This is a genomic window from Variovorax sp. GrIS 2.14, from assembly GCF_046115955.1.
Classification (GTDB): Bacteria; Pseudomonadota; Gammaproteobacteria; order Burkholderiales; family Burkholderiaceae_C; genus Variovorax.
In genome coordinates, this window is the sequence record NZ_JBJXIA010000015.1 from 1 (window position 1) to 56,170 (window position 56,170).

Here is a 56,170-nt window from a genome sequence, read left to right on the forward strand (position 1 = left end):
CGCGGCCAGGTGCACGCGCGCGCGCCAGGTTTCGTCCGAAGCGTCCAGGTGGGGTGAATCGAGCGTGCGAATCGATACGAGTCGGGACATTGCAAATCTCTCCGGTGAATGGGCTGGATACCCACTGTAGCGACTGGAGAGGAGTCGCGTAGCAAGTGAATCGATGCGGGCGCTGTGCATTTTTCAGATGGGACCGATCGGGTCGTTGAACTTTATGAACTCTTTCAAGCACCCGATCAACACGCGAAGCGCGGGTTCGATGTCGGCTTCTTCGACACACGCATAGCCGAGCAACAGGCCACGCCGTCCGCCGCCGCGCAGGTAGTAGCGCGACAACGGTCGGGTCAACACGCCGCGTGCCTGCGCTGCTTCGGCGATGGCCACATCGTCGCAATCGTCGGGCAGACGCAGCACCAGATGCAGACCGGCATTGCTCGATTGCGCATCGAGAAAATCGGTGCCAAGGTGCTGCACGATCAGCGCTACGAGCAACGTACGCCGCCGTGCGTAGAGCACGCGCATTCGACGAATGTGTGCGGCGTAGTGGCCTTGCTCGATCAGCTCGGCGAGGGCCGCCTGCGTGATGGCATGGCCTTCTCGGTACAGGTCGGCGTGCGCGGTGCGAAAGGGCGCAGCCAGCGCGCGCGGCAGCACCATGTAGCCAACGCGCAAACCGGGGAACAGCGTCTTGCTGAAGGTGCCGATGTAGATCACCGGCGCATCGGCTTCCAGGCCTTGCATCGACGGAATAGGTTTGCCGGCGAAGCGGAACTCACTGTCGTAGTCGTCTTCGACGACCCAGCCTTCGGAGGCGCGTGCGATGTCGAGCAACTCGCGTCGCCGCGCCAGGCTCATGACCGAGCCGAGCGGGTACTGATGCGACGGCGTGGTGAAGATCAGCCGTGGCGGCGTGCGTCCGCGCGGCAAGCCGCCATCGGCGGAATCAACGGCCTCGACGCGCATGGGCCGCACCACCGTCGAGCCCATCTGCAGCACCTTGTGAAAGCCCCAATAGCCAGGCTCTTCGACCCACACGGTATCGCGCGGATCGACCAGCATGCGCAGCGTAAGGTCGACCGCTTGGTGCACGCCTTCGGTCACCAGGATCTGGTCGGGCGCGCAGCGCACCGAACGCGCCACGCGCAGATGCTCTGCGATGGCGGCGCGCAGGGCAGGGTGGCCGCCGCCGTGCGAATAGGTGAGCAGCTCGGGCGCGGGATTGCGCCACAGCCGCGTGAGGATGCGGCTGAACTGGCGATGCGGAAACTGCGTGACGTCTGGTACGCCGGGCATGAAGGCGCCCCATTGCAGCGGTGCGGCCGAGGCATTGGCGAGCAGCGCCTGTGCGCGGCGCGACAGGCGCACGTCCCCGTTTGCGACATCGACTTCGGCCGCCGTGCGGCCGACCGAGAGAAAGCTTTCCGGCGTGGTCGCAGCGACGAAGGTGCCGCTGCCGACGCGCGAGTGCACATAGCCTTCAGCGCGCAATTGCTCGTAGGCGTGCAGCACCGTGTTGCGCGACACGCCGATCTCACGGGCCAGGTCGCGCGAGGCGGGCAGAGGCGACGAGGGCGGCAGACTGGCGTCGAGGATGGCGCCGCGCAGGCAGTCGTAGAGCTGGCGGTTGAGTGCGGTGCCTGCTTCCCGTGGAGCACCGTTCTCAGGCGACATCCGCTGCAAAACGAGGTCCGCGCAAATCGATTTCATGGTCGATTGTGATTGGCTCCATCCAATTGCGTAAAGCGGATCTTTTGTCTGGGGCCAATTCGGCGTCCAATCGGCGCAGGACTTCTGACTTCCTTTTGCCTTCGATCGACTTCACAGGAATTGCCATGACCAACAGCGAATTGCAAACCCGCCGCCTTGCTGCCACCCCACGCGGCGTCGGCGTGATGTGCGACTTCTATGCCCAGCGCGCCGAAAACGCGAGCCTGTGGGACGTCGAAGGCCGCGAGTACATCGACTTTGCCGCGGGCATCGCGGTGGTCAACACCGGGCACCGCCATCCGCGCGTGGTGGCAGCCATCGCCGCGCAGCTGGAGTGCTTCACGCACACGGCCTACCAGATCGTTCCGTACGAGAGCGTGGTCACGCTGGCCGAGCGCATCAACGCGTTGGTGCCCATCAGCGGGCCGACCAAGACGGCCTTCTTCACCACCGGCGCCGAGGCAGTCGAGAACGCCATCAAGATCGCACGTGCGCACACCCGGCGCTCGGGCGTCATCGCTTTCGGCGGCGGCTTTCATGGCCGCACGATGATGACGCTCGCGCTCACCGGCAAGGTCGCGCCGTACAAGGTCGGCTTCGGTCCGTTCCCGGCCGAGGTGTTCCACGTGCCGTACCCCGAGGCACTGCAGGGCGTGACGGCGGCCGATTCGCTGGCCGCGATCGCACGCCTCTTCAAGACAGACATCGAGCCCCAGCGCGTCGCCGCGATCGTCCTCGAGCCGGTGCAGGGCGAAGGCGGCTTCAACGTAGCGCCGACCGAGCTGATGCAGGGCCTGCGCGCGCTCTGCGACCAGCACGGCATCGTGCTCATCGCCGACGAAGTGCAGAGCGGTTTCGGCCGCACCGGCAAGCTCTTTGCCATGGAACACCACGGCGTCGAGCCCGACCTCATCACGATGGCCAAGAGCCTGGCGGGCGGCATGCCGCTGTCGGCCGTGTCGGGGCGCGCGGACATCATGGACGCGCCGGCGCCGGGCGGCCTGGGCGGCACCTACGCGGGCAATCCGCTGGCGGTTGCTGCGGCGCTCGCGGTGCTTGACGTGATCGAAGAAGAGAATCTTTGCGCACGCTCGGTGCGGCTTGGCGAAAGGCTAACGATGCGCTTGCTGGCCGCCAAGGAATCGAATGCCGGCATCGCCGAAGTTCGCGCGCAGGGCTCGATGGTCGCGATCGAATTGCGCGACGCGGCCGGTGCGCCCGATGCCGATGCCGTCCGCAGCGTGCAACAACGCGCCCTGGCGCAAGGCCTGTTGCTGCTCAGCTGCGGCATGTACGGCAACGTGATCCGCTTTCTCTATCCGCTGACCATCCCCGATGCGCTGTTCGACCGCGCACTCGACATCATCGACGACGCGCTGAAGGCCTGACCCAGTCAGGTGACCCGGACTACATCCCCACGTAGTTAGGTCCGCCGCCGCCTTCGGGCGTGACCCACACGATGTTTTGCGTCGGGTCCTTGATATCGCAGGTCTTGCAGTGCACGCAGTTTTGCGCGTTGATCTGCAACCGCTCCTTGCCGGCGTTCGCCTCGTCGGCCACGTACTCGTAGACGCCGGCCGGGCAATAGCGCTGCTCCGGGCCCGCGTACTCGGGCAGGTTGATGCGGGTGGGCACCGTCGGGTCTTTCAGCGTCAGGTGCGCCGGCTGATTTTCCTCATGGTTCGTGTTGCTCACGAACACCGACGAGAGCCGGTCGAAGGTCAGCTTGCCGTCCGGCCGCGGATAAACGATCTTCTTCGCGGTGTTGGCCTTCTTCAGCCGCACGTGGTCGGCCTCTTTGCGGTGGATGGTCCATGGGATCTTGCCGCGCAGCACCAGCTGCTCGATGCCGGTCATCACCGTGCCGACAGCCAGACCCTTCTTGAACCACTGCTTGAAGTTACGTGCCTTGTTGAGTTCGGTGTGCAGCCAGCTCCGCTCGAAAGCTGCCGGGTAGGCGACGAGCTCGTCGTGCTGCCGCCCGGCCTGCACCGCCTCGAATGCCGCTTCGGCCGCCAGCATGCCGGTCTTGAGCGCGGCGTGGCTGCCCTTGATGCGGCTCGCGTTCAGGTAGCCGGCTTCGCAGCCCACCAGCACGCCACCGGGAAACACCGTCTTGGGCAGCGAGAGCAGGCCGCCGGCGGTGATGGCACGGGCGCCGTAGCTCAGGCGCTTGGGGGCCTTCAAGCCTTTGTCTTGTCCTTCGAAGTACCAGCGGATGTTCGGGTGCGTCTTGAAGCGCTGGAACTCCTCGAATGGGCTCATGTACGGGTTCTGGTAGTCGAGCCCGACCACGTAGCCGACGATCAGCTGGTTGTTCTCCGCGTGGTAGACGAAAGAGCCGCCATACGTGTCGGTCGGCAGCGGCCAGCCGGCCGTGTGGATGGCCAGGCCGGGCTGGTGGCGTGCCGGGTCGATCTCCCACAGCTCCTTGATGCCGATGCCGTAGCTCTGCGGATCCTTGCCGTCGTCCAGCTTGTATTTGGCGATGAGCTGGCGGCCCAAGTGTCCGCGCGAGCCTTCGGCGAACACGGTGTATTTGCCGTGCAGTTCCATGCCGAGCTGGAAGCTGTCGGTTGGCTCGCCGTCCTTGCCTAGCCCCAAATTGCCGGTGGCCACGCCGCGCACCTTGCCGTCGTCGGTGTAGAGCACTTCGGCGGCCGGGAAGCCGGGGAAGATTTCGACGCCCAGGTTTTCGGCCTGTTGCGCCAGCCACTTGGTGAAGTTGCCCAGGCTGATGATGTAGTTGCCGTGGTTCTGGAAGTTGCCCGGCAGCATGAAATTGGGGGTACGCACGCCGCCTTTTTCGCTGAGCAGCAGGAAGGCGTCTTCGGTCACCGGCTGGTTCAGCGGGGCACCCATCTCGCGCCAGGTGGGGAAGAGCTCGTCCAGGCCGCGCGGGTCCATGATGGCGCCCGACAAGATGTGCGCGCCAGGCTCGGAGCCTTTTTCGAGCACGACGACCGAGATCTCTTTCTCCTGTTCGGCCGCGAGTTGCTTCAGCCGGACTGCGGTGGCCAGGCCCGCCGGGCCGCCACCGACGATCACCACGTCGTATTCCATGGCTTCACGGGGGCCGAACTGGGCGAGGATTTCGTCGTGGGTCATTGGTTGTAAGGTCTCGTCGATAATGATTTTTTGAGGCACAAGCACCGCGGGGAAACCCATTTTATGCGGCGCGTCCGGCCACCGATGTCATCCATCGGCGACTCCGCCTCGCTACCCCTGGACAGGATTTACCTTTATGGCATACAGCATCGATCTTTCTGGCCGTGTGGCCTTCGTGACCGGCGCCTCGAGTGGTCTTGGTGCGCAGTTCGCGCAAACGCTGGCACGTGCCGGCGCGGCGGTGGTGCTCGCGAGCCGGCGCGTCGACCGGTTGAAAGACCTGCGCGCCCGCATCGAGGGCGAGGGCGGTGACGCCCACGTGGTCGAGCTGGACGTGACCGACATCGGAAGTATCCAGTCGGCCGTGGCGCATGCCGAGACCGAAGTCGGTGCCATCGACATCCTGGTCAACAACTCGGGCGTGAGCACCACGCAGCGCCTGCAGGACGTGACCGAAGAAGACTATGACTTCGTCTTCGACACCAACACCAAGGGCGCATTTTTCGTCGCGCAAGAGGTCGCCAAACGCATGATCGCGCGCGCTCGCGGTGCGGCGCCGGGCACCTACATGGGCGGCCGCATCATCAATATCGCATCGATGGCGGGACTCAAGGTGTTGCCGCAGATCGGGGTGTACGCGATGAGCAAGGCGGCAGTGATCCAGATGACCAAGGCGATGGCACTGGAGTGGGGCCGCTTCGACATCAACGTCAACGCGCTGTGCCCCGGCTATATCGCGACCGAGATCAATCGCGACCATTGGGAGACCGAGAACGGCAGGAAGCTGGTGGGCATGCTGCCGCGCAAGCGGGTCGGCAAGCCGGAATACCTCGACGGGCTCATCGTGCTGCTGGCAAGCGGGCAGAGCCACTTCGTGAACGGTGCGGTGATCGCGGCCGACGACGGCTTCGGGGTTTAAGGCATGCGGATCGAGCTCCCCGCCAAGAAAAAGCTGGTCTACGAGATGTCGATCCCCATTCGCTGGGGCGACATGGACGCAATGGGTCACCTGAACAACGGCACCTACTTTCGATACCTTGAAACAGCGCGCATCGACTGGATGAGCTCACTCGGCGTACCGACGAATGCACCCGAAGGCGAGGGCATGGTGATCGTCAATGCTTTTTGCAACTTCTACCGTCAGCTCGAATACCCCGGCAACGTCTTGCTCAAGATGTATGTGAGCGACCCTGCACGCACCACCTTCGAGACTTGGGGGACGATGGCGCGGGCCGACGCACCCGATGTGGTGTGTGCGGAGGGTGGCGCGACCACGATCTGGATCGACTACGGCAAGCAGAAGGCCACGACTCTGCCGGACTGGTTGCGCTCGCTCGTCAGCGACTGAGCTGGCTTTCCGGCGCTCGCGTCGTCGACATGCGCTTAGGCGCGGGCTTCAACACGATGCGCGCTTCGAAGCCCTGCAGCGCACCGAACGGTGGCGACGCCAGTTCGAGCTGCCCCTCGTGTTTTTGCACGATGGTCGCGACGATCGACAGGCCCAGACCATAGCCCGCCCGGTCGGCGCTGTGTCGAACATGCCGCTCCTGCAGCGACTGCAGCTGCGACGGCGTAACGCCGGGGCCACCATCGCGCACCACGAGCTCGCAGTCGTGCGTGACTTCGATCGTCACGCGGGTGCCGTTGGCGTACTGCAAAGCGTTCTCGACCAGGTTGCGCAAGGCGATGGCGAGCGCATCGAAGTCGCCGAGTGTGGCGGGCGCTTCTGCCTCCGTCTCGGTATCTGAGTCGTCGTCGGGCACCTTGAGGTCGATGCGGTGCTGGGCCTGAAGCCGACCGTCCGGGCCATCGTTGCGGTCGTCTCGCCAGAACTCCTGGGCCACGGTGCCGGCCAGCTTGACCAGATCGACCCGGTCGAGCGACCAGGCCGCGCCCGACTCTGCACGCGACAACTGCAGCAGCTTTTCAGTGCGATGGCTGAGCGTTTCCAGGGCGGCCAGCGCGGCGGCCACGTCTTCGCGCCGCAGGTCATGGTCGAGGGCGGTTTGCAGACGCAGCCGTGCGGCCGCGAGCGGTGTGCGCAACTCATGTGCTGCGTTGGCGGCAAGCGCGCGTTCGACGTCGAGCGACTGCGCCAGCCGCTCCAGCAAGCGATTCACATGATCGCCAACGGACAGCAGCTCCTTCGGGAGTCCAGGCAGGCTGATCGGTCGCAAGTCGGCACCGCTGCGCTGTTCGATTTCACCGGTCATTTGTTGCAGCACCTTCAGCTCGGTGCGGGCAATGCGTCCCAGCAACACGGCCAGCAGCGGCACCAGCGCGACCAGCGGAAGCAGCATGCCAAAGAGCGTGCGGTTGAGTGCATCGCGTCGCTCGCTCTGCGGATCGGCCACTTGCAGAAACAGCGGGCGCGTCGGGTGCTTCACCGTGTAGATGCGCCACGTGTCGAGATTGACGAAGCCCGGCGACGCCGGTACGTCGAAGGTGTCCGGCGGTGTCTCGGCCGAGCGCAGCAACACCTGCTCGCTGGCATCGACCACCTGGTAGCTCACGGCCGCATCCTTGAAGAGCGGCGTCGGCGCGACCAATGGCTGGCCCTGGCTTTTGTCGGCGATGCGGCGATCGACCTCCGCGACTGCGATGTCGAACATGCGATGCGATACCTCGACCAGCTCGTTGTCGAAGTTGAAATTGATCTCGCGGTCGACATACCAGACCACCGCCAGCACGCTCAGGAGCCAGATGCCGCCGACCCAGAAGATCAGCGTGCGGGCAAGGCGGCCAGCCAGTGTGTCGATTTGGATGCCGCGCACTTCACCGATCCTCGTCCGCCGCCGATGCCAATCGGTAACCGAGACCGCGAAGGGTCTGGATGTGGCCGTGCCCGAGCTTGCGGCGCAGCCGGCTTATGAAGACCTCCAGCGTGTTGCTGTCGGTGTCGTCGTCGAAGCCGTAGAGCGCGTCTTGCAGCAGCTCGCGCGTGTGTATGCGCTCGGGGCGTGTCGCCATCACCCGCAGCAGCGCCCACTCCTTTTGCGTCAAGGTCACCGGCTCGCCGTTCTTGCAAACGCTGTCGTGCGCCAGATCGATTTCGAGCGTGCCCAACTGCAGCACCGGCGCGCCGACCGAGCTGCGCCGGCGCTCGACGGCACGCAGGCGCGCCAGCAACTCGGCCGGGTCGTAGGGCTTGACGAGGTAGTCATCGGCGCCGGCATCCAGCCCACGGATGCGGTCGGTGACCTGGTCGCGCGCCGTGAGCACGATGACGATGGGACGGTCGCGCAGGGCGCGTATTTGTGGGAAGAGCGAGAGGCCGTCGCCGTCGCCCAGATGCAGGTCGAGCAATACGGCGGCGTACTGCGCCTGAAGCAGTGCGGCACGCGCCTCGGCCAGGCCGGGTGCCGCGTCGACCACGAATGACTTGGCCTGCAGGTAGCCCCGCAACGCATCGCTCAAAGCCATGTCGTCTTCGACCAGCAAAACGCGCACTCGGTATCCTTTTCTTGGGCTCTCTTCAAGACGCTCGATGGGTAACGGTCGAGTCTAGTGCGCTCTTCAGACTCCGTTCAGGCTAAAGCCCTATGCTCACGGCTCGGTTTTCGCGACCGACCGTGATCGTCCCGCGTTCGCTGCGCTGTCTAAACGCTGCATGAATCGACCGTCTCCCATTTCCTCTTTTCCTTCAGCTCCGCTCGGCACGTCCCGTCTTGTCGGCATCACGCTCGTCTTGCTCCTGTGCGTCCTGGCCTGGGACGCGTCCGGACTCGACCTGGCGGCGGCGCAGGTCTTCGGCACGCCGGCGGGATTTCCGTGGCGCTGGAGCAAACAGCTCTCTTTCTGGCTGCACGACGTGCCCCGCATCGGCAGCTGGTTCGTGCTGGCCGCCTGCTTCGCGTCGATTCGCTGGCCGGTCGGCGTGCTGCGGCAGCTCGACCGCGTCGAACGAACCCAGCTGGCCTTGTCTGCGCTGGCCGCAGTGCTCGCCGTGTCGTTGATGAAGTCGCACAGCAAGACCAGTTGCCCATGGGATCTGCAGGTTTTCGGCGGCATTGCGCGCTATGTTTCGCACTGGGCGATCGGGGTGGCGGACGGTGGGCCGGGTGGGTGCTTTCCGGCCGGTCATGCCTCAGCGGCCTTCGCCTGGTTCGGCGGGTACTTCGTCTTCAGGCGCTCCTCGCCGGCCGTGGCGCGCCGCTGGCTGGTCGTGGTGCTGGTGATGGGCAGCGTGTTCGGCATCGTTCAGCAGATGCGGGGCGCGCACTACATGAGCCACACGTTGTGGACCGCATGGATTTGCTGGACGGTCACGTTCGCGATCGATGCGGCGGTGCGTTTCGCGCGGAGGCCCGCAGTGCGCATTGCCGCTAAAGAGGCGGCATGAAGCGCCATGAAGATATCAAGGGATTAAAAGAATGACGACGACTTCCAGCCCGCTCGCAACTTTCGATGCATGGGTTCGCCAACCGCGGTCGGCACGCACGTTCATTTTCTGCCTGAGCCTGTATCTGGCAGTAGCCGCCAACTGGGCGCTGTGGATCGATCTGGCCCGCATCGGCGGTGCGCCCAGCGTGTACCTGCGCACCATCGGCGCGATGGCGCTGCTGATGATCGCGGGCACCACCGCGCTGCTGTCGTTCACCGCGTGGTCGCGCTTCATGAAGCCGTTGTGGTTCGCGGTCGTGGTGCTGGCTGCGGTGGTGCAGCACTACATGTTGGCCTATCACATCGTGATGGACCCGAGCATGATGGCCAATGCGACGCAGACCGATCCGCACGAGGTGCGCGACCTGCTGAGCTGGCGCATGGCGCTCAACGTTCTGCTGGTCGTCGCGCTGCCGGGCTTCTGGATCTGGCGCATGCGCATCAAGCGGATGCCACTGTGGTCGCAGGGGTGGCGCAACCTGGCGCTTGCCGCGGTGGCGCTGGCCATCGGCCTCGGCGGCGCCTTTGTCATGAACCGCGACCTCGCCCCGTTGATGCGCAACGAGGTGCATCTGCGCTACATGATCAACCCGTTGGCGCCGCTTTATTCGGCGATGCGCGTGGTGGTCAAGCCGCTCTTTCAGCGCAGCGGAAAATTGATTCCGATCACGGCTGGCGCCAAGCTCGGTGCCAGCTATGCCGCCCAGGCCAAACCGCCTCTCTTTGTGGTGGTCGTCGGCGAAACGGCGCGTGCCGATCACTTCGCGCTGAACGGCTATGCACGCAACACCAACCCGGAACTGGCGAAGCGTGACGTCTACAGCTTTCATAACGTGTACTCGTGCGGCACCAACACGCTGGCGTCGGTGCCGTGCATGTTCTCGTCGCTGGGGAAGACGGCTTTCGAAGCGCGCAAAGACGAGCATGAGAACCTGCTCGACGTGCTGCAGGCGTCTGGCCTCGCGGTGTTCTGGATCGAGAACCAGTCGGGCTGCAAGGACGTGTGCAATCGCGTGCCCAATGCGTCGGCCGTGACAAGTCTTTCGGCCGCCGACAAGGCCGCGCTCTGCGACGGCGACGAGTGCCTCGACGATGCGTTGCTCAAAGGACTCGACGAGCGGCTGGCCGCCTTGCCGCCGGAACGCCGCAACAAAGGCGTGGTGCTCGTCATGCACCAAATGGGCAGCCACGGCCCGGCTTACTACAAGCGCTCGACCGCCGACGTGAAGCAGTTCCTGCCCGAATGCCGGACCAATGCGTTGGCTGAATGCGGCCATACCGAACTGGTCAACGGCTACGACAACTCGATCTTGTACACCGATCGTTTTCTCGGTCGCGCCATCGACTGGCTCAAGACGCGATCCAAGGACTACGACACCGCGCTTCTGTACCAGAGCGACCATGGCGAATCGCTCGGCGAGTTCGGCCTGTTCCTGCATGGCTTGCCCTACAGCATCGCACCCGAAGTGCAAAAGCACATCCCGCTTGTGGCGTGGTTCGGCGATGGCATGGTCAAGCGCCAGAAGCTGTCGAGTGCTTGCCTGAAAGGCGAACTCGACAAGCCCTATACGCACGACAACCTGTTCCACACCGCGCTCGGTGTAATGGACGTGCAGTCGCCGACCTACAAGCCGGCGCTCGACATGTTCGCTGCGTGCCGAGCCCCTGCGGCCTGAGGCCTTATTTCTTCTCGCGTGGCACGCGGCCCATCATGAAGAACTCGTTGTTCGGCTGCATGCCGCTGAAGCTGGCCATGCGGTTGCTCAGGCCGAAGAACGAGGTGATCGCGGCGATGTCCCAGATGTCTTCGTCGTCGAAGCCGTGGGCATGCAACGCGGTGAAGTCGGCTTCCTCGATTTCGTGCGAGCGGTCGCAGACCTTCATCGCGAAGTCGAGCATGGCGCGCTGACGCGGTGTGATGTCGGCCTTGCGGTAGTTGACTGCCACCTGGTCCGCGACCAGCGGCTTCTTCTCGTAGATGCGCAGCAAGGCGCCGTGCGCCACTACGCAGTAGAGGCACTGGTTGGCAGCGCTGGTGGTGGTGACGATCATCTCGCGGTCGCCCTTGGTGAGCGAACCTTCTTCCTTCAGCATCAACGCATCGTGGTACGCGAAGAAAGCACGCCACTCGGCCGGCCGACGTGCCAACGCGAGGAAGACGTTGGGCACGAAGCCGGCCTTCTCCTGTACCGCGAGCACGGCGGTGCGGATGTCGTCGGGCAAGTCTTTGAGTTCGGCGAGCGGGTAGCGTGTGGTCATGACGAAGATCATAGTCAGCGCTGGCGGCGCGCGCGGCCACAATGCATCAACAACCCATTGAGACGATGAACGAGCCCAGTGAAACTCCTCCGGCGGCAATGTCCACCACGACGCGCTTGCGCATCACCGCCGTTGGCATGGTCGTTGCGGCTGCGTTCACGACGTGGGTTTTTGGACCAAAGTCAGTAACGAAAGCAACGCCGGCTGAAAGTGTGGCGGCGCCGTCGCTTCCCGCGTCACCTCGCGAATCGGATCCCAGGAACGCTACGAGCGCGACTGCGGGTGCGGCGAAATGACGCGAGGCTCTTGCGGTGCCGAATCAAGCACTGCGAGATCGCTCTCGTCCTTTAGTGCCACACCGGTCAGGCCGCGACGCAACGACTCGCGCATCAGCCATGCGAGCTTGAACGCGGCAATGTCATAGGCCAGGCCTTCGGGCCGCACGTTAGAGATGCAATTGCGCTCGGCGTCGTGCCGGCCGCGCTTCGGCGAATGGGTCAGGTAGATGCCAAGGCTGTCGGGGGAACTCAGGCCCGGTCGCTCGCCGATGAGCATCACCGACAGCGCCGCGCCGAACACTTCACCGGCCTCGTCGGCCAGCGCCACGCGCGCCTGCGATGCGATGACGACAGGCGCGAATCGCGTGTCGGGCGGCAAGTGTTTTCGCAGTGCAGCGAGCAACGGTACGGCATGGCGTTCGATCGCCAGCGACGACAGGCCATCGCCGATCACGATGCACACTTCGGCCCGATTCGCCTCGTTGACTTGCGCGGCATCGGCACGCAACCTGGCCGCGTCTTCGGCATCGAGTTGACGGCCGAGGTCGGGGCGGCGCAGGTACTCCGTGCGGTCGGTCGCGCGACTGCGCACGCGCTCGACGATCCAGCCATTGGCCTGCAACTCGGCGTCGAGCTTGTCCAGATCGAGCGCTGCATGAATGGCGTCGCGCGCCATCGCGTGGGCCCAGCCGAAGCGCAAGGTCTCGTCGGTCGGCATGCCGGAGCCGGCACGGCCCAAGGCGAGGCGTGCTGGCGTACGGGAGCGCCATTCCTGCCAGGGGTCGGGCGTGACCGGCGAAGTCATGCGCCGAGCGCGGCCAGGCCGCCCATGTCTGCAAGCAGTCGATTCGGTTGATGGGAAGAGGGTGGCGCGAGCCGACCGGCGCTGTCTGTGATCTGCATCTTCTGCAACCACGCCTCGAACTCCGGCGCACGCTTCAAGCCCAGCGTCTCGCGCAGGAACAGCGCGTCGTGGAACGAGGTGCTCTGGTAGTTGAGCATCACGTCGTCGGCCCCCGGCACGCCCATGATGAAGTTGATGCCTGCGGTGCCGAGCAGCACCAGCAGCGTGTCCATGTCGTCCTGATCGGCCTCGGCATGGTTGGTGTAGCAGATGTCGCAACCGATCGGCAGGCCGAGTAGCTTGCCGCAGAAGTGGTCTTCGAGTCCTGCGCGAATGATCTGCTTTCCGTCGAACAAATACTCGGGTCCGATAAAGCCGACCACCGTGTTGATGAGAAACGGCTTGTAGCGCCGCGCCAGCGCATAGGCGCGCACCTCGCAGGTCTGCTGGTCGACGCCGAAGTTGGCATTGGCCGACAGCGCGCTGCCTTGCCCGGTCTCGAAGTACATGACGTTGTCGCCGACCGTGCCGCGCTTGAGCGATAACGCCGCCGCATACGCCTCGTCGAGCAGTTCGGGTGTCACGCCGAAAGACAGGTTGGCTTTTTCGGTGCCGGCGATCGACTGGAACACCAGGTCGACCGGGGCCCCGGCTTCCACCAGCTTCAACGTGTTGGTCACGTGGGTCAGCACGCAGCTCTGCGTCGGAATCTCGAAGCGCTGGATCACCTCGTCGAGCATGTGCAGCAGGTTGCCGAGCACCGGCATGCTGTCCGATGCGGGGTTGAGTCCGATGACCGCATCGCCAGCACCGTAGAGAAGGCCGTCGAGCGTCGATGCCGCGACGCCGCGCAGGTCGTCGGTCGGGTGGTTGGGTTGCAGCCGAACCGACAGATGGCCGGGCAGGCCGACTGTGTCTCTGAACCGCGTGACGACGCTGCATTTCTTGGCGACCGAAACCAGGTCCTGGTTGCGCATGAGCTTGGAAACCGCGGCGACCATTTCGGGTGTGAGGCCGGGTGCCAACGCTGTGAGCGTGACGGTGGTCGCCTGCTCCGACAGCAGCCAGTTGCGGAAGTCGCCGACCGTCAGATGCGAGACGGGCGCAAAGGCAGCGACGTCGTGGCTGTCGATGATGAGGCGGGTGATGTTGTCGCTCTCGTAAGGCACCAGCGCTTCGTTTAAAAATCGCTTGAGTGGCGTGTCGGCAAGGACATATCGGGCAGCCATGCGCTGTTGCGATGTGGCCGCGCCGATGCCGGCCAGATAGTCGCCTGAACGCGCCGGACTCGCGAACGCCATGACCTGTTTGAGGTCATCGAACGTGAAGACTTGGCCCTCTATGGTGGTGCTGTATCGCATGTTCTTGGCGCGTCGATCTGGTAGCGGGTACTTCCCGTTCAGGTGGAAAGCATCGCATCCGGCGCAGCAGCCAGGCGCTGTTTGGCCGTCGCCAAAAAGTAAACGTAGCCCAATGCCATCAGCACGACGAAGAACAACGTCAGCATCGCATTGAACCAGACCATCGCCCCTAGACACACCAGCCCCAGGCCGAATGCGATGGCTGGAAACACGGGGTAGAAGGGCGCGCGATAGGTGCGCAGCAAATCCGGCTCGGACTTGCGCAGCTTGAACAGTGCCGCCATCGAAATCAGGTACATCACGATCGCGCCGAGCACGGCCATCGTCACGATGTTGGCGGTCAGGGTCTGGCCGCCGAACTGGACCAGCTCGTCGCTGAAGATCGCGACGACACCGATCACGCCACCGGCCAACAGCGCGCGGTGCGGCGTGTTGAAGCGGGGGCTCAGAGCGGCGAAATACTTGGGCAAGTAGCCAGCGCGGGCCAGCGCGAAGATCTGCCGCGAGTAGCCCATGATGATGCCGTGGAAGGAGGCGATGAGGCCGAACAGGCCGATCCACACCAGCATGTGCAGCCAGCCGCTGTTCTCGCCGACCACCACCTTCATCGCCTGCGGCAACGGGTCGTTGATGTTGGCCAGCTTGCGCCAGTCGCCCACGCCGCCCGCGAAGATCATCACGCCGAAGGCGAGGATCACCAGCGTGACGATGCCGGTCGTGTAGGCGATGGGAATGGTCCGGTGCGGATCGCGCGCTTCTTCAGCCGCCATGGCCGCGCCTTCGATGGCGAGGAAGAACCAGATCGCGAACGGGATCGACGCGAAGATGCCGGGGACTGCCGCGCCGTTGAGCACGTCGCCGCCCGCCCATCCGTTGGCGACGAAGTTGGCCAGCGACCAGCCCGGCGTGACCACGCCCATGAACATCAGCAGCTCGAAGATGGCGAGCAGCGTCACGAAGAGTTCGAAGGCCGCCGCGATGCCGACACCGACCCAATTGAGCGCGATGAAGATGACGTACGCGCCGAGCGCGAACCATTTCGGGTTGACGCCTGGAAACTGCACGTTGAGGTACGCACCGATCGCCAGCGCGATGGCGGGCGGCGCGAAGACAAACTCGATCAGCGTGGCGAAGCCGGCGACGAAGCCGCCCGTCGGTCCGAAGGCGCGCCGCGCATAGGCGAAGGGCCCTCCGGCGTGCGGAATGGCGGTCGACAGCTCGGTGAAGCTGAAGATGAAGGTCGTGTACATCGTCGCGACCAGCACGGTGGCGACCAGGAAGCCGAGCGTGCCGGCGGTGTTCCAGCCGTAGCTCCAGCCGAAGTATTCGCCCGAGATGACGAGGCCGACCGCGATGCCCCACAGCTGGAACGGGCCGAGCACTTTTTGAAGACCCGAAGACATGGGATTTCCTTCCAGGATGCAGATGGCCATTGCACAGCAAGACCGGTGCCACCGTGCGTCGGCGGTGGCGCTGCGGCTTCGCAATAATGGACCTTTTCCATGCGCGGCTTCATGGACCGCTCTCAACCTGCAAGGACTTCCCGTGCGATCTCTTCTCCTCTCTGTTTCCTTCGGCATCTCTGCCCTGTGCCTGTCCACTGCAACCTTCGCGCAAAGCGCCCCCGTCACCACCCCGAGCGGCCTGGTCTACCAATCCCTCAAAGACGGCACCGGCGCCTCGCCGGCCGCGACCGACGTCGTGAAGGTCCACTACAAGGGCACCTTCTCCGACAGCGGCAAGGAATTCGACAGCTCGTACTCGCGCGGCGAGCCGACCGAATTTCCGCTGAACGGCGTGATCCCCTGCTGGACCGAAGGCGTGCAGAAAATGAAGGTCGGCGGCAAGGCCAAGCTGACCTGCCCACCGGCCATCGCCTACGGTTCGCGCGGTGCCGGCGGTGTGATCCCGCCGAATGCGACGCTCAACTTCGAAGTCGAGCTGGTCGCGGTCAAGGGCAAGTAGCCGTCCAGTGCTTCGCCGGTCGGGACGCGCTGGCTCACCTTGGCGCGAAATCGAGAAAAGCGAAGTCGGCCTTGTAGCCGGCCGCTTTCGGGCTGCAGGCGTAGAGCCCGCACTGCACGAACGGCGCCGCTGCGCGTTCACTCAGATGTGCGATTCGAAGTTGCGACCACGCGACTCCGTCTGTAGACGATTCCACGATGCAGTCCGAGCGCTCGGTGCGGATGCGAAACCAGAGCGCGGTCACCTCGTCTCCCACGGGCTGGGTCGACCAGTCGGAATACTGCCTGTTGGTGACGACGGCGCCGAGCCGGCTCGGTCCGTCCGGCTCGAACTCGACCGACGTTTTGAGCCAGCAGGACGGCGACAGTCGCACCATCAACCCGGCCTGGTCGAACTGGTGGCGCGGCGAAAAATGCACCTGCGTGGTCAGCGTGAAGTCGCCGGTCGCGTTCAGGTACAGGAAGTGCCCGTTGTCGACTTCGAAGCCGTAGTGGGTGCGTTGCCAGAAATCGGTACCGGCGTCCGGTTCGATCGACAGGCCGCCGCCTCCGGTGCCGATGCGCCAGTGCGCCGGTTCGGACTGCCAGCGCAACGCGGGATGCAGCGCCAGGCCGGAAAAATTGTCGTGCATGGCAAGGTCTGTCATTCCGACGCTCCGTCGAGATAGATGCGCTGGGCGTTGCCGCCGAAGATCGCGTCGCGCGCCGTGCCGGCCAGGTGCGCCAGCAACGCTTGTGCGCTGGCCATCCATTCGTCGTAGCCGCCCGCAAGGTTCACCACCGGCCAGTCGCTGCCCCACACCAGCCGTTCGGCGCCGAAGCAGTCCAGCAGATGCTCCACCACCGGGCGCAGCCTCTCGAGGGAACGGTCGTCACCGCACTCCGTGACCAGGCCCGACAGCTTGCAGGCGGTGCCCTCGAATTTTGCGACGGCGGCGATGTCGCGCCGCCATTCGTCCAGCAGGCCGGAGCGGAGCGCGGGCTTGGCACCATGGTCGACCACCACGCGAAGCGCTGGATGCCGCCGTGTCAGTTCGGCCAGCCGCGTCAGGTGGCGTGGCAACACCAGCGCGTCGAACACCAGGTCATGTTCCACCATGGCCTCGAACGCCGGCCGCAATGGCTCGCGCAGCAGCCAGCCGTCGTCGGCGATGTCCTGAACCATCGGTCGCAGACCGATGAGCCACGGCGAACCGGCCAGGGTCGCGATGGTCGCGGGCGCCGCGACATCGTCGAACTCACACCAGCCGACGACGCCTTTGACGAACGGTGTCGCTTCGGCTATGCGCAGCAGCACCTGCGTTTCTGCCAGCGTCGGTGACGCCTGCACGAGCACGGTGCCGTCGATGCCGTGCCGCGCCAGCATGGGCCGTAGTTCCTCCGGCGAGAAGTCGCGATAGAGCGTCGGCTGGTCCGGCGACATCCAGGGGTAGTCGGCGGCCTGCGCCACGCGCCAGAAGTGCTGGTGCGCGTCCAGCTTCATGCGAGCGCCGGCGGCGTCGGCGCAGCATCGGGCAACAAGCCCGCGGTGCGCAGGTCGTGCCACAACTGCGCGGGTATCGGCGCTGCCAGCGAGGCGATGTTGCGGCGCACTTCGTCCGGCGTCACGGCGCCCAGCACCAGCGTGGTGACGGCCGGATGTCCGAGTGCGAATTGCAGTGCCGCATCGACCAGGCGCACGCCGTTCGTGTTGCACACCGCGTCAATGGCGGCCACCCGCGCCATCACGGCGGCCGGTGCTGGCTGGTAGTTGTAGCGCGCGCCGGCTACTGCACCAGTGGCCAGGATGCCGGAATTGAAAACTCCGCCGAGCATGACAGCGATGTTTTTTTGCTGCGCCAGCGGCAGGAACGAGGCCAGTGCCGGCTGCTCCAGCAGCGAGTAGCGTCCGGCCAGCAGCATGGTGTCGAAGTCGCCGGCATGGGCGAAGCGCTCGCACATTTCGCTTTCGTTGAGGCCGACGCCGATGGCGCGCACCACGCCTTCATCGCGCAATCGGCTGAGCGCGCGGTATGCCCCGTTCATGGCTTCCGAGAAACGGGCTTCGATCGCGTCGGGGCCGTGCGTCCAGACATCAACGTCGTGAATCAACACGATGTCGAGACGGTCGAGCCCGGTGCGCAGCAGCGACTGCTCGATCGAGCGCAGGGTGCCGTCATAGGAGTAGTCGAGCATGACCCGATGCGGCAATGCGCCGACGAAGCCCGGGCTCGCGACTTCGGCATTGCCGTCGTCGTGAGCCGGGGCGGTTGCACGGCGGGTCGGCATCGGATCGAACCAGCGTCCAACCTTGGTCGACACCACGATGCGGTCGCGCGACCGATGCTGCAGCACCTGCCGGAGCGCTGCACCGGCGCGCAGTTCGGCCAGGCCGTTGCCATAGTGCGGCGCCATGTCGAGCAGGTTGATGCCGCTGTCGAAAGCGGCGACCACGGCCGCGACGCTGGTGGCTTCGTCGAGATGGCTGAACAGGTTGCCGAGGGGCGCCGCGCCAAAGCCCAGCACCGTCACGTCGAGGCCGGTGCGGCCGAGCGGACGCCGTGGCAACGCGGCTGTTACCGGCGCGCTCACAGGACCCCCTTGCGCAGCAGGAAATTGCCATACGGCATGGTGTCTCCGGTGAGGACCACGGCGCATGCGCCGCGGGCCTGCGCGTAGTAGGCGAAGCGCTCGAGGCCCGCCACCTGCGGCACCGGATCGAGCCGGGAGAACACCGTGTCGATGGCTTCGCGCTGGATGTCGGCCAACACCTCGGGACGACCGACCTGTTCCATCCGGTGCACCGGGCTGCCATCGAAAGTGTCGAGCGGCAACACGGAAAGAATGGCGCGCAGCACGGCAATCGTCCCGCAGCCCGGCAGGTGGATCAGCGGTTTGCCGGCGGCAATCGAATAAGCCGGGAAGTTGGCGTCGCAAACGGCGATGAAGTCGCCATGTCCCATGGCCGCCAGTTCGCGCAGCAGCGCGGGCGTCAGGAGTGGATCGATGTTCTTGAGCATGTGCTTAGCCTGGTTTGCGCGTCAGGCCAAAGCGTGACAACGGAGTTTGTTGAAGAAACACGGCAACGATGATGATGATTCCCTTCAGCAGCAATTGCGTGTTGCTGTCGATGTTGTTGAGCATCAGGATGTTGCCCAGAAATCCGAAAATCAGAACGCCCGCGATGGTGCCTGAAATGCGGCCGGCACCGCCCATCAACGTGGTCCCCCCGATCACGACAGCAGCGATCGCATCGAGCTCCCAGCCCAGTCCGGCATCGGACTTGCCTTGTCGAAACTGCGCAGCGAACAGCACACCGACCAGGGCCGACAGCAGGCCCGAAATGGCATAGGTCGCGATCTTGTGGCGGTCGACCCGCAGTCCCGACAGGCGTGCGCATTTTTCGTTGCCGCCGATGGCGTAGAGGTACTTGCCGAAGACGGTGCGGCTCAACACGAAGCCGAAGATCAGCGCGGTGCCCAGAAAAAACAGGGCGGGTACCGGCACGATGCCGAACAACAGGGCGCGCAGCGCCTCGATGTCCGTGGTGGCGTTGGTGCCGCTGTAGATCGCATGCACTGCCGTGTCCTGACCTGAGATCAGGCGCGTTGCACCGGTGATGGCGACCATGCTGGCCAGCGTCACGATAAACGGTTGCATCCTGCCTCGCGTGATGATCCATCCGTTCAGCATCCCCATCGCGCAACCGGCGAGTGGCACCACCAGCAGCACCAGCCCCAACGGCAGCTTGCCGGGCAACTCGACGGCGATGGCGATGGCCAGGCCAAGCCCGGCGACCAGGGCGGCGATGACGGCCAGCACGAGCTTCGGGTCGGAAGCGTCCCGGCCTTCATTCGTTGCAGTCGTCGCTGTCTTCGAGCGGAAAAAACGCACTGCGACCCAGACCAGAAGGCCGGCCACGGGCACGCTCGCTGCGAGGCCGAAACTCGACGCGCCGGTCCAGCCGGCTTGCGTCAGCAGCATCGCCGTCAGGACACTGCCCAGGCTCATGATCGAGCCGACCGAGAGGTCGATGCCACCCGCGATGATCACCAGTGTCATGCCTATCGAGATGATCCCGATGTTCGACACCTGCCGGAACACATCCGACAGATTGGAGCCGCTCATGAAAATGTTGCCCCCGTCCGCGTCATGCGGCGACGCCAGCACGCCGATCGCCAGCAGGACGATCAGGCCCAGGTAGTACTTGGCGCTGGCGAGCAGGCCTTTGATCACGGTGGATTGCATCAACATCAAGAGGTCCCGGCATGGCCGGCGGCAAGCCGTACCAGTGCATTGGCTGAAAAATCGGAGCGTTGCAAAGTGCCCGTGGCGCGGCCGGCGCAAAGCACCACGATGCAGTCGCACAGCAACATGAGTTCGTCGATCTCTGCGCTGGCGATGAGCACGGCGAGCCCGGTGTGCGTAGCGGCGCGGATGAGCGCATAGATCTCGGCTTTGGCCGCGGTGTCGACACCGCGGGTCGGCTCGTCAAGCAACAGCAGACAGGGCTGGCGCAGCAGCCATTTGCCGATGATGAGCTTCTGCTGGTTGCCGCCGCTGAGCGTGCCGCTGGGCTGTTCGATGAACTTGTAGCGCACGTTGAAGGTCGTGGCGTTGGCGATGGCTCGGGCGCGTGCCAGGCCCCTGCGATAGAGCGGGTAGCCCGGCAATTGCCCGAGGTTGGGCAGCAGGAAGTTGGCCTCGAGGTCTTGCTCCAGCAACAGACCGTCGCGCTTTCGATCCTCAGTCACCATGCCGACACCGGCCTCGACGGCTTCACAGGGCTGCCCGAATCGGACGTCCTGTCCTCGGTAATGAATGCGGCCTTCGACGCGGTGCGGCGAGATGCCGAACAGCGCCTCCAGGATCTCGGTCTTGCCCGCGCCCAGCAGGCCCGACAGACCGACGACTTCGCCCGGGCCAACGGTGAAGGAAACACCGTCGACCACGCTGCGCGCCGTCGTGGCCAGGCCCAGATGCTCGACCGTCAGTACCGGCGCGACGGTCGGCCCGGGCAACGCGGGCTCCTTGTCGCCGACTGCCGAGAATTTCTTCCCGATCATCAGTGACACCAGGGCTGAGGGGGATTCGATCTCCAAGGTCGCCCAGGTCCCGATCTTCCGGCCGTCGCGCAATACGCTGATGCGATCCGCCAACAAAAACATTTCGTCCAGCCGGTGCGTGATCAGCACGATCCCGATGCCTTGCGCGCGCAGTCGTCGGCACAGCGCATAGAGCGCCTGGGTCTCGGTGTCTGACAAGGCCGACGTCGGCTCGTCCATGATCAGCACCGTCGCGTCGGCGATCAGTGCCTTGGCAATCTCCACCAGTTGTTTCTCGCCCATGCGCAGACCACCCACCGGTGCTTGCGGGTCGGCGGGGAAGCCCAGCGAGCGCAGCACGGCGGTGGCCCGGGACCGCATGCGCCGGCGGTCGGGCACGCGCCAGCGCGTCAGCAGTTCCTTGCCTAGGAAGACGTTTTCGACAGCGCTGAGCGAGTCGATGAGATTCAACTCCTGATGGATCGTGGCAATGCCTGCGGCTTGCGCGGCGGCCACCCCAAAGAGCTGCTTCGGCTCGCCGACCAGGGTCAGTTCACCCTGGTCGGGTTGATGAATGCCGGCCAGGATTTTCATCAGCGTCGACTTGCCGGCACCGTTTTCACCGGCGATGGCGTGGATCTCGCCGGGCTCCAGATCGAAGTCGACACTGGCCAGTGCCTGGGTGCCACCGAACGACAGACTGATGCCGGTCATGCGAACCAGGCAGGCCCGGGTGGTTGTCAGCTCGGTTTCGGCCATGCGCGGATCAGTGCGAGGCGATGAAGGCTTTGGCGTTGTCCTTGAACACGCCTTCGGTGTCGAGAATCACGCTGGGGGGAATCTTCTCGCCCTTCAGCATCTTGAGTGCCTGCCGGATCCCTTCTGCGCCGGGCGTGGGATAGAGAAAGGTCGCAGCCAACTCGCCGTTGAGAACCCAGGTCGCACCCTCTTGCGGCAGCGCGTCGGCGCCGATGAACTTGATCTGCTTTTCGCGGCCCAGATCCTTGGCGGCCAGGTAGGCGCCGTACGCCATCGGATCGTTCTGCGCATAGACCACGTCGATTTTCGGGAAGCGGCGCAGCATGGTTTTCATGTACTCATAGGCCTTGTCCTGCTTCCAGTCGATGTCGACCCGCTCGTTGAGCAGCGTGATGCCTTTTTCCTTGCCGACCGATTCGAAGACGCCGTTGTGCCGGTCGTGCGCAGCCTGAACGCCCTGATTGCCCCAGATCTCGATCAGGTTGCCGCGCGCTTTGCCCGGGCCGCCGAGGGCATCGACGATGTACTTGCCCGCTGCGCGGCCGATGGCCACGTTGTCGCCACCGATGTACTGCGTGAAGGCCTTGGCGTCGACGTTGCGGTCGAGCACGAACACCGGGATGCCGGCTTTGGTGGCCTTTTCGACTACGCCGGTGAGTCCGGCGGATTCTTTCGGCGAGATGAAGATCACGTCCATCTTCTGCGTGATGAAGTTGTCCATGTCGGCGACCTGCTTGTCGGTCCGGTCGCCGGCGTCCGCGATGATCAGTTCGACCTCAGGATGTTTGGCGGCCTCGGCCCGCATGTCCTTGTTGAATTGGACGCGCCAGGGTTCGAGCGTGGTCACCTGGGAAAAGCCGAAGCGGTATTTTTTACCCGGTGTCTGCGCGTTGCTGGACGGCACGCCCAGCGCCAGTGCCGCGAAGGCCAGTGCGCCGTTCACAAGAAGTCTTCTGGAATATTTCATGGGTTGTCTCCGGTCTGTTGGTCAGATCTGTCTATAAATATAAAACGTTTCAATTTCTATTTCGGCATAGATAGTGTTCCTTGTGTGCAGGGATCAAGAAGTGCGTTTCTTCCGGACCGGGCGGGCTGCTGTGGTCTCGCGTGGCAACAGCTCCGCCTTGAAGCGCAAGTGCGAGAACGGCTGGGTTTGATGGCCCCGAAGTCCGGCGAGCATGAGTTGCCAAATGGCGTGACCGATGGCTTCGACGGGTTGCCGAATGGAACTGATGCGGGGCTTCAGCACCGACATCCAGGGTGCGTCGTCGAAGCTCAACAGAGACAGGTCGGAGGGCAATTGCAGGTTTGCGTCGCCAATGGCCCGCAGGGCTGCGAGCGTCAGCACATTGCCGGCGGTGAAGAGGGCGGTCGGCCGCTCGGGCTTCATCAGCATGTCGAGCATCACCGGATGGGCCTGGGCTGCATTCATGCCGCACATGACGATCTGGATGTGGTCGGCCAGATCGGCCTCCTGCATCGCCTTGATGTAGCCGTCGGCCCGGTCCCGGCTGTTCACCAGGTCGAGCGTGTTCACCGCGAAAGCAATGCGCCGGTGGCCGAGTGACAGCAGGTATTGCGTGCCCATGTGTGCCGCATGCAGGCTGTCGGTGGTGACCGTGTTGACCGGAAAGCTGTCGTTCACGCGGTCGGCCATGACCACCGGGACGTTGCACTGCTGCAGCTCTTCGAGGGCATGGTCGTAGCCCTGGCAAGGGATCAGGATCATGCCGGCGACCTGGCGCGACAAGACGAAGCGGATGCGGTCCATTTCGATTTTCGGATCTTCGTCGGCATGCGCCAGCACCAGGAAGTAGCCGTTGGTCGAAGCGAACTTTTCAAGCGCGTGCACGAGCTCGAGGAAAAAAGAATTGAGCAGGTCGGGAATCACCAGCCCGATCGACGTCGAGCGGTTGCGCCGCAAATCGGCCGCAATGCCGTTCGGCCGGTAGCCCAGGGTTTTGGCCGCAGCACGGACGCTCTCGCTGCGTCGCAACGAGACGCCAGCTTTTCCGGCAAGCACCTTGGATGCGGTGCCGACCGATACGCCCGCCGCGTTGGCAACCTCGCGCAGGGTCACGCTGGAAAGGGAGGGTGCGTTGTCTGTGTCCATTAAATATAACGTTTCAATAATTGTGCGTGAAGGCTTTGCTGCTTACAAGGGCCGCCGCTACTGGTTTTCCCCGAGCGCTCAGGTGGTGATGAGCTTTTGCACCAGTTCCGCCGTGGTCGACGCGCTGTACTTTCGCATCAGCCGCGCCCGGTGCAACTCGACCGTGCGATGACTGATGCCGAGCGCCTTGCCGATCTGCTTGGAGGTCAGCCCCTGCATGACATGCGCTGCGACTTCACGCTCGCGAGGCGTGAGTTCGGCCGTCACGGAGCGTCGCGAGCCGAGGTCTTCAAAAGTCCAGATGCCGGACTCGTGCGGCGCCGTGCGGTTGAGCGCACGGCCCGTTACGTGGCACCAGAAGGTTTCGCCTCGCAGGGCGCCGTAACGGCCGTCCAGCCGCTTCATCATGCGGTTGTCGGCGTAGCGCCCGCTCGCATTGAGGATCGGCTCCATGCGCTTGCCGATGCGTTCGAACTCCGCCACGCTCGGATACAGAACGCGGAAAGACTGGCCTACCAGCGCCTCGCGCGGTGCGCCGAACATTTCGCAAAGCCGTGCGTTGCAGTCGACCATGGTGCGGTCGCGCGAGAGCACCATGCCGACGGGTGCATGCTCGAATGCCAGCCGGTAGTCGATGCCGGCGGGGGCGGGGTAGGGTGTCGCCATTACGAATTACTACGTATAAGGCCACGTAGTATCGTTCCGGGCAGCGCAGTCCCGAAGATCATTCCGGGTACCGCTTTCCTTTCGTTTTCCCTTTCGTTTTTTCCCCTTTCGTTTTATTCACCGAGCAAGGATCACAGGCCATGGCGAACAAAATCTATCCGTCCGCCGACGCGGCACTCAAAGGCGTCGTTGCCGACGGGCAAACGCTGGCGGTCGGCGGCTTCGGCCTTTGCGGCATACCGGAGGCGCTGATCGATGCACTGCACGATTCCGGCGTCAAGAACCTCACCTGCATTTCGAACAACGCGGGCGTCGATGGCTTCGGCCTCGGCAAGCTGCTGGGCACGCGGCAGATCAAGAAAATGGTCGCGTCGTACGTCGGCGAGAACAAGGAGTTCGAACGGCAATACCTGGCCGGCGAACTCGAACTCGAATTCACGCCCCAAGGCACGCTGGCCGAAAAGCTGCGCGCCGGCGGCGCCGGCATTCCGGCCTTCTTCACCAAGACCGGTGTCGGTACGCTGGTGGCCGAAGGCAAGGAACTGCGCGAGTTCATCACCGACGGAGTAAGCGAGACCTACGTGATGGAGCATTCGCTGGTGCCCGATGTGGCGTTGGTCAAGGCGCACATCGCCGATACCTCCGGCAACCTGCGCTTTCGGCTGACGGCACGCAACTTCAACCCCGCCGTGGCCATGGCCGGAAAGATCTGCATCGTCGAGGTCGAGAAGATCGTCGAACTCGGGGAACTCGCACCTGACGACATCCATCTGCCGGGCATCTACGTGCACCGCATCGTGCTGAACGCGACGCCTGAAAAGCGCATCGAAAAGCGCACCGTGACCGCCGCTGCGCCGGCCGACGTGGCGGCTGCCAAGGAAGAAGCCAAGGCCGTGATCGCACACGCTGCCGCCGTTGGCGCCGAGATGCCTGTTCCCGTCGTGCCCGCCGGCACCAGCAACAAGAAAGAAGGAGCCTGACATGCCCTGGACGCAAGACCAAATGGCCGCCCGTGCGGCGCAAGAGCTCGAAGACGGCTTCTACGTGAACCTGGGCATCGGCATTCCGACGCTGGTCGCCAACTTCGTCGGTGACAAGGAAGTCTGGCTGCAGAGCGAAAACGGCATGCTGGGCATCGGCGCGTTCCCGACCGAAGACATGGTCGACGCAGACCTCATCAACGCCGGCAAGCAGACCGTGACCACGCTGCCGGGCAGCGCCATCTTCGGCAGCCACGACAGCTTTGCGATGATCCGCGGCGGCAAGATCAACCTGAGCATCCTGGGTGCCATGCAGGTGAGCGCCAAGGGCGACCTCGCCAACTGGATGATCCCCGGCAAGATGGTCAAGGGCATGGGCGGCGCGATGGACCTGGTGGCCGGCGTCAAGCGCGTGATCGTGCTGATGGAGCACGTCGCCAAGAAGAAGGACGGCACCGAAGACCTGAAAATTCTTGAAGCGTGCACGCTGCCATTGACCGGCGTGGGCGTGGTCGATCGCATCATCACCGACATGGCCGTGCTCGATGTGACGCCTGAAGGCCTCAAGCTCGTCGAGCTGGCCGACTGTGTGACCTTCGATGCGCTTCAGGCCAAGACAGGCGTGAAGCTGATCAAATAAGCAAGCGACATTGCAAGGCACCCAAGGAGCCCGCCGCCCTGCGCATGCGAATGCTCAGGGCGTTGTCTTTGGTGCTGTCGTTGCTGGATCGGGCGCGGTCGGCGGCACGGCAGGCGCAGTCGGTGCGGGCGCAGCAGCCGCCACCGGTGCCGCATTCGGCGGTATCTGGTAGCTCCAGGTTTCGCTGATCGCCTTGTCGCCCTGCAGCAGCGCCGCGCGCATCTCCACCGGCTGTACGGGGTTCTTCACCTTCACCCGCAATGTGAGCCGCCAACCGTTGATCGCCGTGTTGCGCTGAAGCACGTTCTCCAGCAGCTCCGCGTTGTCACCGACACTGACCTGCGCCGTGACCACGGCATCGGCAGGCAGCTGCGACAGCCGCGGCCCTTCGAAGTCGATCAGCAACGCCGTGCTGCCATCGAGCTTCCGGATCAGGTTGGGCTGCATCAACTCGCCGGCCGTGTTGAATGTCTGCCGTACCCAGGCGTTGTCCTGGCCGTGCAGGGCAGCTTCGTCGGTGGTCCAGTGCATGCGGTAGGCGTACTGAATCGCATGACCTTTCTTCGGTTGCACGTCGGGCGTCCAGAAAGCGACGATGTTGTCGTTGGTCTCGTCCGGCGTCGGGATCTCGACCAGCTCGACCTTGCCCTTGCCCCACTTGCCCTGCGGCTCGATCCACGCGCTCGGGCGCAGGTCGTAGCGGTCTTTCAGATCTTCGAAGCGCGAGAACTCGCGGCCACGCTGCAGCAGGCCGAAGCCCAGCGGGTTCTCGACCTGGAAGGTGCTGATCGACAGATTGCGCGGGTTGTTGAGCGGCCGCCATAGCCATTCACCGCTGCCGGTGTGTATGGCCAGTCCGTTCGAATCGTGGATGGCCGGGCGAAAATTGCGCTTCTCGCTCTGCTGGTTCGGGCCATACAGGAACATGCTGGTCAACGGCGCGATGCCGAGCGTGTTGACGTCGCCGCGCATGAAAAGGTTGGCCTGCACGTCGAGCACCGCGTCTTTGCCGGGCGTCAGAATGAACTGGTAGGCGCCGGTCGCACGGGGCGAATCGAGCAGCGCATAGATGACCAGTTGCTTGTCTTGTGGATTGGGCCGCTGGATCCAGAACTCGCGAAAGTTGGGAAACTCTTCAGGCGCGGGCAACGCGGTATCGATCGCCAGTCCGCGGCTCGACAGCCCATAGACCTGGCCCTTGCCGATCACCCTGAAATAGCTGGCGCCGAGAAAGCTCATGATCTCGTCGTCTTTGCCGTCCTGGTTGATCGGGTACATCACCCTGAAGCCGGCATAGCCGAGCTTGCTGGTGGCGTCCTTGTCGAACTTGAGGTCGCCGAAGTCGAAGCGGCTGGCGTCGTACTTGATCTCCTGCACTTCGCTGCCGACGATCTCGCTGATCTTGACCGGTGCGTTGAACTGCATGCCCTGGTGATAGAAGCTCAGCTTGAAGGGCGTGCCCTTGTCGCGCCACTCGAACTTGTCGATCAGCGGCTGCATCTTCTGGTAGTCGGCGAACTGCATGTTGCTGAACACCGGCGGCAGGTTGCTGACCGGTGCGACATACGGCTTGTCCATCAGGTCGCGCGCCCTGGCCGTCACGTCGTCCAGCGAAAACGCTTGTGCTTGGCCGGCGATCAGAACGCTCGACAAAGCCATCAGGCAAGACAGTACTAAGGGAACAGAAACGAAGCGGGCAAAAGGCTTTGCTCTTCGGAGTGCGGCAGTGGGCAACATCGGATAGATCCAGAAGGCGCGATGGAGGAGGCGCGATGGCGTAGGGCAGGGTCGCGTGGGGTTGCGAGCGTCTCGCAAATTCGAGGCCAGCCATCGGTGAATGCGGGTGACTGCTGGCGGTGCAAGTGTTTAGCTTAGCATCGCCAGATTGCCCCAAGAGACGCACCGGCACTGCGAGACAAGTCTTGAAGCAGCTGCCGATCACAGAAGGTTATTCGATGAAGTTGTCGTTCAAGTTGTCCCCGAGTTTTTCGTTGTCGATGGCCCTGCTGGCCGGCCTCGCCAGTGCGCCGGCTTTTACCCAGACAGCGCCCGTCACGGTGTCTGCGGTCGCCATGTCGGACAAGAGCGCCTTCATCGCCGACCTCGTCGGAAAGATGACGCTCGATGAAAAGGTCGGGCAATTGCGCCTGATCAGCATCGGCCCGGAAATGCCGATCGCGCAGCTGGCCGACGAGATCGCTGCCGGCCGGGTCGGCGGCACCTTCAACTCGGTCAACCGCCCGCACAACCGCCAGCTGCAAGACGCAGCGACCCAGCGCAGCCGGATGAAGATCCCGATGTTCTTCGCGTTCGACGTGATCCACGGCCACCGCACCACGTTCCCCATCGGGCTCGGGCTGGCGTCGAGTTGGGACATGGACGTGGTGACGTCGATGGCGCGTACGGCAGCCAAAGAAGCGAGCGCCGATGCGGCCGACATGACCTTCGCGCCGATGGTCGATATCTCTCGCGACCCGCGCTGGGGCCGCACGTCCGAAGGCTTTGGCGAAGACCCGTACCTCGTCTCGGAGATCGCCAAGACCGTGGTCCGGGGCTTCCAGGGCAAGCTGCCGATCGGCCCCAACAACGTGATGGCCGCGGTCAAGCATTTCGCGCTGTACGGTGCGGTCGAGGGCGGACGCGACTACAACACGGTCGACATGAGCCCGATGCGCATGTACCAGGACTACCTGCCGCCATATCGCGCGGCCATCGATGCGGGGGCGGGCGGCGTGATGGTGGCGCTCAACTCCATCAACGGCGTGCCGGCGACATCGAACACATGGCTCATGCAGGACCTGCTGCGCAAGGACTGGGGCTTCAAGGGCGTCGCGGTGAGTGACCACGGCGCCATCGTCGAGCTGACCCGCCACGGCGTCGCCAAGGACGAGCGTGAGGCCGCCAAGCTCGCCATCAAGACCGGCATCGACATGAGCATGGCCGACTCGGTCTACCTGAAGGAACTGCCGGGCCTGGTGAAGTCGGGCGAAGTCAGCATGACGGAGATCGACAACGCTGTGCGCGAAGTGCTGGGCGCCAAGTACGACATGGGCCTCTTTCAGAACCCTTATGTGCGCATCGGCGTGGCAGCGGACGATCCGCCGGACCTCAAAGCCGACAGCCGCCTGAGTCGGCCCGCGGCGCGCGATGCCGCGCGCAAATCCGTGGTGCTGCTGGAGAACCGCCACAACACCTTGCCGCTTTCGAAGACCGCCAAGGTCGCGTTGGTCGGTCCGCTGGCAGATGCACCGATCGACATGCTGGGCAGCTGGTCTGCGGCCGGCGATTACAAGGCTTCCGTGACATTGCGAACCGGGCTTGCCAATGCGATCGGCAAGAACCTGATCTATGCACGCGGCGCCAACCTCACCAATGACGAAGAGATCGTCAAGTACCTCAACTACCTCAACTGGGATTCGCCCGAAGTGACGCAGGACAAGCGTGCGCCTGCCGCAATGATCGCCGAGGCCGTGAAGGCGGCGCGCCGGGCCGACGTGGTGGTGGTGGCGGTGGGCGAGTCGCGCGGCATGTCGCACGAATCATCGAGCCGCACGAGCCTGGATCTCCCGCAGAGCCAGCGTGCCCTGATCACCGCGATGAAGGCGACCGGCAAGCCGATCGTGCTGGTGCTGATGAACGGCCGACCTCTCGCGCTGCAACGCGAGCAGAAAGAGGCCGATGCCATTCTGGAAACCTGGTACACCGGCATCGAAGGCGGCAATGCCATTGCCGACGTGCTGTTCGGCGACTACAACCCGGGCGGCAAGCTGCCCATCAGCTTTCCGCGCTCGGTCGGCCAGATCCCGATCTACTACAACCATCCGCGCCTCGGCCGCCCGTTCACGCCGGGCAAGCCGGGTAACTACACCTCGCAGTATTTCGAGGAACCCAACGGCGCGCTCTATCCCTTCGGCTACGGCATCAGCTACACCGACTTCAGCGTGTCCGATGTGACGTTGTCGAGCGCGACGATGGCGCGCGGCGCCAAGGTGGAAGCAAGCGTGACGGTGAAGAACACGGGCCAGCGCGCAGGTGAAACCGTTGTGCAGCTGTACATCCGCGATGTCGCTGCATCCGTCGTGCGGCCCGTGAAGGAACTCAAGGACTTTCGCAAGATCATGCTGAAGCCGGGCGAAGAGAAGGCCGTCCGCTTCACTGTGGACGAAGAAAAACTCAAGTTCTTCAACGCCCAGCTGCAGCGTGTGGCAGAACCGGGTACGTTCACGGTTCAGATCGGCCTCGACTCGGAAGCTGTGAAGGAAAAGAACTTCGATCTGCAGTAGGGCGAGAGCAGACGCAGACGCAGGTCGCGGAACGCAACAGGAGATCGCACGTGAACGTTCCTGACATCCTCGGCAAACTTTGGGCCGACGCCGGGCTGCCCGCCGAGGCGCTTGGCTGCGCGCATCTCGCAGGCACCGATCCCGTATTCCCTTCGTCGTTCGCGGTCGGTGCCGCAGCACAAAGCACCATCGCCGCTGCGGCTCTCGCGGCCTGCGAACTCGGCCACTTGCGCGGCGCGCCGCGCCAGGAGGTAGTGGTCGACATGACTCACGCCGCGGTGGAATGCACCGGCTGGTTCAGCGTCGACGATGTATCGCCCGACCCATGGGACGCGTTCTCCGGCTTGTACCGTTGTGCCGACGGGTACGTACGCGTCCACGCAAACTTCGCGCACCATCGCGACGGCGCGCTGGCGCTTCTCGGCCTGGATCCGTCGACGGCGCAGCGCGCCGATGCCGAACAGGCGCTGCGTGACTGGCGCGCACTCGATTTCGAACAAGCCGCGGCGAAACGCGGCCTGGTCGTCGCGGCGCTGCGCAGCTTCGACGAATGGGATGCCACGCCGCAAGCACAAGCGGTGGCAGGGCAGCCGCTTTTCACCATCGAGCGCATCGGTGACGGCGCCGCATCCGACGCCACACCGCCGATGGCATTGCCGCCGTTGCGCGAGGGCCAACGACCGCTCGGCGGCGTGCGCGTGCTCGACCTCACACGCGTGCTGGCCGGGCCGGTTGGCGGCAAGGCGCTGGCGGCCTACGGTGCGCAGGTGATGCTGGTCAATTCGCCGACCCTGCCCAACATCTCGGCCATCGCCGACACCAGCCGGGGCAAGCTGTCGGTGCATGCGGATCTGCGCACCGATGCGGGCCGCGCCGCCTTAGAGCGTGTCATCGGCGGGGCGCATGTCTTCGTGCAGGGCTACCGTTCGGGCGGCCTTGCCGCGCTGGGTTTCGGGGCGGCCGATCTCGCCGACCGGCGACCCGGCATCGTCTGCGTCTCCTTGTCGGCTTACGGTACGCAAGGTCCGTGGGCCGGGCGCCGTGGTTTCGATTCGCTGCTGCAGACCGCCATGGGCTTCAACCATGCCGAGGGCGAGGCGGCCGGCGACGGCATGCCACGCCCGATGCCGATGCAGATCCTCGACGAAGCCACCGGCTACCTCATCGCTTTTGGTGCGGCGGCCGCGCTCTGGCGCCAGCAGCGCGAAGGCGGCAGCTGGCATGTGCAGGTGTCGCTTGCGCAGACCGCGCAGTGGCTGCGCTCGCTCGGCCGTGTCGCCGGCGGGCTGTCGGCACCGCGGCCGGAACTGGCACCGTTTCTGGAGACGTCGGAGTCGGGCTTCGGCCTGCTCCGTGCAGTACGGCACAGCGCGCAGCTGTCGCGCACGCCTGCCGTGTGGCGCATGCCTTCGATGCCGCCGGGGAGCCATCCAGTACGCTGGATCTGAGCGCCAGGGCCGGCGCCCAGGGTCGGCTCGCCGCGCGCTCGATCGGACTTGTGCGGGGCGCACTCGGCTCACTCCGGCAGCAGCACGTCCTTTTGCATGTCGGCGGTCTGCCGCAAGAAATCCCAAACGGCCCGCATCCGCGCCAGGTGCTTGGTCTCGGCCGGCATCGACATCCAGAAGCTGCGCGTGAACTGCGCTTGCGGCTGATCGGGCAGCACGCGGCGCAACGATTTGTCGCGGCCCGCAATAAAAGCGGGCAACACCGCGATGCCGGCGCCGGCTGAGGTGGCTTCGTACTGCGCCAGCACGCTGGTGCTGCGCAGCGCGAAGGCATCGGGTTTGTACAACTCGTCCAGGTACTGCAACTCCTTGCTGAACAGCAGGTCGTCGACATAGCTGATGAAGGTGTGGCCGCGCAGGTCTTCGCGGGCCTTGATGGGCTGGTGTTTCGCCAAGTACTTCTTCGATGCGTAGAGCCGCAGCGTGTAGTCGGTGAGCTTGGTCACGAGCACCGGCCCACGGGCCGGACGTTCGAGCGAGATCACGATGTCCGCCTCGCGGCGCGACAGGTGCACCAGTCGCGGCATGGCAAGCAGGTCGATCAGCAACTTGGGGTGTCGGCCCGCGAAGAGCGCGAGCTGCGGCGCCAGCACGATGGTGCCGAAGCCTTCGGTCGCGCCGATCCGCACCACGCCCGACAGGCCCTCGTGCGAAGTGGGTGCGGCGCTCTCTACGGCCCGAAACGCACCTTCCATCGCCTCGACTTGCGGCTGCAACCGTCGACCTGCCTCAGTCAGCCGATGCCCATCGGCCTCCCGCGAGAAGAGCGGCGAGCCGACCTGCTTTTCAAGCGCCTGGATGCGGCGCGCGACGGTCGTGTGATCGACCTCCAGCCGGCGCGCGGCGCTCTGCAAGGTGCCCGAGCGCGCGAGTTCCAAGAAATACCGCAGGTTGTCCCAATCCATCTCTGCAATTATGCAGAGGTCGGGTGCGAATTTGTCTATTGCTATCGCAAATCTGCAAAGCTAGGATGACGGGCTGCGCAGGCACTGCGACAACCTATCAGGAGACAAATTCATGGACGCCAAAGTCACACCCGCCACCACGGTCGCCACCGTCAAGCTGCTCATCGGCGGCAAGTTCATCGAGTCGAAAACCACTGAGTGGCGCAACGTCGTGAACCCGGCCACGCAAGAGGTGCTGGCCAAGGTACCGTTCGCGACGCCGGCCGAAGTCGATGCCGCGGTCGCCTCCGCCAAGGACGCCTTCAAGACCTGGAAAAAGACCCCGATCGGCGCCCGCGCCCGCATCTTCCTGAAGTACCAGCAGCTCATCCGCGAGAACATGGCCGAGCTCGCCGCCATCCTTACGGCCGAACAGGGCAAGACCTTGCCCGATGCCGAAGGCGACGTGTTCCGCGGCCTCGAAGTGGTCGAGCACGCATCCGCCATCGGCAACCTGCAGCTGGGAGAAATGGCCAACAACGTGGCCAATGGCGTCGACACCTACACGCTGCTGCAGCCGCTTGGCGTGTGTGCCGGCATCACGCCTTTCAACTTCCCCGCGATGATCCCTTTGTGGATGTTCCCGATGGCGATCGTCACCGGCAACACCTTCGTGCTGAAGCCGTCCGAACAAGACCCGATGGTGACCATGCGCCTGTGCGAATTGGCGCTGCAGGCCGGTATTCCGCCGGGCGTGCTGAACGTCATCCACGGCGGCGAAGCCGTGGTCAACGCGATCTGCGATCACAAAGACATCAAGGCCATCAGCTTCGTCGGCTCGACCAAGGTCGGCACGCACGTTTACAACCGCGCCATCGCCACCGGCAAGCGCGCGCAATGCATGATGGGCGCGAAGAACCACGCCATCGTGATGCCCGACGCCAACAAGGATCAGACGCTCAACGCACTGGCCGGTGCCGGCTTCGGTGCTGCCGGCCAGCGCTGCATGGCGGTGTCGGTCGCGGTCCTGGTGGGTGATGCGCAGAAGTGGGTGCCCGACCTGATCGCAAAAGCCAACTCGCTGAAGATGGGTGGCGGCACGGAGAAGGGCGTCGACATCGGCCCGTTGATCTCCTGTGCTGCGCACGACCGCGTCAACTACCTGATCGAACGTGGCATTGCCGACGGCGCCACGCTGGCGCTCGACGGCCGCAATCCGAAAGTGCCTGGCTACGAAAAGGGCAACTTCATCGGCCCGACTGTGTTCGCCGATGTGAAGCCCGGCATGGTGATCTATGAGCAGGAAGTCTTCGGCCCGGTTTTGTGTACGGTGAATGCCGCGAGCCTGGACGAGGCCATCGAACTGATCAACGCCAACCCGAACGGCAACGGCACCGCCATCTTCACCCAGTCGGGTGCGGCCGCGCGCAAGTTCCAGGAAGACATCGATGTCGGCCAGGTCGGCATCAACGTGCCGATTCCGGTGCCGGTGCCGATGTTCTCGTTCACCGGTTCCCGCGCTTCGAAGCTGGGTGACCTGGGCCCCTACGGCAAGCAGGTCATCATGTTCTACACGCAGACCAAGACGATTACTTCGCGCTGGTTCGACGACAGCACGGTGAGCCAGGGCGTCAACACCACGATCAGTCTCAAGTAACTGCTTCGGATGGACTTCGAACTCTCTGAAGAGCAGCGCGCCTTCGCGCAAACCGCGCGCGATTTCGCGCTGAGCGAATTCGCTCCGAACGCGGCGAAGTGGGACGCCGAGGCGATCTTCCCTAAAGAGGCGATCGCCAAGGCGGGCGAGCTCGGCTTCTGCGGCCTCTATGCGCCCGAAAGCATCGATGGTCTCGCGCTACCGCGGCTCGACGCCACGCTGGTGTTCGAAGAGATGGCGGCCATCGACCCGTCGACCACCGCCTTCATCACCATCCACAACATGGCGACCTGGATGCTGGGTACCTGGGGCGGCCCCGCGGTGCGCGAGCGGTGGGGCTCGGACCTGACGAGCGGGCGCAAGCTGGCGTCCTACTGCCTCACCGAGCCGGGCGCCGGGTCGGACGCGGGCTCGCTGAAGACGCGCGCCGAGTTGCAAGGCGGCGAGTACGTCATCAACGGCGGCAAGGCGTTTATTTCGGGTGCCGGCGCGACCGACGTGCTGGTGCTGATGGCGCGCACAGGTGGCGGTGGCGCGGGTGGCATCTCGGCCTTCGCGCTGCCGGCCGATGCGCCAGGCATCAGCTACGGCAAGAAGGAACACAAGATGGGCTGGAACAGCCAGCCCACGCGCGCGATCAGTTTCGACAATGTGCGTGTGCCTGCCGACCACTTGCTCGGCAGCGAAGGCGAGGGCTTTCGCATCGCGATGAAGGGGCTCGACGGTGGGCGCATCAACATTGCGACCTGCTCGGTCGGTGCTGCGCAGGGCGCCCTCGATGCGGCACGTCGCTACTTGCAAGACCGCCAGCAGTTCGGCAAGCCGCTCGCGAGCTTCCAGGCCTTGCAGTTCAAGCTGGCCGACATGGCGACCGAACTCGTGGCGGCGCGCCAGATGGTGCGGCTCGCAGCGAGCAAGCTCGATGCAGGCCATGCCGACGCCAGCACCTATTGCGCGATGGCAAAGCGCTTTGCCACCGATGCGGGCTTCAATGTCTGCAACGACGCGCTGCAACTGCATGGCGGCTACGGTTACCTGAGCGAATTCCCACTGGAGAGATTGGTGCGCGACACGCGCGTGCATCAGATACTCGAAGGCACCAACGAAATCATGCGCGTGATCGTCGCGCGCAAATTGCTGGACAACGAGAGTGATATCCGATGAGCGATGACGTGGTTCTTTTCGACGATATCGACACTGCCGGCGGCCAACGCTTCGGCGTCGCGACGCTCAATGCGCCGGCTTCGCTCAACTCGCTCTCGGTGGCGATGGTGCGCCTGCTCACACCCAAGCTGCGCGCGTGGGCTGCAGACAAAGAGATCGTTGGCGTGCTGCTGCAGGCCACCGGCGACAAGGCCTTTTGCGCTGGCGGCGATTTGCGGCAGCTTTACCAGACGCTGCTCGAATGTGGCCCCGAGCGCAACGAGTACGCCGAGCGCTTCTTCGGCGAAGAGTACGAGCTCGACTACCTGATCCACACCTTTCCGAAGCCGTTTCTCTGCTGGGGCCAAGGCATCGTGATGGGCGGCGGCATCGGCCTCATGGCAGGTGCGTCGCATCGCGTCGTCACCGAGCACAGCCGGCTTGCGATGCCCGAGATCAACATCGGCCTGTATCCCGATGTGGGCGGCAGCTGGTTCCTGCGCCGTATGCCGGGGCGAGTGGGTCTGTTCCTGGCATTGACAGCAGCCAACCTGAACGCATCCGACGCGATTTTTTGTGGGCTTGCCGATGTACTGATTCCGCATGAGCGCAAGCAACACGTGCTCGATGCGATCGCTGCTGGCACATGGATGGGTGATGCGCAGGCGGACCGTGCCGCGCTGTCGAACATCCTGGCCGACGCGGCCAATACCGAGGGCGCCCCGGAAGCACCGCACTCCAAAGTTCGCGAGCATTTCGACACCATCAACGCGCTGATGTTCGGCGACGATCTGCATGAAATTGCGGCGCGCCTGCGTACGTTGCAAAGCGACGACTCGTGGATGCAAACGGCATCCAAAACTTTCAGCAAAGGTGCGCCGAGCTCGGCCGCATTGAGCTTCGCGTTGTGGCAGCGCGTGCACCGCATGTCGCTGGCGGAAGTGTTTCGCCTCGAATATCTTGCGTCGCTGGGCTTTTGTGCGAACAAGGACTTTGCAGAGGGTATTCGCGCCTTGCTGATCGAGAAAGACCGCAACCCGAAGTGGAACCCCGCGACCCTTGAAGAGATCACGCCCGCCTTCATAGAAGACCACTTGCGACCGCGTGGCGACATGGCACCCGAACTCGTCGGGCTGACCTGAACCGCACTGCACATTCGACGAGATCACGGAGACAAGCATCATGAAAATCGCATTCATCGGCCTCGGCAACATGGGCGGCGCCATGGCCTTGAACCTGCACAAGGCCGGCCACACGCTCCGCGCATTCGACCTCTCGGCTGACGCTTGCAAGAAGTTCGCGGCCGAAGGCCTGCCGATTGCGAAATCTGCAGCAGCGACTGTCGACGGCGCCGAAGTCGTCATCAGCATGCTGCCTGCCAGCGCGCATGTCGACGGTCTTTACTTCGGCAGCGGCGATCAGGCAGGGCTGCTCGAGAAGATTCCCGCGGGCACGCTGGTGATCGACAGCAGCACCATCGCTGCAGCCACTTCACGCAAGGTCGCTGAAGCGGCTGCGAAACGCGGCATCGCCGTCATCGATGCGCCGGTGTCGGGCGGCACCGGCGGCGCCATTGCGGGCACGTTGACGTTCATGGTCGGCGGTGCCGAAGCCGACCTCGAGCGCGCACGGCCGGTTCTCGAAAAGATGGGCGCCAACATCTTCTACGCGGGTGGCGCAGGTGCCGGCCAGACTGCCAAGATCTGCAACAACATGCTGCTCGGCATCCTGATGATCGGCACCTCCGAGGCGCTGGCACTCGGTGTTGCCAACGGGCTCGATCCGAAGGTGCTGTCGGAAATCATGCGGCGCAGTTCGGGCGGCAATTGGGCACTTGAGAAGTACAACCCGATGCCCGGCGTCATGGAGACATCGCCCGCGTCGAAGAACTATGCGGGTGGCTTCGGCACCGATCTGATGTTGAAAGACCTGGGGCTTTCGCAAGAAAACGCGGCGGCAGTTCGTGCATCCACGCCGCTCGGTGGATTGGCCCGCAACCTGTATGCGGCGCACAGCCTGGCAGGTCACGGGGCGCAAGATTTTTCGAGCGTCATCAAACTGCTGCAGACGAAGGGCGCTTGATGAGGGCCGACTGACAAGGGCTGGCTGACAAAGCCAACCCGGGCCATGGCGCTGAGCGCGCCACGTCAGGATTTTTTAGCCGCCTTTTTCGTCTTCGAAGCGGTTGCAGGCTTCTTGGCTGTTTTCGCAGACTCTTCGAAATCCTTGCTCGAGGGCGCTCCGCTTTGTCCCGCCTTGCGCACTTGCTCGCCGCTGCCGTGCTTGATGCGTTCCTGCTTCGCATGGATGTTCGCGTACAGGCCCTTTGTCTTCTTGGTCATGGTTATCCTTTTGATTGATCGTCTGTGGCGGACGGTGATCAAAATTACGTTCCCGTTCAAAAGGCGATGCGCAGCCAGCCGCCGCGCGCTTTCGTAGGACGCATGGCCGATGGAGCCGGCTCTGCGGTTCGTGGAACGGAGTAGTGCGGGGCATGGACTCTTCAGTGAAGATCGTGCACCAACAACATCAGGAGATTCCCATGCAATCCATTCGCCGGTCGATGATGCCCGCCCTCATGACTATCGCTGCAGCAACTTCGCTCGGGGCGGTGCAAGTGGCCTTCGCAGCAGATGCCTGGCCCAGCAAGCCGATTCGTCTCGTGGTGCCGTTCTCGGCCGGCGGCGCGAATGACCTGATGGCGCGGGCCGCGGCCGAAGGTGCATCGAAGGCACTGGGCCAGCCGATCATCGTCGACAACAAACCCGGCGCCGGCACGACCCTCGGTGCCGATGTCGTCGCCAAGAGTGCGCCCGACGGCTACACGTTTCTGGTGAGCGCCGCGGGCGTGATCTCCAACGGGATGATCAAGAAGACGATGCCGTACAAGGACGAGGCGCTGGTGCCGGTCGCGATGATCGGGCTCGCGCCTTCGGTGATCGTGGTGCCGGCCGACGCGCCCTACGACAACCTGAAGGACTTCATCGCCGCATCCAGGAAGACACCCAACGGCTTTCATTGGTCGACGGCCGGCACCGGCAGCACGCCGCACTTTGTCGAAGGACTGCTCGAAACCAAGTACGGCGCCAAGCTCGATGTCGTGCCGTATAAGAGCGGCTCGGAGTCGATCACCGCGGTGCTGGGCAGCCAGGTCGAGGCCACGTCGGAAGCCAGCATCGTGGTGCTGCCCTATCTGAAGAGCGGCAAGCTCAAGGCACTGGCCGATACCTGGACGCAGCGCATCTCTGCCTACCCCGACCTGAAGACAGCCACCGAGCAGGGCTTCCCGGACATCAAGATCGCGCATTGGGCGGGCGTCCACGCACCGCGCGGCACGCCTGACGCCATCCTCGACAAGATGGCCGCAGCGGTCGACACGGCGATGAAAAACGCCACCACCGTGGAGCGTCTGAAGGGCATGGGCATCGAGCCCATCGGCGGCACACGTGCTTCGTTCGTCAAGTTCGTTTCCGAGGAACGGGCGCGACTGGGCAGCGTGGTCAAGGCGACCGGCATGAAGGAAGACTGAATGTCAACGGCGCGTTTAACCCTACGGTTTAACGCGCCTATTGTTTCCATACCGCGAACACCGAGGTTCTTTTCTTGAGGGTTTTTACTTAGTCATTCAGTTCAAAATTCAGTCCATCAGATCGGCACACCAGCCGGCCTGGGTGAACAGGGCCCCGAGCGAGGAGGCCGCCTTCAACGAGGCGGGTACTCATTCAAGACCGGTTCGAAATCATCCAAAAACGTATTTGAAGGAAACTGAAATGACTGTCTCGAAACTCCTCTCCGCCATTGCACTCGCCGTGATCGCCGCTTCGGGCGCTGCCCACGCTGAAACGTACCAAGGCGTCACTGCCGTGAGCTCGCAGCAAAGCCGCGAAGCCGTCAACGGCCAAGCCATCGTCGCTGCACGCAGCGGGAACATCTACGGCGACGCAGCTGGCGAAGGCGTGACCCAGTTGTCGGGCCGCTCGACCGACCGTGCTGGCGTTCGTGCCGAAGCTGTCGAAACCGCTCAATCGGCCAACCAGAATCTGGACCGCAAAGCCTTCGTGAACAGCGTCGTGCCTTCGCAGTACAAGATCCAGCGCACCAACACGCGCCAAGCCGGTCTGTAAAAGGCCAGGGCGCTACGGCGCCTGCAGCGCAACCTGAATTAGCGGCCCCATCGGGCCGCTATTTTTTTTGCCTTACGCCGGCTCACCCCGGGTTGCGCCGAAAGCAATCGGCCGAATGGTCGTTGACCACGCCGGTCGCCTGCAGCCACGCGTAGACGATGACCGGCCCGACGAATTTGAAACCGCGCTTCTTCAGCACCACCGACATCTGCTCCGACAACTCACTCTTGACCAGCCGCTCTGGCCCCGCATTGCGAATCGGCTCGCCGCCAGCCATTCCCCAGACGAATTCCGAAAAGTCCTCACCCGCCGCCTGCATCGCCAGATAGGCCTTCGCGCCGCCGATGGTCGCCAGAATCTTGGCTCGCGAGCGCACGATGCCGGCGTCCTGCATCAGCCGCTCGATATCAGCTTCGTCGAAGCGCGCGACTTTCTCGGGATCGAAGTTCTTGAAGGCCTTGCGGAAGGCATCGCGCTTGCGAAGAATGGTCAGCCATGAGAGCCCCGCCTGGAAGCCGTCGAGCATCAGCTTTTCCCATAGCGCGCGGCTGTCGTGCTCGGGCACGCCCCATTCGGCGTCGTGGTACGACTGCAGCAGGGGGTTGGATTCCGCCCAGCCGCAGCGATGTTGCGCGTGCGCCTTTGCGGCGTCTGCGTTTGCAGCGCTCAAGGCCGGCCTTGCGCGTGGAGCACCGCCTTGAGCCGACGCACCTCGTGCTGCAGGTCCAGGATCAACGCCGCGGCATCGAGCCCGACACCGAAATCGCGCTCCAGCCGCCGTGCTTCTAGTGCGTGCTGCAGCGCAGCGCTATGAAAGCGCCAGTCGTCGGTGCGCGCCGGCACGGGCGCTTCGACCTCGACGATGCCGACTTCCACCAGCTGGACGACCCAGTCGATCTCGGCGCCGACCGCGTGCGCCAATTCGCTCGCGGCGAGCGGCCGGGCGCCGCTGATCGCGCTTGAAGACGTGGTGACAGTGTGTGTAGTGATGGTGTAGCTGGCCATGCTCAGTCTCCCGAAATGCCGAGGTGGCGACGTGGATCGAAAGGCGCTGCTTTCGCGAGTTGCTCGTAGGCCTGCCGCGCCGCGTCGGTGTCGGCTGGCGGCAGGGCGATCTCGAGCAGCAGGTAAAGATTGCCCCGCGGCTTGCCTGGCAGGCCGCGTTCTTTGAGCCGCAGCTTGAGCCCGCTGCGCGCATTGCGCGGCACGGTCACTTCGACCACGCCGCCACCCGGCGTCGGCACCTTCACCTGCGCGCCCAGCGCCGCTTCGGTCGGCGTCACAGGCAGCGTCATGTAGAGATCGCGCTCTTCGATGCGATAGAGCTTGTGTGGCGCGATGCGCACTTCGAGGTACAGGTCGCCGGCCGGCTCGCCGCCCTGGCCGGGCATGCCATGGCCCGTCAGCCGGATGAACTGGCCGGGATGCACGCCGGCCGGAATCTTCACGCTCAGTGTGCGATTGACGAAGGCCGGCTGCCCCTGCGCATCGGTGTCGAGCGCGCGCAGGGTGATCTCGCGCTCGGCACCGTTGATCGCGTCTTCGAGCGAAATCTCGATGGCCGCGTGATGGTCTTCGCCTTTGGCGCGGTGGTTGCGACGCTCGGCACCGCGGCGCTCCGAGGCACCGAACATGGAAGAGAAGAACTCGCTGAAATCGGCATGATCGGCCGGGCCATCATGGGGCCCGCGATGGAACTCGAAGCCTTCGTCCCAGCCCGGCGGCGGCTGGAAGTCACCGCCTGCACCTGGGCCGCCAGGACTACCGGCGCGGCCGCCCATGCCTTCACCACGCGCTACACGTGCCGCCAGCGCATCGTAGGCGGCGCGCTTTTCCTTGTCGCGCAGCACGTCGTTAGCCTCGTTGATGTCGCGCATGCGCACCTCGGCGTCGGCTTCCTTGCTGACGTCGGGGTGGTACTTGCGTGCGAGCTTGCGATAGGCCTTGCGCACCTCGTCTTCCGACGCGGTCGACGCGAGGCCGAGTGCTTTGTAGTAGTCCTTGAATTCCATGAAGTGTTCTTGTGTGCCGATGAACGCCGAAAAGAAACGTCTAGGCTATGGCGGCGCCGCCGTCGACGTTTTGCGCTAGCGCATACGCCGTCCATTTACTGCCCGTTCGCTCGAACTTCAAAGGTTGCGCGTTGCCGAGCACATCGGGTCCGATCGGCACGCCGAGCAGCGCGGCAAGCACATACAACGTGCCGCCATGCGCCACCACCAGCACGGGCGCCGGCTCGGCCAGCGCGGCTGCCAGCGCCCCGCGCTTGCGCTCGACGAAGCTCGCCAGCGTTTCGCCGTTCTCGGGGGCGCAGGCCCAGTCGATGTTGGCCGACGAGGTGCCGATCAGGTCACCAAAGTGGCGCTCGCGCAGGTCTTCGCTCTCGAGCGGTACCAGCTTGAGCGTGGCGCCCACGGCTTTCGCGGTGGTCAGCGCACGGTTCGCGTCGCTCGCCACCAACGTGCGGATCGGCTCGCCCGCAAGCACTGCGGCCGCTCGTGCCGCTTGCTGCAACCCGAGCTCGCTCAAGGGTTCGTCGACCGCCTGAAAAATGCGCAGCGCGTTGCGACCTGTCTGACCGTGGCGCAGAAAGTAGAAGTGATCGCAGGCCGGCGTCAAAGGCTGCGCGGCAGCGAGGCGAACGAGTTCTTCGTAGCCTGCGGGATGCTGAACCGTGAAATGAGGAGGCGTCGAAGGTGTGGTCATTCAATACACAAGCTGCAGCGGCCGCCCCTGGCGCTGTGCCTGGACGTCCGCCGGATGGAAGGGCAATGGCTGCCATTGTTTGGCAGCGAACATCGGCAGTTGATCGTACGCGCGTGGCGATGCCGGGTCGCTGCTCTGGCCATACGTCAGCAGGCCCTGCGCAACGGGGCCGCGCTCATCGAAGGTCACGACCTGCAGGTAGCCGGTGCCGGAGTTGACGTTGTAGCCCTTCGAGTCGATCGCTGTCTGACCTTGCGTGCTGAGCTTGTTGAGCACACCTTCGAATTCTTCGCCTCCGTGCAGGCCGATTTTCTCGCCACGCACCAAGCGGGATTGCGGATTGCCCAAGGGTGTGTCGAGCGCGAAACCCGCGACTCGCAGCGTGTTCGCGGCTTCGGCCAGCGCCTTGAATACGGCCGTGCGAATGGCAGGCGTTGCCATGTCGAGTCCGGCCGGCGTTGTCACGGGCTGGGCCGGGTCGAACGCTACGCGCCAAATGCCGGGCATGTCTTTGGCGGCGCGCCAGAACTCGCGGAACAGCGGCGCACCGCGAGACGCGGCGTTGCTGGTGCGGTCCCACGCAGTGAGTACACGGCAGCCGGCAGCCTGATCCGCCGTCAATGTCGAGGCGCTTTCAGCGCACGCCGCCGCGAGGTCGTTCATCACCAGCGCGCCGGCGAGGTTCTTGTCGCGAAAGATCACGCTGCGCAAGTCTGCCGCGCTCATCCTGTTGCCGGGAAGGCCATCGGTACCGGCAAGCCGACCGCGGATTTCCATGATGCCGCTGCGCGTGCGCAAGCGTTGCGGCTTGCCGATCAAGCCGACCAGAGGAGACACACCCGGCATCGGCGCGATGTCCGGGTTGCTCAGCCAGAAACTGTCGTTGCTGTTCTGCACATAGTCGGGCGTGATGACGACCGGCATGCGCGCCGGCGCGATCAGGCCGGGCGATGATGCTGTGCTGTCGCGGCTCCAGGCACAGGCGCTGCGCGATCCGTCGAGCACCGGCAGATTGGCGGCGTTGAGCAGCGCGGCCGCGGCGGGCGAGGGCGTGCAGGTCTTCAACATATCCGCCGACACATCGGGCACCACCGACAGATCGGCATACATCGCGTTGCCGTCACGGTCCGCCGCGATGGTGTTGATCCACGGCATGCCCTGGTTACCCATGGCAGCACGCAACTCGCTCACGTTGCGCGCCTGGCCCATGCGGATCCAGCTGTCGGCCGATCGTGTGTTCAACGTGTTGGCGTCGCGCAGTGCATAGGCGCGTTGCGCTGTCCAGCCGAGGCCGGCGCGCGGCAGCGAGATCACCGGACCCCAATCGGTCGAATAAAAGGTGTGCTGCAGCGGCGCGCCACCGTCACCTGCTCCCCCGCTGCCGGACGGCAGGGTGACGGTGCGCACCGCCATGCGCTTGGGCTCGCCGTCCACCCAGTAGACAGTCGGGTCGGCCGGGTCGAGCTTCAGTTCGTAGAGCGTGAAGCGCTTGCCGGTCGACACGGTGTGCGTCCAGGCGACATCCTTGTTGAAGCCGATCGACACGATAGGGCTCAGCGCACCGGCTGCGCCCATCACGTCGAGCTGGCCGGGAATGGTCTGGTGAACCTGCCAGAAGCGGTTGATACCAACCCACGGAAAGTGCGGGTTGCCAAGCAACAGGCCCTTACCGTCGGGCGTCGCGTTGCGGCCGAAGGCCCAGCCGTTCGAGCCGAGTTCGCCGCCTTCCGGGTTGGCGTTGAAGCTATAGCGCGCGATCTCGGCGATCGACGCTTCAGGGACGACTGCTGCAGCGGTTTTGACTACCGGAGGCGCCGCCGCCAGCACCGCACCCGCCAGTGCGCCGATACCGCCTTGCACCATCGACAACTCGGTCGATCGCGCGAGGTCGCTCGTGGTCATCGGGCGCACCCACGCCTTGCCGCGACAGGGTTCGGGCAAGCCTGCCATTCCCGTGTCTTGCAGGTAGCGGTTGTAGCCGGCCACATAGCCGCGCATCAGCGCCTGCGCATCGGGACTGGCAGTGGCAGCGGCCCGCGCCAGCGCGGCGTCGTCCATGTGAGAGCGCACGAAAAAATCGATGCGCGCGTTGGGCATCTTGACAAAGCCGAAGTCCCCGGCGGTCTGGGCGCCGAGGAATTGCGAGCGGTCGCCGCGAAGCGTGAGCAGGTGCTCGGCCGTTTGGCACACGTTGTCTTGCGCATGCGCATAAGCGGTGCCGTAGCCGAGGCCTTCCCAGTCAGGCGCCGTGATGTGCGCGATGCCGAAGGTGGTTCGCTCGATGGTCACGCTTCGCGCGTTGGCCGACAACGCAGAGCCACTGGCAGCAAGCAGGGCGCCCGCGGCCATCGACACGAGCGCCGGGGAGAGCCGGAAACGAGCGGGCATCCTGAACGATCAGGCTAGAACTTCGGAATGCGCAAGGTCTTGCTGATCATCAACGTGCCCGACAGGCCGAACAGCAACGTCAGCGGGTGCAAGGCCCACGGGCCAACCAGCCAGACGCCGCCCCAGATCGCCTCGCCGATGCGGCCTTGCCAGGCTGCGAACGCGAGCACGCCGACCAGCGCAACGCTGGTTGGAATGGGCGTGCCCTCGAAAAACTTGACCTTGTCGGCACCTTCGGACAGCGCCTCGGCGGTGACGTTGTAGCGCGCCAGCCGGCTCACGCCGCAGCACACGAAATAGATCAGCAACAGGCAGTCCCAACCTCCCTTGAGCCCGGCGGCAAACGCCAGCGCAGCGGGTGCGACGCCAAAGGAAATGATGTCTGCGAGCGAGTCGAGCTCGCGGCCGAGCGCCGAGTGCGTCTGGCGCCAGCGGGCGATGCGGCCGTCGAATACGTCGAAGATAAAAGCAGCCGGTGCCAGCGCGGCGGCCCACAAAAAATGATCGATCGACTGGCTCGCCACGAAAGCCATCGCCAGGAACACAGCGCCCACGCCGCACGCCGCATTGCCGAGCGTGAACACGTCGGCCAGATGGAAGCCGCGAATCATCGAGAAGTGCTTGCGCGCTGGCGGTGCGGTGTTGGGCGTAGACATGCAGGGCTTTTCGACAGAGGAGGTGGAAAGCACCTTAGCGCAAACGCAAAGCCGTTTCTGTAGTCGCGTTCCGATGTTCGCGATCGTGCTCTTCGGTGATCTGCGCGAAGCGGCCGAGCAACTGCGCCGCGATGGCCGTCGCCCTTACCCGGTCTCGCAAGGCCGGCACGTCGACACCCTTGGCGCTCAAATCGTCTGCCATCGAATCGACATAACCGCACATGGTGGCTTCATCGAATTCGGGATGAAACTGCACGCCCCATGCGCGCTCGCCGAGCCGGAATGCCTGATGGGGTTCGTGTGCATTGCTGGCCAGCAGCACGGCGCCATCGGGCAGCCGCAAGGCGCTCTGCCGGTGCGCGGCATGGACTTCGAAGCGGGATGGCAAGTCGCGCATGAGCGCATCGCAGCGAGCGGCTTCGGTCAACGTGATCTCCACCGTGCCAACCTCGGTGCCGCCCGAATGGTCGCCTGCTTCGCCGCCCATCGCATGGGCCAGCAACTGGTGCCCGAAGCAGATGCCGAGCAGCGGCGTGCCATGCGCGACCAGTGTTGCCAGCCACCGCGCGGTCTGCTCGCTCCACGGTTCCCTGTGCGAGACCATTGCATGAGAACCTGTGACGATCGCGCCGGCGATTGTGTCGGGCGAGGGCAGCGTGTCGCCGAGCCGCGGATCGAGCACGAGCACCGGCAACGATGTGGTGCCCAGACCGTCGGCGATCCAGTGCTCGAAGTCGCCGCGGTCTTCGCTCAGGTGCGGGATGGTGTCGCCGAGTTTGACGATGACGAGCGGGTGCGGTCGAACGTTTTCCATGAACAGGATGATGCCCGAAGCGGCGCGCCCGACGACCTCGATGGCCGCTTCTTCAACTCGACAATGCGGCTTCGAGCGGGCCGGCGACGCGCGCGACCAGCGCCTCGCGGGCGGCCGGTGCAGTCCAGCGCAAGCGACGGGTGCTTTCCCATTCGGGATGGCTGCGCGCGGGACGTGCTGCGCGCACCGCCGGCGCCACATCGCGACCGGCGCTGCCGCCGACTGCGATGCGTTCGGTCGCCGCGTGGCCGCGGCGCTCCAGCGCCTGTGCCAACTGCAGCTGCCAAGCCGCCATCACCACCAGCACGCTGTCTTCGATGCTCAGCTCCTGCACGTCGCGCAGCATGTTCATCAACTTGCGGCCGAACGGCCCCCAGCCTTGCGACACCGCACCGCCGATGGCGCCGCCCAGCGCAGCACCGGCACCGAGCGACAGGCCGGCCAAAGCGAGGTCGGCCACCACGCCCACCGCAGCGCCTGCGACCACGCCTTTGCCCATCAACAGGCCGGCCGCCTTCATGGCCTCGGGCTCGAAGAAGTCCAGCGTCCAGCGGCCATCGATGGCTTGCAGCGGCGCTTCGTCTGCATCGCCTTGCCGAAACCCGTAGAGCGCGAGCAGGTCGTCCGTACAGCGCTGTGCCTTGTCGGTGACGGACAGGCGCAGCGCCGCGACCAGCGCCTGGCGCTGGGCTGCGTCGGCGAACGCTGCGGCCGACGCTGTGCGACGCACGGCCGCCGCATCGACCAGCAGTTCGGCGATGCGGGCCGCCGCGGCGTGGCGTCGATGCGCGGCTTCGGCTTCGAGTTGTTCGACAGCCCGATGCAGCGGTTCGCGGTGATCGCGCAGCAAGGTCGCGAGGTCGCGATACAGATCACGCTCGGCACCGGTAAAGGGCGCTGCCGCGTCGAAGCGCACAAGCACGTGCAGGCCGTAAGCCGACAGCAGTTCCTTCCACGCGGGCTCGCGGCTGGCCGCATCGCGCACGAAATTCAATACCGGCAACACCGGTCGCGCGCATGAATTGAGCAACTCGATCTCGGCGCGAAACTTGGGCAGCACAGGCTCGCGTGCATCGATGACGAGAAATGCCGCATCGACATCGAGCATCGTGCGCAGCACCTTGGCCTCTTGCTCGAAGGTGCCGTGCGCCTCGGGGCTCTGAAGGAATGCGCGAATGCGATCGGGCGGTGTGTGCGTGGTGTCGAAGGCTTCGAGATGCTGTCGCAGCGACACCGCGTCTTCAAGCCCCGGCGTGTCGAAAAACCGCACGATGCTGCGGCCGTCGATGCGCAGGTCGACGCTCTCGACATGACGGGTTGTGCCGGGCCGCTCCGACACCTCGCCAAAATCGACGCGACGGGTCAGCGTGCGCAGCAGCGAGGTCTTGCCGGAGTTGGTATGGCCGACGACTGCGATGCGGATGGCTTGAGGGTCGCTGCTGGCAACAGACAGCTTGTCGTTCATGAACGGACGCCCGCTTCGCCACGGCCGGTGAGCGCTGCGCTGTCGTCTTTTAAAACGCCATCCTCCTGCCATGGCGCGATGCCGACCTCGACCATCCAGTCGCGCCAGCGTGCCGGCGTGGCCGACACGCCCCACAGCCAAAGTCGGCATTCACCGCACCGGCTCTGCACTTCGCGCACGAAGCGTTCCGCCCCACGGTCAGGGCTCGATGCGCCGTTGCACACGAGGATCACGCGTGCGGGTCGCGCCCCAGTCAACGCGGCGAGCAGTTCGCCGCGCTGGGCTGCGCTGCCATCGACTTGAACATGGTGGGCGGCAGCCGGAACAGCAAGAGCAGGCGGCCAGGGCGCCTCGTCGGGCAGCTCGAAACCGATGATCCAGAGCGCCTTGGAGGTGTCGCTCGCGGCCAGGCCGGGCACTGCGCCTTGTCGCATGCGTCCACCGTCGGCATCGACCACGCGGGGCGCTTGCAGTGCATCGAAGCGTGCCAGCAACTTCAGGTAGTAGGCATTGCGCAGGTCAGGCTGAAGCGCACTTTTGCGCGCCTGCCAGACGGCGGCGCTCAACAGTGCGAGCAGCAGCCGAGGCAACAGGCCGTAGACCACGACGCAGCCGGTCAGCCACAACGCCCATGCGCGCTGGCCGGCAAGCGACGCGGTATCCGGGGCGGCACTCGGCGATGAAAGCACCGTCTGTGCATCCGGCACCGGAAAGCCGAGCCACGATGGCAGCGCGCCGAGCCACTGCACGCTGCGCACGAAAAACCCGGGCTCGAGAATCGTCGTCTCCCAGCTCAGCGTGTAGTTGCGAAACGCCAGCGAGAAGAGCAGGGCGGCGACGATGACCGCGAACGAAAGCGTCCAGATCGTATGGCTCACGAATCCGAGTGCCCACGGCAGCAGCCGCGCACGTGTCAGCAAGCCGGTCGTCGCGCGCACCAGCACCGGCGCTTGCCCGCGCTTGCCACCCGCCACATGCGCAGTGAGTGCGAGCCAGATCGAGCCGAACGACGCGCTGAATGAGCCAAATGAGCCGAACGGAAGCACGAGCCCGATGAGCCATACCAGTAGCGTCAGCAAGTGCAGTCCGAGCAGGCTGACCAGCGCAACCATCACGTTGATCTTGCGGTCGCCGCCGATCACGTTGCCGGCCACGCCAAGCCCCGCGAGCACCACCACAGCGACGATGGCCAGCAAGATCCAAGGCGCCGAGGCGCGCATGCGTTCGACTTCGGCTTCGAGCCCGATGCGACGCCCGAGGATGCGGGCGCGCTCGGTGATGCGAGCGGCCCCTGTGTCATGCACCGACGACATCGCGGTACGCACAGCCTCCGAGTCGTCCAACGGGCCGGTCGTTTCGACCCACCGCACTGATTCCGTGACGACCGCGTCTGCCAATGTCGTATTCAACAAGTTCCTTGGTCGTTCTGAGTCGTGGTGGGAGGGCGCGGAAATTATGCCCGCCACACAGGCCGCGACCACAACGGAAAACGGGGCCGCGGACGGCCCCGTTGAAAGCATCCCTCTCGGGATCGCGTTGCGCTGATGCGCTCTGGTTGCTTTCGATCCGCTTTCAGCGAAGGCCGAAGAACGAAAGCACTGCAACAACGACGACGACCAGGCCGACGATATAAATGATGGAATTCACGGCAAGCACCCCTCTTTGTTTAAGACGCATGAATGGTCGTGGCAAAGCGCATATTGGATTGTCGGCGGCGGTCGGCGCGCGCTGTAGGACTCGCGAAGCAAACGCGGTCATTCACCAGTCCGTCGAATCAGTCGTCTTTGCCGTCGCCCAGAAAGCCACCGCTCTGGTGCGCCCACAGACGCGCATACAGGCCGTTCTTCGACAGCAGCGTCTTGTGATCGCCTTCTTCGACCACGCAGCCTTCGTCCAGCACGATGAGGCGGTCCATCGCCGCGATGGTCGACAGCCGGTGCGCGATCGCGATCACCGTCTTGCCTTCCATCAGCGTGTAGAGGCTTTGCTGGATCGCGGCTTCGACTTCGGAGTCGAGCGCGCTGGTGGCTTCGTCGAGCAAAAGGATCGGCGCGTCCTTCAGCATCACGCGCGCGATGGCAACGCGTTGCCGCTGGCCGCCCGATAGCTTGACGCCGCGCTCGCCCACGTGCGCGTCGTAGCCCTGCCGGCCTTTGGCATCGCCGAGCGTCTGGATGAACTCGTGCGCCTCGGCGCGCTCTGCGGCTGAACGCACGGCAGCGTCGCCCGCGTCGGGCCGGCCGTAGTCGATGTTGTCGGAGACCGATCGGTGCAGCAGCGATGTGTCTTGCGTGACCATGCCGATGTGGCGCCGCAGCGAATCTTGCGTGACCTTGGCGATGTCTTGCCCGTCGATCAGGATGCGTCCGCTTTCCAGATCGTGGAAGCGCAGCAGCAGGTTGACCAGTGTCGATTTGCCGGCGCCCGAGCGGCCGACGAGACCGATCTTTTCACCCGGCGCCACGGTGAGCGTCATGTCGTCGATGACGCGGCGGCCGCCATCGGAATACCGAAAGCTCGCGTGATCGAAGCGGACCTCACCGCGCGGCACCACCAGCTGCGTCGCGGCCGGCACGTCGAGCACCGTGCGCGGGAGCGACAGCGTCTTCATGCCGTCCTGCACGGTGCCGATGTTCTCGAACAGGCTCGTCATTTCCCACATGATCCAGTGCGACATGCCCTGCAGCCGCAATGCCATGGCGGTCGATGCGGCGACCGCGCCGATGCCGACCGCGCCGTTCGACCACAGCCACAGCGCCATGCCGCACATGCCGGCGGTGAGCCCCATGCTGAGTGCGTGATTGGTGATCTCGAACAGGCTGACCAACCGCATCTGCCCGTAGCCGGTGTGCATGAACTCGCGCATCGCGTCGCGCGCAAAGCCGGCCTCGCGCTGCGTGTGCGAGAACAGCTTGACGGTCGCGATGTTGGTGTACGCATCGGTGATGCGGCCGGTCATCAAGGCGCGCGCATCGGCCTGCGCCTTGCCGACCTTGCCGAGGCGCGGCACGAAGAAAGCGAGCTGTGCCAGATAGAGCGCGAGCCAGATCACGAAGGGCCATATCAGTTGCGTGTCGAGCACGGCGACCAGCACGATCATGGTCGCGATGTAGACGCACATCGCCACCAGCACATCGGCCAGCACGAAGACGGTGTCGCGCACCGCCAGCGCGGTCTGCATCACCTTGGCCGTGATGCGGCCGGCGAACTCGTCCTGGTAGAAGGCCATGCTCTGCCCCAGCATCAGCCGGTGGAAGTTCCAGCGCAGGCGCATCGGCAGGTTCACCGCCAGCGTCTGGTGCTTGACGATGGTCTGCAATGCAACCACGCCGATGCTCGCCGCCAGAGCGAAGCCGAGCCACATCAATGTGGTGCCGCGCTCGTCCCACAAGCGCGCCGGCACCTGGCCACCGAGCCAGTCGACGATGCGACCGAGCATCGCGAACAGCAGTGCCTCGAACGACGAAATGGCTGCGGTGAGCAGCGCCATCGTCGCGATCTTGCCGCGCACGCCGTCCGTGCAGGCCCACAAAAAGGCGAAGAAACCGTGCGGTGGCAGCGGCGGTTCGGCGGGCGGATAGGGGTGAAGAAGCTTCTCGAAAAAGCGGAACAAGGCAAGCAAAGGGGTCGGTCTCCAGCGTCGATGCGCGATGACGGAATTGTCTGCGATGCGGGATGGTCGCCGGGTGCGTGCGGCTATGTCGCGACCGCCAGTGCTTCTCATGCAACCGCTTCCCCTGTTCGCCAAAGTTACGGGCGCAACCGGGGGTTCAGCCGGTCGCTCAGAAAGTCGATGAAGCTGCGCAGCTTGGGTGCCATGTACTGCCGGCTCGTGTAAACGGCGAACAGCGTCACCGCGGGCGCCGCGTAGTCCGGCACCAGGCGCGTCAGCACGCCGCTTGCCAGGTCGTCGTCGACCAGCCACGCGGGCAAGAACGCCATGCCCATGCCGGCGCGCACTGCATGCAATGTGAGCGTGGTGTCGTCCGACAACATCACCGGCCGCAGTCGCAACGGTGCCTGTCGTCCGCCCGAACCCTTGAGCGAGAGCCCTTCGATGTTGACGTAGCTCGGCACGATGGCGTCGAGCTTGGCGAGGTCGGCCGGCGCCGAGGGCTCGCCGATTCGACGCACGTAGCGGGTCGCCGCGACCAGATGGAACTGCACCTTGCACAGCGACCGCGCGATCAGCGCGGCAGAAGGCTCCTGCGTCGCCCGCAGCGCCAGGTCGTAGCCATCGGCGGCCAGATCGATCTTGCGGTTTTCCAGATGCATGTCGATCAACACTTCCGGGTACTGCTCGCGATAGTCGGCGAGCACGCGGGCGAAGCGGGGCGTCGCACACCAGACCGGCGCGCTCACTTTGAGCCGGCCGCGTGGTGCTTCATTGCGCTGGCTGATCGTGGCTTCGGCTGCGTCGAGCATGTCGAGCGCCTGGCCGCTTTGCTCGTACCAGGCGGTGCCCGCTTCGGTCAGGCTCAGGTGACGGCTGGAGCGGTTCAGCAAGCGCGCGCCGAGCGACTTTTCGAGTTGCGCGATGTGCTTGCTGACCATCGGCGGCGACATCGAAAGCCGCTCGGCTGCTGCCGTAAAACTGCCCGACTCGACGACGTCACGAAACACGCGGAGGCTGGTCATTCGGTCCATCGATGCTTTCCTCAGAAGAAACCGATCATTGAATGCACGGCTCTCGAATTCTGCAAGGGAAATCACTACATTCGATGTGAAGGAGCTTTGCCATGACCACGAATGCCACCACGAACCCAGCGACCCCGCGCTTGCCGACCTACTTCATCTCCCATGGCGGCGGACCCTGGCCCTGGATGAAAAAAGAGATGGGCAACGCCTATGCCCAACTCGAGGCCTCGCTGGCCGACATGCCGCGGCAAATCGGCCGCAAGCCGCGCGCCATCCTGATGGTGTCTGCCCACTGGGAAGAGTCCGCCTTCACGGTGATGGGCAACCCCAGGCCGCAGATGATCTACGACTACGGCGGCTTTCCCGCGCACACATACAAGGTGCAATACAACGCGCCTGGCTCGCCGACGCTGGCGCGTCGCGTGATGGAACTGATCGAAGGCGCGGGCCTGCCGGTGGCGCTCGATGTCGAACGCGGCTTCGATCACGGCACCTACTCGCCGATGGTCGCGATCTATCCCGAAGCGGATGTACCGGTCGTTCAGTTGTCACTGATGCGCGGGCTCGACCCGGCCGCACATCTGGCGCTGGGCCGCGCGCTGGCGCCGCTGCGCGACGAAGACGTGCTCATCGTCGGCAGCGGACTGAGCTATCACAACCTGCGCAACTTCGGCCCGCAGGCGCACGACGTGTCGAAGGCCTTCGACGATTGGCTTGACGATGCGGTGGTGCAGGGCGCGCCGGCCGAACGCGCGAGGCAGTTGGAGGCGTGGTCGTCAGCGCCGGCAGCACGTATCGCGCATCCGCGTGAGGAGCACCTGATTCCATTGATGGTGGCCGTGGGTGCGGCCGAAGGCGATGTCGGCGAGCGGATCTATCACGAAGACGCCTTCATGGGCGGACTCGTGGTGTCGAGCTTCAGGTTTGGCGCGGCGGCGAACGCCTGAGTGCGTCCTGCGCGCCCGGCGTCGACGCGCACCGCCCCTCAGCTGCGCCGCGTCTCGCCGTCTTCGTTGACCAGCCCGACGCGCGTTTGCCGGCCCCACGTGCCGCGCCCGGTCAAAAAGGTCCACCAACCCCAGGCTGCGCCCGTGTGCCGAAGGAGTTGAAAGGTAAACGGCTCGACGATGGCGGCCAGAAAGGCCTGCACCATGTTCACCTCGCTCTGCTCGCCGATCCAGCGGCGGTACAGGTACACCGACCACAGATGAAACAGCAGGTCGAGCACGATCTTGGCCCCGATCACACCCGCCGCCGGGGCAAGCGCGCCGAGGTTGCCCTCCACGATGTACACCAGCAGCAAGGCAAAGGCGGCCAGCCCGTACAGCGGCTGCAGCGTGTCGATGGCTTTCACCGGAAGCATCAGCGTGCCGAGCCAGCCGTAACGCCGGTCGCCGACCATCGCGCGGTACCAGTACTGCGTTTGCAGGAAGCCTCCGAACCAGCGGCGACGCTGGCGCAGAAAGGGCATCACGCCGCTCGGCGCATCGGTGTGCGCCTGTGCATCGCCGAGCACGCGCACGGTCCACGGCAATCCGTGCGCTTGCGCATAGCGGTGCAGGCGGTGAATGAGCTCGTAGTCCTCGACCAGGCAGTCGGTGTCGAAACCGCCCACCGCACGCACTGCGTCGAGCCGGAAACCGGCGAACGCGCCGGAGATCAGCAGCAGCCCGTCGACCCGCATCCATGCGTAGCGCGACAGAAAATTACGGATGTACTCATACGTCTGAAACCACTGGAAGCAGCGGCCCGCCAGTGTGCGGCTGCACACCGGCGTGATGACGCCCGTCGCGGCCACGAGATCGGGCTCGGCCGAAAACGCATTGCGCACGGCCGCGATGGCCTTGACGTCGAGCAGCGTATCGCCGTCGACCGTGAGCACCGTGTCGGTGTCTATGCAGGCAATGGCGGCATTCAGCGCCACCGCTTTGCCACCGTGCGGCAACCGCAGCCAGAAGAGGCCGGGGTGGCTGGTGCTGGGAGCGCTCAACTGTCCGAAGGCGGGCCGCGCGAGGCCGTAGCGCGTCACGAGCAAGTCGGCGGTTCCGTCGGTAGAGCCATCGTCGGCGATGACGATGCGATCGGGCACATCGGTCTGGCCGAGCAACGCGGCCAGCGTGACCGGCAACACGGCCGCTTCATTGTGCGAGGCGACGATCACGCCCAGCGTATCGCGCTGCACGTCCGTCGCGCCGACGCGCGCAGGCAAAGCGGCGGGCCGTCGCAGGATCGGCAACGTGTGCCAACCGACGAAGAGCAGCAACACGGTGTCGTACAGCACATACGCCACCCCGACCGACCAGCCCCACACGCCGCCAACCTTGAAGGCCATCGCGAAAAGGGCGATCCACAACACGAGCACGCTGCTGTGGATCAGCACGCTGACCAGCGGCGTGGGCGGCGGAGTGAGCCGCGGGGATGCGGCCACGAACGCGCTGCGAAGGGAATCGTTCAAGGAAAGGATGCTCGAAAAAGTGCCCGGGAAGATGCCCGAAAAGAGGCCGTTAACGCAGGGGACAATCGCCCCGGTTCATAAGCTGAGTCGGTTCTGCCCTGAAAATTCCCTCGATGCTCCCACACGCCCGCTACACCAAGACCGCCATGCTGTTGCACTGGCTCATCGCCGCGCTGATGGCGGTCAACATCGCGTTGATCCTGGCGGTCGACCACTTTCCCGACGACTGGGTTCGACCTGCGGTCGACACCCACAAGTCGATCGGCATCACGGTCCTCGGTCTGGTGATCTTGCGGCTTCTGTGGCGCTTTACGCACCGGCCGCCGGCGATGCCCCTTTCTTACGGTCGGCTCGAAAGCTTCGCCGCACACGCTGCACACGGCACGCTGTATGCATTGATGATCTTGCTGCCCCTGTCGGGCTGGATGCACGACTCGGCCTGGAAAGACGCCGCCGCCCATCCGATGCACCTTTTCGCCCTGGTGCCCTGGCCGCGCATCGGCTGGATCATGAACATCGAGCCCGCGACCAAGGAGATGCTGCACGACAAGTTCGGTGCGCTGCACATCTGGGCCGGCTACATCCTGTACGGGCTGTTCGCGCTGCACGTGGCGGGTGCCCTCAAGCACCAGTTCATCGACAAAGAACCCGAACTCCAGCGCATGCTTCCATGAACTTTCCGCCAGATTCCGACGCCGGCGCCCGCGCCTTCATCGAACGCATCGACGCGCTGTCGACGCACCACGATCCGGTGCACGAAGGCGTGCGCGTGCACTGGCGCCGCTTCGGCAACACCGAGACCGACATCACCTACCCGCCGCTGGTGTTGTTGCACGGCGGCCATGGCAGCTGGATGCACTGGATCCGCAATGTCGAGGCGCTGTCGGCCGAACACACGCTGTGGTTGCCCGACATGCCGGGCTTCCTCGACTCCGACAAGCCTTTGCCGATGGCCGACGGCCAGGCGCCGATCGATCCGTTGCTGACGGCGCTGGGCGGCACGCTCGACATGCTGATCGGCGCCGATACGCCAGTCGACCTCGGCGGGTTCTCCTTCGGCGGACTGGTGGCGTCGACCTTCGCCACGCGGCGTCCGGTGCGTCGGCTGGCGCTGGTCGGCAGCGGCGGCCATGCGTCGCTGCGGCGCCTCACGCTGGACATGATCAACTGGCGCCGCCCGGTCGATCGCGAAGCCGAGCGTGTCGCCTTGAAGCACAACCTCGACGCGCTCATGCTGCACGACAAGGCTTACGATCCGCTGGCTTTCGAGATCCACGACGTGTCGTGCCACGGCACGCGATTCCGCAGCAAGGACGTGTCGATGGCCGGTGGGCTGCAGGCGGCGATCGACACGCTGACCTGT

52 protein-coding genes (1 of these 52 cut by a window edge) are annotated in these 56,170 nt (G+C 64.7%); 19 read left to right on the forward strand and 33 right to left on the reverse strand.

What is annotated here, in order from left to right; translation table 11 throughout:
• Positions 1-183 precede the first annotated feature (183 nt).
• Positions 184-1,707, reverse strand: a complete 1,524-nt coding sequence (locus RCH10_RS20765) for a PLP-dependent aminotransferase family protein (RefSeq protein ID WP_409053852.1) — start codon at positions 1,705-1,707, stop codon at positions 184-186.
• A 125-nt stretch (positions 1,708-1,832) separates the two neighbouring features.
• Here RCH10_RS20765 and RCH10_RS20770 point away from each other — a divergent pair, with 125 nt between their 5' ends.
• Positions 1,833-3,095 carry a 4-aminobutyrate--2-oxoglutarate transaminase gene (locus tag RCH10_RS20770; RefSeq protein ID WP_409053853.1) on the forward strand — a complete coding sequence of 421 codons (1,263 nt, stop codon included), beginning with the start codon at positions 1,833-1,835 and terminating at the stop codon, positions 3,093-3,095.
• A 19-nt stretch (positions 3,096-3,114) separates the two neighbouring features.
• On the opposite strand, the gene RCH10_RS20775 is transcribed toward RCH10_RS20770, so the two are convergent.
• On the reverse strand, positions 3,115-4,815 hold the full coding sequence (locus tag RCH10_RS20775) for an electron transfer flavoprotein-ubiquinone oxidoreductase (RefSeq protein ID WP_323500916.1): 1,701 nt from the start codon (positions 4,813-4,815) through the stop codon (positions 3,115-3,117).
• Positions 4,816-4,951: 136 nt separating this feature from the next.
• Between RCH10_RS20775 and RCH10_RS20780 the strand changes: the two genes are divergently transcribed.
• Both RCH10_RS20780 and RCH10_RS20785 read left to right on the forward strand, forming a co-directional pair.
• Complete coding sequence (locus tag RCH10_RS20780) at positions 4,952-5,734, forward strand: SDR family oxidoreductase (protein ID WP_409053854.1); 783 nt, start codon at positions 4,952-4,954, stop codon at positions 5,732-5,734.
• A gap of 3 nt (positions 5,735-5,737) precedes the next feature.
• Entirely contained in the window at positions 5,738-6,163 is a 426-nt protein-coding gene (locus RCH10_RS20785; RefSeq protein ID WP_409053855.1) for an acyl-CoA thioesterase, read from the forward strand.
• Here the strand turns inward: RCH10_RS20785 and RCH10_RS20790 are convergent.
• Together RCH10_RS20790 and RCH10_RS20795 are read right to left on the reverse strand one after the other, a co-directional pair.
• Positions 6,153-7,589: a sensor histidine kinase gene (locus tag RCH10_RS20790; protein ID WP_409053856.1), complete on the reverse strand. Its 1,437-nt coding sequence runs from the start codon at positions 7,587-7,589 to the stop codon at positions 6,153-6,155. The two genes, RCH10_RS20785 and RCH10_RS20790, sit on opposite strands and share 11 nt — an antisense overlap.
• Position 7,590: 1 nt before the next feature.
• A complete protein-coding gene (locus tag RCH10_RS20795) occupies positions 7,591-8,265 on the reverse strand; it encodes a response regulator (protein WP_409053857.1) in 675 nt (224 codons plus the stop codon).
• A gap of 160 nt (positions 8,266-8,425) precedes the next feature.
• Between RCH10_RS20795 and RCH10_RS20800 the strand changes: the two genes are divergently transcribed.
• Both RCH10_RS20800 and RCH10_RS20805 read left to right on the forward strand, forming a co-directional pair.
• Positions 8,426-9,157: a phosphatase PAP2 family protein gene (locus RCH10_RS20800; protein WP_409053858.1), complete on the forward strand. Its 732-nt coding sequence runs from the start codon at positions 8,426-8,428 to the stop codon at positions 9,155-9,157.
• A 31-nt stretch (positions 9,158-9,188) separates the two neighbouring features.
• Complete coding sequence (locus RCH10_RS20805; RefSeq protein ID WP_409053859.1) at positions 9,189-10,874, forward strand: phosphoethanolamine transferase; 1,686 nt, start codon at positions 9,189-9,191, stop codon at positions 10,872-10,874.
• A 4-nt stretch (positions 10,875-10,878) separates the two neighbouring features.
• On the opposite strand, the gene RCH10_RS20810 is transcribed toward RCH10_RS20805, so the two are convergent.
• The 4 genes from RCH10_RS20810 to eat all read right to left on the reverse strand — a co-directional run bounded on the left by RCH10_RS20810 (position 10,879) and on the right by eat (position 15,343).
• The gene (locus tag RCH10_RS20810) at positions 10,879-11,457 is read right to left on the reverse strand and encodes a peroxidase-related enzyme (protein ID WP_409053860.1); all 579 of its coding nucleotides are present in this window, start codon (positions 11,455-11,457) and stop codon (positions 10,879-10,881) included.
• 264 nt (positions 11,458-11,721) lie between these two features.
• Positions 11,722-12,540 carry an ethanolamine ammonia-lyase subunit EutC gene (gene eutC, locus RCH10_RS20815; RefSeq protein ID WP_409053861.1) on the reverse strand — a complete coding sequence of 273 codons (819 nt, stop codon included), beginning with the start codon at positions 12,538-12,540 and terminating at the stop codon, positions 11,722-11,724.
• Positions 12,537-13,940 (reverse strand): ethanolamine ammonia-lyase subunit EutB, encoded by a 1,404-nt coding sequence (locus RCH10_RS20820; RefSeq protein WP_409053862.1) that lies wholly within the window; start codon positions 13,938-13,940, stop codon positions 12,537-12,539. The genes eutC and RCH10_RS20820 overlap by 4 nt, the downstream gene beginning before the upstream one ends.
• A gap of 38 nt (positions 13,941-13,978) precedes the next feature.
• Entirely contained in the window at positions 13,979-15,343 is a 1,365-nt protein-coding gene (gene eat / locus RCH10_RS20825) for an ethanolamine permease (RefSeq protein ID WP_409053863.1), read from the reverse strand.
• A gap of 175 nt (positions 15,344-15,518) precedes the next feature.
• Between eat and RCH10_RS20830 the strand changes: the two genes are divergently transcribed.
• Positions 15,519-15,905: an FKBP-type peptidyl-prolyl cis-trans isomerase gene (locus RCH10_RS20830; protein WP_409053919.1), complete on the forward strand. Its 387-nt coding sequence runs from the start codon at positions 15,519-15,521 to the stop codon at positions 15,903-15,905.
• 34 nt (positions 15,906-15,939) lie between these two features.
• Here the strand turns inward: RCH10_RS20830 and RCH10_RS20835 are convergent, their stop codons facing one another.
• From RCH10_RS20835 to RCH10_RS20875, 9 genes are all read right to left on the reverse strand, one after another.
• A complete protein-coding gene (locus tag RCH10_RS20835; protein ID WP_409053864.1) occupies positions 15,940-16,551 on the reverse strand; it encodes a DUF1349 domain-containing protein in 612 nt (203 codons plus the stop codon).
• Positions 16,548-17,387, reverse strand: coding sequence for an amidohydrolase family protein (locus RCH10_RS20840; protein WP_409053865.1), 840 nt, complete (start codon positions 17,385-17,387; stop codon positions 16,548-16,550). The genes RCH10_RS20835 and RCH10_RS20840 overlap by 4 nt, the downstream gene beginning before the upstream one ends.
• Complete coding sequence (locus tag RCH10_RS20845; RefSeq protein ID WP_409053866.1) at positions 17,384-18,475, reverse strand: aldo/keto reductase; 1,092 nt, start codon at positions 18,473-18,475, stop codon at positions 17,384-17,386. Before RCH10_RS20845 ends, RCH10_RS20840 begins: the two co-directional genes overlap by 4 nt.
• Complete coding sequence (locus tag RCH10_RS20850) at positions 18,472-18,903, reverse strand: RbsD/FucU domain-containing protein (RefSeq protein WP_323499559.1); 432 nt, start codon at positions 18,901-18,903, stop codon at positions 18,472-18,474. Before RCH10_RS20850 ends, RCH10_RS20845 begins: the two co-directional genes overlap by 4 nt.
• A 4-nt stretch (positions 18,904-18,907) precedes the next feature.
• Positions 18,908-20,137 (reverse strand): ABC transporter permease, encoded by a 1,230-nt coding sequence (locus tag RCH10_RS20855; RefSeq protein ID WP_409053867.1) that lies wholly within the window; start codon positions 20,135-20,137, stop codon positions 18,908-18,910.
• The gene (locus RCH10_RS20860; protein ID WP_409053868.1) at positions 20,137-21,687 is read right to left on the reverse strand and encodes a sugar ABC transporter ATP-binding protein; all 1,551 of its coding nucleotides are present in this window, start codon (positions 21,685-21,687) and stop codon (positions 20,137-20,139) included. The genes RCH10_RS20855 and RCH10_RS20860 overlap by 1 nt, the downstream gene beginning before the upstream one ends.
• A 7-nt stretch (positions 21,688-21,694) precedes the next feature.
• The gene (locus RCH10_RS20865; RefSeq protein WP_409053869.1) at positions 21,695-22,654 is read right to left on the reverse strand and encodes a substrate-binding domain-containing protein; all 960 of its coding nucleotides are present in this window, start codon (positions 22,652-22,654) and stop codon (positions 21,695-21,697) included.
• Positions 22,655-22,747: 93 nt separating this feature from the next.
• Entirely contained in the window at positions 22,748-23,800 is a 1,053-nt protein-coding gene (locus RCH10_RS20870) for a LacI family DNA-binding transcriptional regulator (protein ID WP_409053870.1), read from the reverse strand.
• A 78-nt stretch (positions 23,801-23,878) separates the two neighbouring features.
• Positions 23,879-24,466 (reverse strand): LuxR C-terminal-related transcriptional regulator, encoded by a 588-nt coding sequence (locus RCH10_RS20875; RefSeq protein WP_409053871.1) that lies wholly within the window; start codon positions 24,464-24,466, stop codon positions 23,879-23,881.
• A gap of 140 nt (positions 24,467-24,606) precedes the next feature.
• Between RCH10_RS20875 and RCH10_RS20880 the strand changes: the two genes are divergently transcribed.
• Together RCH10_RS20880 and RCH10_RS20885 are read left to right on the forward strand one after the other, a co-directional pair.
• Positions 24,607-25,446: a CoA transferase subunit A gene (locus RCH10_RS20880; RefSeq protein ID WP_409053872.1), complete on the forward strand. Its 840-nt coding sequence runs from the start codon at positions 24,607-24,609 to the stop codon at positions 25,444-25,446.
• A gap of 1 nt (position 25,447) precedes the next feature.
• The gene (locus RCH10_RS20885) at positions 25,448-26,086 is read left to right on the forward strand and encodes a 3-oxoacid CoA-transferase subunit B (RefSeq protein ID WP_409053873.1); all 639 of its coding nucleotides are present in this window, start codon (positions 25,448-25,450) and stop codon (positions 26,084-26,086) included.
• 54 nt (positions 26,087-26,140) lie between these two features.
• Here RCH10_RS20885 and RCH10_RS20890 read toward each other — a convergent pair whose 3' ends face one another.
• Positions 26,141-27,745 (reverse strand): glucan biosynthesis protein G, encoded by a 1,605-nt coding sequence (locus RCH10_RS20890; RefSeq protein WP_409053874.1) that lies wholly within the window; start codon positions 27,743-27,745, stop codon positions 26,141-26,143.
• 296 nt (positions 27,746-28,041) lie between these two features.
• Here RCH10_RS20890 and bglX point away from each other — a divergent pair, with 296 nt between their 5' ends.
• Both bglX and RCH10_RS20900 read left to right on the forward strand, forming a co-directional pair.
• Positions 28,042-30,369: a beta-glucosidase BglX gene (bglX, locus tag RCH10_RS20895; RefSeq protein WP_409053920.1), complete on the forward strand. Its 2,328-nt coding sequence runs from the start codon at positions 28,042-28,044 to the stop codon at positions 30,367-30,369.
• Between the two features lie 50 nt (positions 30,370-30,419).
• Positions 30,420-31,817: a CoA transferase gene (locus RCH10_RS20900; protein WP_409053875.1), complete on the forward strand. Its 1,398-nt coding sequence runs from the start codon at positions 30,420-30,422 to the stop codon at positions 31,815-31,817.
• 68 nt (positions 31,818-31,885) lie between these two features.
• Here the strand turns inward: RCH10_RS20900 and RCH10_RS20905 are convergent, their stop codons facing one another.
• On the reverse strand, positions 31,886-32,782 hold the full coding sequence (locus RCH10_RS20905) for a LysR family transcriptional regulator (RefSeq protein ID WP_409053876.1): 897 nt from the start codon (positions 32,780-32,782) through the stop codon (positions 31,886-31,888).
• 112 nt (positions 32,783-32,894) lie between these two features.
• Here RCH10_RS20905 and RCH10_RS20910 point away from each other — a divergent pair, with 112 nt between their 5' ends.
• From RCH10_RS20910 to mmsB, 4 genes are read left to right on the forward strand one after another with little or no spacing between them, the layout of a single operon-like run.
• A complete protein-coding gene (locus tag RCH10_RS20910; protein ID WP_409053877.1) occupies positions 32,895-34,418 on the forward strand; it encodes a CoA-acylating methylmalonate-semialdehyde dehydrogenase in 1,524 nt (507 codons plus the stop codon).
• 9 nt (positions 34,419-34,427) lie between these two features.
• Positions 34,428-35,582 carry an acyl-CoA dehydrogenase family protein gene (locus RCH10_RS20915; protein ID WP_187051585.1) on the forward strand — a complete coding sequence of 385 codons (1,155 nt, stop codon included), beginning with the start codon at positions 34,428-34,430 and terminating at the stop codon, positions 35,580-35,582.
• Complete coding sequence (locus RCH10_RS20920; RefSeq protein WP_409053878.1) at positions 35,579-36,703, forward strand: enoyl-CoA hydratase/isomerase family protein; 1,125 nt, start codon at positions 35,579-35,581, stop codon at positions 36,701-36,703. The genes RCH10_RS20915 and RCH10_RS20920 overlap by 4 nt, the downstream gene beginning before the upstream one ends.
• A gap of 40 nt (positions 36,704-36,743) precedes the next feature.
• Positions 36,744-37,643 (forward strand): 3-hydroxyisobutyrate dehydrogenase, encoded by a 900-nt coding sequence (gene mmsB / locus RCH10_RS20925; RefSeq protein ID WP_409053879.1) that lies wholly within the window; start codon positions 36,744-36,746, stop codon positions 37,641-37,643.
• A 65-nt stretch (positions 37,644-37,708) separates the two neighbouring features.
• On the opposite strand, the gene RCH10_RS20930 is transcribed toward mmsB, so the two are convergent.
• Complete coding sequence (locus tag RCH10_RS20930; RefSeq protein WP_409053880.1) at positions 37,709-37,945, reverse strand: hypothetical protein; 237 nt, start codon at positions 37,943-37,945, stop codon at positions 37,709-37,711.
• Between the two features lie 182 nt (positions 37,946-38,127).
• On the opposite strand from RCH10_RS20930, the gene RCH10_RS20935 reads away from it, so the two are divergent.
• Positions 38,128-39,090: a Bug family tripartite tricarboxylate transporter substrate binding protein gene (locus RCH10_RS20935; protein WP_409053921.1), complete on the forward strand. Its 963-nt coding sequence runs from the start codon at positions 38,128-38,130 to the stop codon at positions 39,088-39,090.
• Between the two features lie 241 nt (positions 39,091-39,331).
• Positions 39,332-39,685 carry an alpha/beta hydrolase gene (locus tag RCH10_RS20940; protein ID WP_323497540.1) on the forward strand — a complete coding sequence of 118 codons (354 nt, stop codon included), beginning with the start codon at positions 39,332-39,334 and terminating at the stop codon, positions 39,683-39,685.
• Positions 39,686-39,767: 82 nt separating this feature from the next.
• Here the strand turns inward: RCH10_RS20940 and RCH10_RS20945 are convergent, their stop codons facing one another.
• The 12 genes from RCH10_RS20945 to RCH10_RS21000 all read right to left on the reverse strand — a co-directional run bounded on the left by RCH10_RS20945 (position 39,768) and on the right by RCH10_RS21000 (position 52,361).
• Positions 39,768-40,355, reverse strand: a complete 588-nt coding sequence (locus tag RCH10_RS20945) for a DNA-3-methyladenine glycosylase I (RefSeq protein WP_409053881.1) — start codon at positions 40,353-40,355, stop codon at positions 39,768-39,770.
• Positions 40,352-40,690, reverse strand: a complete 339-nt coding sequence (locus tag RCH10_RS20950) for a chaperone modulator CbpM (RefSeq protein ID WP_187051592.1) — start codon at positions 40,688-40,690, stop codon at positions 40,352-40,354. The genes RCH10_RS20945 and RCH10_RS20950 overlap by 4 nt, the downstream gene beginning before the upstream one ends.
• Before the next feature lie 2 nt (positions 40,691-40,692).
• On the reverse strand, positions 40,693-41,697 hold the full coding sequence (locus RCH10_RS20955) for a DnaJ C-terminal domain-containing protein (protein ID WP_323497543.1): 1,005 nt from the start codon (positions 41,695-41,697) through the stop codon (positions 40,693-40,695).
• 40 nt (positions 41,698-41,737) lie between these two features.
• Complete coding sequence (locus RCH10_RS20960) at positions 41,738-42,391, reverse strand: histidine phosphatase family protein (protein ID WP_409053882.1); 654 nt, start codon at positions 42,389-42,391, stop codon at positions 41,738-41,740.
• Positions 42,392-44,779 (reverse strand): penicillin acylase family protein, encoded by a 2,388-nt coding sequence (locus RCH10_RS20965; protein WP_409053883.1) that lies wholly within the window; start codon positions 44,777-44,779, stop codon positions 42,392-42,394. It lies immediately after the preceding gene.
• A gap of 14 nt (positions 44,780-44,793) precedes the next feature.
• Positions 44,794-45,435, reverse strand: coding sequence for a CDP-alcohol phosphatidyltransferase family protein (locus tag RCH10_RS20970; RefSeq protein ID WP_409053884.1), 642 nt, complete (start codon positions 45,433-45,435; stop codon positions 44,794-44,796).
• A 34-nt stretch (positions 45,436-45,469) separates the two neighbouring features.
• The gene (locus RCH10_RS20975) at positions 45,470-46,249 is read right to left on the reverse strand and encodes a glutamine amidotransferase (protein ID WP_409053885.1); all 780 of its coding nucleotides are present in this window, start codon (positions 46,247-46,249) and stop codon (positions 45,470-45,472) included.
• Between the two features lie 52 nt (positions 46,250-46,301).
• Positions 46,302-47,714: a GTPase/DUF3482 domain-containing protein gene (locus RCH10_RS20980; protein ID WP_409053886.1), complete on the reverse strand. Its 1,413-nt coding sequence runs from the start codon at positions 47,712-47,714 to the stop codon at positions 46,302-46,304.
• Positions 47,711-49,123 (reverse strand): DUF2868 domain-containing protein, encoded by a 1,413-nt coding sequence (locus tag RCH10_RS20985; protein WP_409053887.1) that lies wholly within the window; start codon positions 49,121-49,123, stop codon positions 47,711-47,713. The genes RCH10_RS20980 and RCH10_RS20985 overlap by 4 nt, the downstream gene beginning before the upstream one ends.
• A 163-nt stretch (positions 49,124-49,286) precedes the next feature.
• A complete protein-coding gene (locus RCH10_RS20990) occupies positions 49,287-49,472 on the reverse strand; it encodes a hypothetical protein (RefSeq protein ID WP_409053888.1) in 186 nt (61 codons plus the stop codon).
• Between the two features lie 16 nt (positions 49,473-49,488).
• On the reverse strand, positions 49,489-51,327 hold the full coding sequence (locus tag RCH10_RS20995) for an ABC transporter ATP-binding protein (protein WP_409053922.1): 1,839 nt from the start codon (positions 51,325-51,327) through the stop codon (positions 49,489-49,491).
• Positions 51,328-51,464: 137 nt separating this feature from the next.
• Positions 51,465-52,361 (reverse strand): LysR family transcriptional regulator, encoded by an 897-nt coding sequence (locus RCH10_RS21000; RefSeq protein ID WP_409053889.1) that lies wholly within the window; start codon positions 52,359-52,361, stop codon positions 51,465-51,467.
• A 92-nt stretch (positions 52,362-52,453) separates the two neighbouring features.
• Here RCH10_RS21000 and RCH10_RS21005 point away from each other — a divergent pair, with 92 nt between their 5' ends.
• Positions 52,454-53,299 (forward strand): DODA-type extradiol aromatic ring-opening family dioxygenase, encoded by an 846-nt coding sequence (locus RCH10_RS21005; protein ID WP_409053890.1) that lies wholly within the window; start codon positions 52,454-52,456, stop codon positions 53,297-53,299.
• A gap of 38 nt (positions 53,300-53,337) precedes the next feature.
• Here the strand turns inward: RCH10_RS21005 and RCH10_RS21010 are convergent, their stop codons facing one another.
• Complete coding sequence (locus RCH10_RS21010; protein ID WP_409053891.1) at positions 53,338-54,807, reverse strand: glycosyltransferase family 2 protein; 1,470 nt, start codon at positions 54,805-54,807, stop codon at positions 53,338-53,340.
• A 113-nt stretch (positions 54,808-54,920) separates the two neighbouring features.
• Here RCH10_RS21010 and RCH10_RS21015 point away from each other — a divergent pair, with 113 nt between their 5' ends.
• Positions 54,921-55,481, forward strand: coding sequence for a cytochrome b (locus RCH10_RS21015; protein WP_409053892.1), 561 nt, complete (start codon positions 54,921-54,923; stop codon positions 55,479-55,481).
• Positions 55,478-56,170: the 5' portion of an alpha/beta fold hydrolase gene (locus RCH10_RS21020; protein WP_409053893.1), read on the forward strand. 177 nt of this gene lie beyond the right edge of the window; 693 of the gene's 870 nt are visible here — the first part of the coding sequence; the start codon lies at positions 55,478-55,480; the stop codon falls past the right edge of the window. Before RCH10_RS21015 ends, RCH10_RS21020 begins: the two co-directional genes overlap by 4 nt.

What these genes read in the sequence shown, in the direction of transcription:
- RCH10_RS20765 (WP_409053852.1), bottom strand. Translation starts at nt 1,707, where the DNA reads ATGAAATCGATTTGCGCGGACCTCGTTTTGCAGCGGATGTCGCCTGAG.
- RCH10_RS20770 (WP_409053853.1), top strand. Translation starts at nt 1,833, where the DNA reads ATGACCAACAGCGAATTGCAAACCCGCCGCCTTGCTGCCACCCCACGC.
- RCH10_RS20775 (WP_323500916.1), bottom strand. Translation starts at nt 4,815, where the DNA reads ATGACCCACGACGAAATCCTCGCCCAGTTCGGCCCCCGTGAAGCCATG.
- RCH10_RS20780 (WP_409053854.1), top strand. Translation starts at nt 4,952, where the DNA reads ATGGCATACAGCATCGATCTTTCTGGCCGTGTGGCCTTCGTGACCGGC.
- RCH10_RS20785 (WP_409053855.1), top strand. Translation starts at nt 5,738, where the DNA reads ATGCGGATCGAGCTCCCCGCCAAGAAAAAGCTGGTCTACGAGATGTCG.
- RCH10_RS20800 (WP_409053858.1), top strand. Translation starts at nt 8,426, where the DNA reads ATGAATCGACCGTCTCCCATTTCCTCTTTTCCTTCAGCTCCGCTCGGC.
- RCH10_RS20805 (WP_409053859.1), top strand. Translation starts at nt 9,189, where the DNA reads ATGACGACGACTTCCAGCCCGCTCGCAACTTTCGATGCATGGGTTCGC.
- RCH10_RS20810 (WP_409053860.1), bottom strand. Translation starts at nt 11,457, where the DNA reads ATGACCACACGCTACCCGCTCGCCGAACTCAAAGACTTGCCCGACGAC.
- eutC (WP_409053861.1), bottom strand. Translation starts at nt 12,540, where the DNA reads ATGACTTCGCCGGTCACGCCCGACCCCTGGCAGGAATGGCGCTCCCGT.
- RCH10_RS20820 (WP_409053862.1), bottom strand. Translation starts at nt 13,940, where the DNA reads ATGCGATACAGCACCACCATAGAGGGCCAAGTCTTCACGTTCGATGAC.
- eat (WP_409053863.1), bottom strand. Translation starts at nt 15,343, where the DNA reads ATGTCTTCGGGTCTTCAAAAAGTGCTCGGCCCGTTCCAGCTGTGGGGC.
- RCH10_RS20835 (WP_409053864.1), bottom strand. Translation starts at nt 16,551, where the DNA reads ATGACAGACCTTGCCATGCACGACAATTTTTCCGGCCTGGCGCTGCAT.
- RCH10_RS20840 (WP_409053865.1), bottom strand. Translation starts at nt 17,387, where the DNA reads ATGAAGCTGGACGCGCACCAGCACTTCTGGCGCGTGGCGCAGGCCGCC.
- RCH10_RS20850 (WP_323499559.1), bottom strand. Translation starts at nt 18,903, where the DNA reads ATGCTCAAGAACATCGATCCACTCCTGACGCCCGCGCTGCTGCGCGAA.
- RCH10_RS20855 (WP_409053867.1), bottom strand. Translation starts at nt 20,137, where the DNA reads ATGTTGATGCAATCCACCGTGATCAAAGGCCTGCTCGCCAGCGCCAAG.
- RCH10_RS20860 (WP_409053868.1), bottom strand. Translation starts at nt 21,687, where the DNA reads ATGGCCGAAACCGAGCTGACAACCACCCGGGCCTGCCTGGTTCGCATG.
- RCH10_RS20865 (WP_409053869.1), bottom strand. Translation starts at nt 22,654, where the DNA reads ATGAAATATTCCAGAAGACTTCTTGTGAACGGCGCACTGGCCTTCGCG.
- RCH10_RS20870 (WP_409053870.1), bottom strand. Translation starts at nt 23,800, where the DNA reads ATGGACACAGACAACGCACCCTCCCTTTCCAGCGTGACCCTGCGCGAG.
- RCH10_RS20875 (WP_409053871.1), bottom strand. Translation starts at nt 24,466, where the DNA reads ATGGCGACACCCTACCCCGCCCCCGCCGGCATCGACTACCGGCTGGCA.
- RCH10_RS20880 (WP_409053872.1), top strand. Translation starts at nt 24,607, where the DNA reads ATGGCGAACAAAATCTATCCGTCCGCCGACGCGGCACTCAAAGGCGTC.
- RCH10_RS20885 (WP_409053873.1), top strand. Translation starts at nt 25,448, where the DNA reads ATGCCCTGGACGCAAGACCAAATGGCCGCCCGTGCGGCGCAAGAGCTC.
- RCH10_RS20890 (WP_409053874.1), bottom strand. Translation starts at nt 27,745, where the DNA reads ATGGCTTTGTCGAGCGTTCTGATCGCCGGCCAAGCACAAGCGTTTTCG.
- bglX (WP_409053920.1), top strand. Translation starts at nt 28,042, where the DNA reads ATGAAGTTGTCGTTCAAGTTGTCCCCGAGTTTTTCGTTGTCGATGGCC.
- RCH10_RS20905 (WP_409053876.1), bottom strand. Translation starts at nt 32,782, where the DNA reads ATGGATTGGGACAACCTGCGGTATTTCTTGGAACTCGCGCGCTCGGGC.
- RCH10_RS20910 (WP_409053877.1), top strand. Translation starts at nt 32,895, where the DNA reads ATGGACGCCAAAGTCACACCCGCCACCACGGTCGCCACCGTCAAGCTG.
- RCH10_RS20915 (WP_187051585.1), top strand. Translation starts at nt 34,428, where the DNA reads ATGGACTTCGAACTCTCTGAAGAGCAGCGCGCCTTCGCGCAAACCGCG.
- RCH10_RS20920 (WP_409053878.1), top strand. Translation starts at nt 35,579, where the DNA reads ATGAGCGATGACGTGGTTCTTTTCGACGATATCGACACTGCCGGCGGC.
- mmsB (WP_409053879.1), top strand. Translation starts at nt 36,744, where the DNA reads ATGAAAATCGCATTCATCGGCCTCGGCAACATGGGCGGCGCCATGGCC.
- RCH10_RS20935 (WP_409053921.1), top strand. Translation starts at nt 38,128, where the DNA reads ATGCCCGCCCTCATGACTATCGCTGCAGCAACTTCGCTCGGGGCGGTG.
- RCH10_RS20940 (WP_323497540.1), top strand. Translation starts at nt 39,332, where the DNA reads ATGACTGTCTCGAAACTCCTCTCCGCCATTGCACTCGCCGTGATCGCC.
- RCH10_RS20950 (WP_187051592.1), bottom strand. Translation starts at nt 40,690, where the DNA reads ATGGCCAGCTACACCATCACTACACACACTGTCACCACGTCTTCAAGC.
- RCH10_RS20955 (WP_323497543.1), bottom strand. Translation starts at nt 41,697, where the DNA reads ATGGAATTCAAGGACTACTACAAAGCACTCGGCCTCGCGTCGACCGCG.
- RCH10_RS20960 (WP_409053882.1), bottom strand. Translation starts at nt 42,391, where the DNA reads ATGACCACACCTTCGACGCCTCCTCATTTCACGGTTCAGCATCCCGCA.
- RCH10_RS20965 (WP_409053883.1), bottom strand. Translation starts at nt 44,779, where the DNA reads ATGCCCGCTCGTTTCCGGCTCTCCCCGGCGCTCGTGTCGATGGCCGCG.
- RCH10_RS20970 (WP_409053884.1), bottom strand. Translation starts at nt 45,435, where the DNA reads ATGTCTACGCCCAACACCGCACCGCCAGCGCGCAAGCACTTCTCGATG.
- RCH10_RS20975 (WP_409053885.1), bottom strand. Translation starts at nt 46,249, where the DNA reads ATGGAAAACGTTCGACCGCACCCGCTCGTCATCGTCAAACTCGGCGAC.
- RCH10_RS20980 (WP_409053886.1), bottom strand. Translation starts at nt 47,714, where the DNA reads ATGAACGACAAGCTGTCTGTTGCCAGCAGCGACCCTCAAGCCATCCGC.
- RCH10_RS20990 (WP_409053888.1), bottom strand. Translation starts at nt 49,472, where the DNA reads ATGACCGCGTTTGCTTCGCGAGTCCTACAGCGCGCGCCGACCGCCGCC.
- RCH10_RS21000 (WP_409053889.1), bottom strand. Translation starts at nt 52,361, where the DNA reads ATGGACCGAATGACCAGCCTCCGCGTGTTTCGTGACGTCGTCGAGTCG.
- RCH10_RS21005 (WP_409053890.1), top strand. Translation starts at nt 52,454, where the DNA reads ATGACCACGAATGCCACCACGAACCCAGCGACCCCGCGCTTGCCGACC.
- RCH10_RS21015 (WP_409053892.1), top strand. Translation starts at nt 54,921, where the DNA reads ATGCTCCCACACGCCCGCTACACCAAGACCGCCATGCTGTTGCACTGG.